General features: G+C 64.9%; 50 protein-coding genes (2 of these 50 cut by a window edge). 29 read left to right on the forward strand and 21 right to left on the reverse strand.

What is annotated here, in order from left to right:
* Positions 1–17, reverse strand: the 5' portion of a protein-coding gene (locus GTP41_RS19435) for a zinc-dependent alcohol dehydrogenase family protein (protein WP_229502972.1). 931 nt of this gene lie to the left of the window's left edge; only the first 17 of its 948 coding nucleotides appear in the window; the start codon lies at positions 15–17; its stop codon lies beyond the left edge, outside the window.
* A 104-nt stretch (positions 18–121) separates the two neighbouring features.
* Between GTP41_RS19435 and GTP41_RS19440 the strand changes: the two genes are divergently transcribed.
* Positions 122–1,006 (forward strand): LysR family transcriptional regulator, encoded by an 885-nt coding sequence (locus tag GTP41_RS19440; RefSeq protein WP_161027233.1) that lies wholly within the window; start codon positions 122–124, stop codon positions 1,004–1,006.
* Here GTP41_RS19440 and GTP41_RS19445 read toward each other — a convergent pair.
* On the reverse strand, positions 1,003–2,004 hold the full coding sequence (locus GTP41_RS19445; protein WP_161027234.1) for an aldo/keto reductase: 1,002 nt from the start codon (positions 2,002–2,004) through the stop codon (positions 1,003–1,005). The genes GTP41_RS19440 and GTP41_RS19445 overlap by 4 nt on opposite strands.
* A 101-nt stretch (positions 2,005–2,105) precedes the next feature.
* On the opposite strand from GTP41_RS19445, the gene GTP41_RS19450 reads away from it, so the two are divergent.
* The 3 genes from GTP41_RS19450 to GTP41_RS19460 all read left to right on the forward strand — a co-directional run bounded on the left by GTP41_RS19450 (position 2,106) and on the right by GTP41_RS19460 (position 3,841).
* Positions 2,106–2,999 carry a LysR family transcriptional regulator gene (locus tag GTP41_RS19450; protein WP_161027235.1) on the forward strand — a complete coding sequence of 298 codons (894 nt, stop codon included), beginning with the start codon at positions 2,106–2,108 and terminating at the stop codon, positions 2,997–2,999.
* A 75-nt stretch (positions 3,000–3,074) separates the two neighbouring features.
* Positions 3,075–3,446: a BPSL0067 family protein gene (locus GTP41_RS19455; RefSeq protein WP_161027236.1), complete on the forward strand. Its 372-nt coding sequence runs from the start codon at positions 3,075–3,077 to the stop codon at positions 3,444–3,446.
* On the forward strand, positions 3,443–3,841 hold the full coding sequence (locus GTP41_RS19460) for an STY0301 family protein (RefSeq protein ID WP_161027237.1): 399 nt from the start codon (positions 3,443–3,445) through the stop codon (positions 3,839–3,841). Before GTP41_RS19455 ends, GTP41_RS19460 begins: the two co-directional genes overlap by 4 nt.
* Here the strand turns inward: GTP41_RS19460 and GTP41_RS19465 are convergent.
* The 4 genes from GTP41_RS19465 to nudC form a co-directional block, all read right to left on the reverse strand.
* The gene (locus GTP41_RS19465) at positions 3,825–4,382 is read right to left on the reverse strand and encodes a GNAT family N-acetyltransferase (RefSeq protein ID WP_161027238.1); all 558 of its coding nucleotides are present in this window, start codon (positions 4,380–4,382) and stop codon (positions 3,825–3,827) included. The two genes, GTP41_RS19460 and GTP41_RS19465, sit on opposite strands and share 17 nt — an antisense overlap.
* Complete coding sequence (locus GTP41_RS19470; protein ID WP_161027239.1) at positions 4,379–5,740, reverse strand: thioredoxin family protein; 1,362 nt, start codon at positions 5,738–5,740, stop codon at positions 4,379–4,381. Before GTP41_RS19470 ends, GTP41_RS19465 begins: the two co-directional genes overlap by 4 nt.
* Before the next feature lie 3 nt (positions 5,741–5,743).
* A complete protein-coding gene (gene folE, locus GTP41_RS19475) occupies positions 5,744–6,310 on the reverse strand; it encodes a GTP cyclohydrolase I FolE (protein WP_161027240.1) in 567 nt (188 codons plus the stop codon).
* A 127-nt stretch (positions 6,311–6,437) separates the two neighbouring features.
* Positions 6,438–7,232: an NAD(+) diphosphatase gene (nudC, locus tag GTP41_RS19480; protein ID WP_161027241.1), complete on the reverse strand. Its 795-nt coding sequence runs from the start codon at positions 7,230–7,232 to the stop codon at positions 6,438–6,440.
* 193 nt (positions 7,233–7,425) lie between these two features.
* Between nudC and GTP41_RS19485 the strand changes: the two genes are divergently transcribed.
* The 17 genes from GTP41_RS19485 to GTP41_RS19565 all read left to right on the forward strand — a co-directional run bounded on the left by GTP41_RS19485 (position 7,426) and on the right by GTP41_RS19565 (position 30,664).
* Positions 7,426–14,793, forward strand: coding sequence for an SPM autocatalytic domain-containing protein (locus GTP41_RS19485; RefSeq protein WP_161027242.1), 7,368 nt, complete (start codon positions 7,426–7,428; stop codon positions 14,791–14,793).
* Between the two features lie 127 nt (positions 14,794–14,920).
* Entirely contained in the window at positions 14,921–17,440 is a 2,520-nt protein-coding gene (locus tag GTP41_RS19490) for an O-linked N-acetylglucosamine transferase, SPINDLY family protein (protein WP_161027243.1), read from the forward strand.
* Between the two features lie 5 nt (positions 17,441–17,445).
* The gene (locus tag GTP41_RS19495; protein WP_161027244.1) at positions 17,446–18,327 is read left to right on the forward strand and encodes a glycosyltransferase family 2 protein; all 882 of its coding nucleotides are present in this window, start codon (positions 17,446–17,448) and stop codon (positions 18,325–18,327) included.
* A gap of 3 nt (positions 18,328–18,330) precedes the next feature.
* Positions 18,331–18,744, forward strand: a complete 414-nt coding sequence (locus tag GTP41_RS19500; protein ID WP_161027245.1) for a sugar 3,4-ketoisomerase — start codon at positions 18,331–18,333, stop codon at positions 18,742–18,744.
* Positions 18,745–18,753: 9 nt separating this feature from the next.
* Positions 18,754–19,860, forward strand: a complete 1,107-nt coding sequence (locus GTP41_RS19505; RefSeq protein WP_161027246.1) for a DegT/DnrJ/EryC1/StrS family aminotransferase — start codon at positions 18,754–18,756, stop codon at positions 19,858–19,860.
* An 8-nt stretch (positions 19,861–19,868) separates the two neighbouring features.
* Positions 19,869–20,654: a glycosyltransferase family 2 protein gene (locus GTP41_RS19510; RefSeq protein ID WP_161027247.1), complete on the forward strand. Its 786-nt coding sequence runs from the start codon at positions 19,869–19,871 to the stop codon at positions 20,652–20,654.
* Between the two features lie 34 nt (positions 20,655–20,688).
* Entirely contained in the window at positions 20,689–21,585 is an 897-nt protein-coding gene (locus tag GTP41_RS19515) for a hypothetical protein (RefSeq protein ID WP_161027248.1), read from the forward strand.
* Positions 21,586–21,606: 21 nt separating this feature from the next.
* On the forward strand, positions 21,607–22,746 hold the full coding sequence (locus GTP41_RS19520; RefSeq protein WP_161027249.1) for a DegT/DnrJ/EryC1/StrS family aminotransferase: 1,140 nt from the start codon (positions 21,607–21,609) through the stop codon (positions 22,744–22,746).
* A 12-nt stretch (positions 22,747–22,758) separates the two neighbouring features.
* A complete protein-coding gene (locus tag GTP41_RS19525; RefSeq protein WP_161027250.1) occupies positions 22,759–23,610 on the forward strand; it encodes a hypothetical protein in 852 nt (283 codons plus the stop codon).
* Between the two features lie 4 nt (positions 23,611–23,614).
* Positions 23,615–24,694 carry a GSCFA domain-containing protein gene (locus tag GTP41_RS19530; protein WP_161027251.1) on the forward strand — a complete coding sequence of 360 codons (1,080 nt, stop codon included), beginning with the start codon at positions 23,615–23,617 and terminating at the stop codon, positions 24,692–24,694.
* Positions 24,695–24,715: 21 nt separating this feature from the next.
* Positions 24,716–25,489 carry a glucose-1-phosphate cytidylyltransferase gene (gene rfbF / locus GTP41_RS19535; protein ID WP_161027252.1) on the forward strand — a complete coding sequence of 258 codons (774 nt, stop codon included), beginning with the start codon at positions 24,716–24,718 and terminating at the stop codon, positions 25,487–25,489.
* A complete protein-coding gene (rfbG, locus tag GTP41_RS19540) occupies positions 25,486–26,577 on the forward strand; it encodes a CDP-glucose 4,6-dehydratase (RefSeq protein WP_161027253.1) in 1,092 nt (363 codons plus the stop codon). The genes rfbF and rfbG overlap by 4 nt, the downstream gene beginning before the upstream one ends.
* The gene (gene rfbH, locus GTP41_RS19545; protein WP_161027254.1) at positions 26,574–27,890 is read left to right on the forward strand and encodes a lipopolysaccharide biosynthesis protein RfbH; all 1,317 of its coding nucleotides are present in this window, start codon (positions 26,574–26,576) and stop codon (positions 27,888–27,890) included. Before rfbG ends, rfbH begins: the two co-directional genes overlap by 4 nt.
* A 6-nt stretch (positions 27,891–27,896) precedes the next feature.
* A complete protein-coding gene (locus GTP41_RS19550) occupies positions 27,897–28,433 on the forward strand; it encodes a hypothetical protein (protein WP_161027255.1) in 537 nt (178 codons plus the stop codon).
* A complete protein-coding gene (locus GTP41_RS19555) occupies positions 28,430–29,194 on the forward strand; it encodes a hypothetical protein (RefSeq protein WP_161027256.1) in 765 nt (254 codons plus the stop codon). Before GTP41_RS19550 ends, GTP41_RS19555 begins: the two co-directional genes overlap by 4 nt.
* Positions 29,195–29,204: 10 nt before the next feature.
* Positions 29,205–29,768, forward strand: a complete 564-nt coding sequence (gene rfbC / locus GTP41_RS19560) for a dTDP-4-dehydrorhamnose 3,5-epimerase (protein WP_161027257.1) — start codon at positions 29,205–29,207, stop codon at positions 29,766–29,768.
* Positions 29,765–30,664: an NAD-dependent epimerase/dehydratase family protein gene (locus GTP41_RS19565; RefSeq protein WP_161027258.1), complete on the forward strand. Its 900-nt coding sequence runs from the start codon at positions 29,765–29,767 to the stop codon at positions 30,662–30,664. Before rfbC ends, GTP41_RS19565 begins: the two co-directional genes overlap by 4 nt.
* Before the next feature lie 9 nt (positions 30,665–30,673).
* Here GTP41_RS19565 and GTP41_RS19570 read toward each other — a convergent pair whose 3' ends face one another.
* The 6 genes from GTP41_RS19570 to GTP41_RS27185 all read right to left on the reverse strand — a co-directional run bounded on the left by GTP41_RS19570 (position 30,674) and on the right by GTP41_RS27185 (position 43,093).
* A complete protein-coding gene (locus tag GTP41_RS19570; protein ID WP_161027259.1) occupies positions 30,674–31,765 on the reverse strand; it encodes an SGNH/GDSL hydrolase family protein in 1,092 nt (363 codons plus the stop codon).
* A gap of 2 nt (positions 31,766–31,767) precedes the next feature.
* Positions 31,768–33,075: a methyltransferase domain-containing protein gene (locus tag GTP41_RS19575; RefSeq protein ID WP_161027260.1), complete on the reverse strand. Its 1,308-nt coding sequence runs from the start codon at positions 33,073–33,075 to the stop codon at positions 31,768–31,770.
* A gap of 6 nt (positions 33,076–33,081) precedes the next feature.
* Positions 33,082–34,434, reverse strand: coding sequence for an HlyD family type I secretion periplasmic adaptor subunit (locus GTP41_RS19580; protein WP_161027261.1), 1,353 nt, complete (start codon positions 34,432–34,434; stop codon positions 33,082–33,084).
* A complete protein-coding gene (locus tag GTP41_RS19585; RefSeq protein WP_161027262.1) occupies positions 34,407–36,554 on the reverse strand; it encodes a peptidase domain-containing ABC transporter in 2,148 nt (715 codons plus the stop codon). Before GTP41_RS19585 ends, GTP41_RS19580 begins: the two co-directional genes overlap by 28 nt.
* Before the next feature lie 163 nt (positions 36,555–36,717).
* Positions 36,718–42,216 (reverse strand): beta strand repeat-containing protein, encoded by a 5,499-nt coding sequence (locus GTP41_RS19590; protein WP_161027263.1) that lies wholly within the window; start codon positions 42,214–42,216, stop codon positions 36,718–36,720.
* A 535-nt stretch (positions 42,217–42,751) separates the two neighbouring features.
* Positions 42,752–43,093, reverse strand: a complete 342-nt coding sequence (locus GTP41_RS27185; RefSeq protein WP_202419808.1) for a hypothetical protein — start codon at positions 43,091–43,093, stop codon at positions 42,752–42,754.
* A 43-nt stretch (positions 43,094–43,136) separates the two neighbouring features.
* On the opposite strand from GTP41_RS27185, the gene GTP41_RS19600 reads away from it, so the two are divergent.
* The gene (locus GTP41_RS19600; protein WP_202419809.1) at positions 43,137–43,715 is read left to right on the forward strand and encodes an O-methyltransferase; all 579 of its coding nucleotides are present in this window, start codon (positions 43,137–43,139) and stop codon (positions 43,713–43,715) included.
* 221 nt (positions 43,716–43,936) lie between these two features.
* On the opposite strand, the gene ssb is transcribed toward GTP41_RS19600, so the two are convergent.
* Positions 43,937–44,443: a single-stranded DNA-binding protein gene (ssb, locus tag GTP41_RS19605; protein WP_161027266.1), complete on the reverse strand. Its 507-nt coding sequence runs from the start codon at positions 44,441–44,443 to the stop codon at positions 43,937–43,939.
* A 221-nt stretch (positions 44,444–44,664) separates the two neighbouring features.
* On the opposite strand from ssb, the gene uvrA reads away from it, so the two are divergent.
* The 5 genes from uvrA (at position 44,665) to GTP41_RS19630 (ending at position 50,534) form a co-directional block, all read left to right on the forward strand.
* Positions 44,665–47,517 carry an excinuclease ABC subunit UvrA gene (gene uvrA / locus GTP41_RS19610; protein ID WP_161027267.1) on the forward strand — a complete coding sequence of 951 codons (2,853 nt, stop codon included), beginning with the start codon at positions 44,665–44,667 and terminating at the stop codon, positions 47,515–47,517.
* 84 nt (positions 47,518–47,601) lie between these two features.
* On the forward strand, positions 47,602–47,889 hold the full coding sequence (locus GTP41_RS19615) for an acyl carrier protein (protein WP_161027268.1): 288 nt from the start codon (positions 47,602–47,604) through the stop codon (positions 47,887–47,889).
* Entirely contained in the window at positions 47,886–48,563 is a 678-nt protein-coding gene (locus GTP41_RS19620; RefSeq protein WP_161027269.1) for an SDR family oxidoreductase, read from the forward strand. Before GTP41_RS19615 ends, GTP41_RS19620 begins: the two co-directional genes overlap by 4 nt.
* Positions 48,560–49,858: a class I adenylate-forming enzyme family protein gene (locus GTP41_RS19625; protein ID WP_202419810.1), complete on the forward strand. Its 1,299-nt coding sequence runs from the start codon at positions 48,560–48,562 to the stop codon at positions 49,856–49,858. Before GTP41_RS19620 ends, GTP41_RS19625 begins: the two co-directional genes overlap by 4 nt.
* A gap of 1 nt (position 49,859) precedes the next feature.
* Positions 49,860–50,534, forward strand: coding sequence for a hypothetical protein (locus tag GTP41_RS19630; RefSeq protein ID WP_161027270.1), 675 nt, complete (start codon positions 49,860–49,862; stop codon positions 50,532–50,534).
* Here the strand turns inward: GTP41_RS19630 and GTP41_RS19635 are convergent.
* The 5 genes from GTP41_RS19635 to GTP41_RS19655 all read right to left on the reverse strand — a co-directional run bounded on the left by GTP41_RS19635 (position 50,531) and on the right by GTP41_RS19655 (position 53,943).
* On the reverse strand, positions 50,531–51,136 hold the full coding sequence (locus GTP41_RS19635) for a 2-hydroxychromene-2-carboxylate isomerase (protein ID WP_161027271.1): 606 nt from the start codon (positions 51,134–51,136) through the stop codon (positions 50,531–50,533). The two genes, GTP41_RS19630 and GTP41_RS19635, sit on opposite strands and share 4 nt — an antisense overlap.
* A gap of 201 nt (positions 51,137–51,337) precedes the next feature.
* The gene (locus tag GTP41_RS19640; protein ID WP_161027272.1) at positions 51,338–51,955 is read right to left on the reverse strand and encodes a TetR/AcrR family transcriptional regulator; all 618 of its coding nucleotides are present in this window, start codon (positions 51,953–51,955) and stop codon (positions 51,338–51,340) included.
* Between the two features lie 40 nt (positions 51,956–51,995).
* A complete protein-coding gene (locus tag GTP41_RS19645) occupies positions 51,996–52,484 on the reverse strand; it encodes a GNAT family N-acetyltransferase (protein ID WP_161027273.1) in 489 nt (162 codons plus the stop codon).
* A gap of 20 nt (positions 52,485–52,504) precedes the next feature.
* Entirely contained in the window at positions 52,505–52,951 is a 447-nt protein-coding gene (locus tag GTP41_RS19650) for a GNAT family N-acetyltransferase (protein WP_161027274.1), read from the reverse strand.
* A 269-nt stretch (positions 52,952–53,220) separates the two neighbouring features.
* Positions 53,221–53,943, reverse strand: a complete 723-nt coding sequence (locus GTP41_RS19655; protein ID WP_161027275.1) for a hypothetical protein — start codon at positions 53,941–53,943, stop codon at positions 53,221–53,223.
* Between the two features lie 119 nt (positions 53,944–54,062).
* On the opposite strand from GTP41_RS19655, the gene GTP41_RS19660 reads away from it, so the two are divergent.
* Complete coding sequence (locus GTP41_RS19660; RefSeq protein ID WP_161027276.1) at positions 54,063–54,788, forward strand: DUF6624 domain-containing protein; 726 nt, start codon at positions 54,063–54,065, stop codon at positions 54,786–54,788.
* 3 nt (positions 54,789–54,791) lie between these two features.
* Here the strand turns inward: GTP41_RS19660 and GTP41_RS27190 are convergent, their stop codons facing one another.
* Both GTP41_RS27190 and GTP41_RS19665 read right to left on the reverse strand, forming a co-directional pair.
* Entirely contained in the window at positions 54,792–54,935 is a 144-nt protein-coding gene (locus GTP41_RS27190; RefSeq protein ID WP_202419811.1) for a hypothetical protein, read from the reverse strand.
* Positions 54,936–54,938: 3 nt separating this feature from the next.
* On the reverse strand, positions 54,939–56,147 hold the full coding sequence (locus tag GTP41_RS19665) for an RtcB family protein (protein WP_161027277.1): 1,209 nt from the start codon (positions 56,145–56,147) through the stop codon (positions 54,939–54,941).
* A gap of 356 nt (positions 56,148–56,503) precedes the next feature.
* Here GTP41_RS19665 and GTP41_RS19670 point away from each other — a divergent pair, with 356 nt between their 5' ends.
* Positions 56,504–57,223, forward strand: a complete 720-nt coding sequence (locus tag GTP41_RS19670) for a PEP-CTERM sorting domain-containing protein (protein WP_161027278.1) — start codon at positions 56,504–56,506, stop codon at positions 57,221–57,223.
* 58 nt (positions 57,224–57,281) lie between these two features.
* Here the strand turns inward: GTP41_RS19670 and GTP41_RS19675 are convergent, their stop codons facing one another.
* Positions 57,282–57,396: the 3' end of a phosphoenolpyruvate carboxykinase (GTP) gene (locus GTP41_RS19675; RefSeq protein ID WP_161027279.1), read on the reverse strand. It continues 1,748 nt past the right edge of the window; 115 of the gene's 1,863 nt are visible here — the last part of the coding sequence; its start codon lies off the right edge, out of view — the gene reads right to left on this strand; the stop codon is at positions 57,282–57,284.

Below are 57,396 nucleotides of genomic sequence, written 5' to 3' on the forward strand. Positions count from 1 at the left end.
AGGATCATGGCTTTCATGGTAACTCCCGTCTGTTGGATAGTTGCCAGTGTAGGCGCGGCCACCGCGCGGATAAACGGGGCCGGCATGCAAACAGAATCCCGGAATTGTGGATAATGGCCCCATGGATAAACTGGATGCCTTGCGCGTGTTCTGCGCCGTCGTGGAGTGCGGCGGCTTTTCGCGCGCTGCGGAAAAGCTGGGACTGTCCACATCCTCCGTCACCGCCCAGGTCAGCGCGCTGGAAACCCATTTCCACGTCAAGCTGCTGAACCGCACCACGCGCAGCATGTCGCTGACCGGCGAGGGCCGCGAATGCTACGAGCAGGCGCAGCGCATGCTCGCCCAGATGGAGGAGCTGGAAGCCAGCCTGCAAGGCGCGGCGCAACAGCCGCGCGGCGTGCTGCGCGTGAACATGCCCGGCCTGGTGTCGCGCCTGTATGTGGCGCCGGCGCTGCCGCGCTTCCTGGCGCAGCACCCCGGCATCACGCTGCAGGCCAGCGCCAGCGACCGTATGCTGGATATGGTGGAGGAGGGGTACGACGTGCTGCTGCGCCTGGGCGACGTCGGCGATGCGCGCCTGGTTGCGCGGCCCTTGCTGCCCACCAGTTATATCTGCTGCGCGGCGCCGGCCTTCATCGAGCGCCACGGTGTGCCCGCCACCCCGCAGGAGCTGGCCTCCTTCGACTGCCTGCACTTCATCTTGCCGCGCGCGCGCCGCCTGCGCGAATGGCAGTTCGCCGGCGGGCTTGCCTTCACGCCGCCGGCGCGCGCCTCGTTCGACCACGTCGATTCCCTGCTCGAAGCCTGCAAAGCCGGCGCGGGCATCGGGCAGTTCCTGTCACTATCCGTGCAGGCGGAGCTGCGCAGCGGAGCGCTGCTGCCGCTGCTTGCCGCGCACCAGGCGCCAGGGCCGACGCTGACCGCCCTGTACCAGCAGCGGCAGCAGCGGGCTGCCAAGGTGCAGGCGTTTCTCGACTTACTGGCCGAGCTGTTCGGCCGGCCTTAGGCAGGCTGCTCGCTATCCAGGTGCGTCAGCTGGTAGTCGTTGTAGCGGCCACCGGCTGCGGCGCCATGCGGCGCGATCAGCTCCAGCGCGGCCAGGTCGGCTTGCAGCAGCATCGCCTCCTGTGCGCCCAATGCCTCCTGCAAGCGCTGGCGGGTGCGGGCGCCGACCAGCGGCACGATGTCCGTGCCCTGCGCCATCACCCAGGCAATCGCCAGTTGCGCCATGCTGATGCCCTTGGCGCGCGCCACCTCGCGCATGCGTTCCACCAGGGCCAGGTTGTGCGTCAGGTTCTCGCCCTGGAAGCGCGGCGAATTCTGGCCACGGAAGTCCTGCTCCCCGGCGCGCTGTGCGCTCCAGTGCCCGCTGATCAGGCCGCGCGACAGCACGCCATAGGCCGTGATCCCCACGCCCAGCTCGCGCGCCGCCTGCAGCAAGCCGCCCTCGATGCCGCGCGAGATCATGGAGTACTCGATCTGCACGTCCGCGATCGGATGCACGGCATGCGCCCGGCGCAGGGTCTCGGCATTCACCTCGGACAGGCCGATATGCCGCACATGGCCCTGGCGCACCAGCTGCGCGATGGCGCCCACGGTATCCTCGATCGGGGTCGCCGGGTCCACCCGCGACGGGCGGTAGATATCGATATAGTCCGTGCCCAGGCGGCGCAGCGAATAGGCCGCGAAGTTGGCCACCGACTGCGGCCGCGCGTCGTAACCGATAAAGCCGCCGTCCGGATCGCGCACGGCGCCGAACTTCACGCTCAGCTGCACCTGGTCGCGCGGCACGCTGCGCAGGGCCTCGCCCAGCAGCATTTCATTGTGGCCCATGCCGTAGAAATCGCCGGTGTCGAGCAGGGTGATGCCGGCGTCCAGCGCGGCGGCGATGGTGGCCAGGCTTTCGGCGCGGTCGGCCGGGCCATACAGGTCGGACATGCCCATCAGGCCCAGGCCAAGCTGGGAGGTGTGCGGGCCGGTGCTGCCAAGTTTGCGGTGTTCCATTTGATGACTCCTATCAGGGTTTCGACAGGAACCATTGTGCTATTATCGATTCACGCAATAAATGCACAATTTACTACATCTTTATTCGAATAATTATAACAATGGACCAGCTCAAATCCATGCAGGTCTTCCTGGCGGTGGCCGACAGCAAGAGCTTCACCCAGGCCGCCGAACAGCTCGACCTGCCGCGCGCCACAGTCACCAACGCCGTGCAAGCCATCGAACAGCGGCTCGGCGTGCGCCTGCTCCAGCGCACCACGCGCAAGGTCAGCCTGACGGTGGAAGGCCAGTTGTACCTTGACCGCTGCCGCGCCCTGCTGAACGACCTGGAAGACGTCAACGCCCTCTTCCTCGCCAGCGGCCGCAAACCGTCCGGCACCATCCGCGTCGACCTGCCGGAGCGCATTGCGCGCCTGAGCGTCATCCCCGCCCTGCCCGGTTTCTTCGAACGCTACCCCGAGATCAACGTGCGCGTCGGCGCCAACGACCGCATGGCCGACCTGGTGGGCGAAGGCATCGACTGCGCCGTGCGCGCCGGCGTGCTGCGCGACTCCACCCTGATCGCGCGCCCGCTGGGCGCGATGGAGCAGGTCAACGTCGCCTCGCCCGCCTACCTGGCGGCGCACGGCACGCCGCAATCGCTGGACGACTTGCGCCAGCACTGGGCGGTCCACTACTTCTCCAGCCAGACCGGGCGCGATTTGCCGTGGGAGTATGTGGTGGATGGCGAAGTGCGCACCTTGCCGATGCGCAGCCGCCTGTCGGTGGGAAGTTCGGAAGCCTATCTTGGCGCCTGCCTGGCCGGCATCGGCCTGGCGCAAATCCCGCGCCCCGGCATCGAGCCGCTGCTGGCGACGGGCGATCTGGTGGAAGTGCTGCCGCAATGGCGCCCGGCGCCGCTGCCGGTCTCCATCATCTACTCGCACAACCGCCACCTGTCGCCACGCGTGCGCGTGTTCGTGGACTGGCTGGCGGAGATCCTGAAACTCAGTTGACTTGATCCGCCGCAAACTGTGCACCCCACGGCTCGACTACCCTGAACTTCCCTATTCCTGATTCGGGAGGTCATCATGTCGTACCGCTACTCGGAAGCCGCAAAGCTGGCAGGTGAGAAATGGGTGGGGCCTCATGAATGCGTCGCATTGGTTCAGTATTATGCAAAAGCGCCAACTACCTTGCATTGGAAGGAAGGCACAAGAGTTCGTGGCGAAAACAGCTTGGCTGCAGGAACCGCAATCGCTACTTTTGCAAAAGGTAAGTACGGCAATCGCCAAACAGGTAATCATGCAGCGCTGTACCTTTCCCAGGATAACAATGGAATATGGGTAATCGAGCAGTATCGACACATCAAAGACGGACTGATAGCGAAACGTTATATCCCATTTCGCGACGGGGCTGGGGGCGCATCCAATGACGGCGATGCATACTCGGTGATCGAATGAATGCCTTGATATTGATTGCAGCCGGCCTGGCGGATGGCGCGGGCGGCGTCGTAAGCTGCCCGCCACTGGTCGAAATCGAGCAAAAAGTCGCCACAGTCGAGGGCTGGACCGCACACGACTCGCAAGCGCCGCATAAATTCTACTTCGCGCAGTTCAGCGACGGTCCACCGTCCCAGCAGGCGATCTTGTTATATGACAGAAAGCTGCGCTCGGGCAAACATAAGGTGCTGCGCTATCAGTTCGCTGCCTCGCAGGAGCCGTGGCTGGTCTGTTCTTATACAGGAACGAATGCGATATTAGCGCGCAAGTTGGCGCCGGGCACGCGCGCATGCAACGTCACGCTGGACCATGCGCGCAATTTCGAGACCGTGAAGAGAATCAGTTGCGAGGAATGACTTCGATGCCCGGCAGCTGCTTGCTGTACTTTTCCAGCGCCGCGTTGATGGCATCGAACGAGATGGTGTAGAGGTAATCGAGCTCGGTCTCGCCCGAGCGCACGGCGCCGAAGCGTTCGTGGAACTGCCACACGGACTCGTTGCCCTTGCGGACGTCGAAGTGGCATTGGGTGAAGCCGAGCGTCAGCGCAAAGCGGTACACCATCAGCGCCGACTCGTAGGCGAAGCCGCTGGGGCGGCCTTCGCGCAAAATCCACGACCCCCAGCAGAACGAATCGCCCTGCTGGTCGTACAGCCTGACGGTGCCGTAGCGCTCGCCGTCCTTGTCCTCGATGATGAAGTAGACCTGGCTATTGTCGCCGGCATACTTGGCCAGCCAGGCCTTCTGCGCCGCCACGTCGTTGGCGGTGGCGGACAAAAAGCGGCCCTTCACCGGGTCGGTGCGCAGGCCGAGGATGAATTCCGCATCGTCCACCGCCGCATCGCGCAGCACCACGGTCTTGCCGATGACCCTGGCTGGTTTGACAAAGCTGGCGCTCATAGCTTCTCCCTCAGGGTTGCCGCCAGCGGCAGGCCCTGCGGCAGCTTGGCCAGCAGCTTTTGCGCTTGCGACAGGTTGCGTTGCTCGAATGCGTCCGGCGCGGCGGCGAAGTCCTGCGCCAGGCCGGCAGCGGCAGCCTCGATGCGCGCTGCATCAGCCGGCGTGGTGTCCACCAGCGCCAGCAGGTAGGTCGCGCCCCACTGGATGCGGGTGGCCGGGCCAACGGCGGCGCGCCAGGCCTGCTCATACCAGTTCAGCATACCCGGTAAATCGCCGCGCCGCTTGGCCGAGGACGCAAGGCTCAACATGAAGTAGTAGGGCGCGTGCGAAGCGGCCAGCGCAGCCTGCAGCAGCGCTTCCGCTTCGGCCGGCAGGCCGGCGTCGTTCAGCGCGCTCACCGCGGTATTCACCAGGGTGTGGCGGCCATACGGGTCGTCCACCAGCGCCAGCGCCTGCTCGGTGCGCGTGCGCAACAGTTGCGGCAGGCTGGCATCGGCATGGCCCAGGCGCAGCATGCGCACTTGCAGGCGCACGGCAGTCAGGCGATCCGGCGCAGACAGCCACATGTCTTCCGCCCACACATGCGCGGCCTTGGCCATGGCGGCCGCCAGTTCGGCATGGCGTGCCGGCGCGGCGCGCACCAGTTGGTGGCCGCTATTGCCGAAGATGTCCATATTGGCGCGCGCCACGCGCGCATCGGCCAGTACGGCCAGCAGGAATTCCGGCGCGCTGGCGTCGGCCACGCGGCCGGCCTGCGCCAGCAACGCCTGCAGGCGCAGGCGCGTCGCCGCATCCTGCACCTGGCGCGCGGCGGCTGGCGCCTCGCCCGCCACGGCAGCGCCGGCCAGCTGCGCCAGGGTGGCCAGGGTCACGCCCAGGTCGCGCCCTTGCAGCAGCACGCCTTCGTCGGTGTCCCAGGAATAGTTCGCGAGCAGCGTCCATTCGGATGGCGCCAGCGTGCGCGTGCCGTCCAGCGCGGCGGCCATCGATTCGCCCGCCGAGTTGCCGGCGAAGCGCGCCGCCATCAGGGCTTCGCCAAACAGTTCGCCATCGAGCTCGCACGGCAGGCGCGTGATTTCGCTGCCGTCCGGGCGGTACATCACCATGCTCGGATAGCTGCGCAGCTTCAGGCGCGCCGCCAGGGCTTGCGCGTTCGGGCTGTCGCCATCGAGCTGGATCGCCACCATGCTTTGCAGTTTGGCGGGGAATTCTTCACGGCCGAAAATCTCGTACTTGACCCGGTTGCAGGGCGGGCACCACAGCGCGCCCCAATACAGGAACAGCGGACGGCCAGCCGCGCGCGCCGCCGCCAGGGCGGCATCAAAGCCGCCGTCGAACCACTCGATCGCGTCGGCCATGTGTTACGACTCGCGTGCCAGTGCCAGGAATTCGGTGCGCATGGCCAGGTTAGGCTGCAGCTCGCCCAGCATGGCGGAGGTCACCGTCTCTTCGCCGGCGGTGCGGATGCCGCGCGACTCCATGCACAGGTGGCGGCACTTGACCACCACGCCCACCGCCTTCGGCTCCAGCACGGTCATCAGCGCTTCGGCGATTTGCATGGTCATGCGCTCCTGCACCTGCAGGCGCTTGGAGAACACGTCCACCAGGCGGGTCAGCTTGGACAGGCCGACGATCTTGCCGTTCGGGACGTAGCCCACGGTGGCCTTGCCGAAGAACGGCGCCAGGTGGTGCTCGCAATGGCTGTAGACCGGGATGTTCTTCACGACGATCAGCTCGTTGTACTGCTCGGCGCCGTCCTCGAACGCCTTCAGCACTTCGGCCGGGTCCTGGCCGTAGCCGGACACCCAGTGCTTCCACGCCTTGTGCACGCGGTGCGGGGTTTCGACCAGGCCCGGACGGTCCGGGTCCTCGCCCAGGTGCTCCAGCAGGCGGCGCCAGTCGGCTTCGGTGAATACTTCTTTCGTCATGATGTCAGGACCGTGAAAAGTTGAAACTAATCCACAAGTATACAGCGAAAAAAAATTCGGGGTCAGGTCTGACAATCGGACATTTTTCTCCGAAAAATGTCCGATTGTCAGACCTGACCCCGAATCTTCACGGCCGGTTGACGGCCAGCAGCTCGCTGGCGATGGACACCGTATGCGACAGGGTCGGCCACTCGTCGCCGGGGCCGAACCAGCGCGCTTCGCTGATCTCGTTGGGGTCGGTGACGATCTCGCCGTCCAGGTATTCGGCGGTGTAGGCGATCATCAGCGAATGCGGGAAGGGCCAGGACTGGCTGCCGAAGTACTGCAACTTATGCACGCGCAGGCCCACTTCCTCGAATACTTCCCGGTGCACCGCCTCTTCGATCGATTCGCCCGCCTCCAGGAAGCCGGCCAGCGCGGTAAAGCGCTTGTAGGGGGAATTGGCGTGGCAGGCCAGCAGGCGCTGCTCGCCTTTCTTGATCAGCACCATCATGGCCGGCGAAATGCGCGGGTAGGCCAGGTGGCCGCAGGCGCCGCAGCGCATGGCGCGTTCACCCTCGGCGCGCGCCATCGGCCCGGCGCAGGCGCCGCAGAAGCGGTGGGTGCGCGCCCATTCGGCGATCTGGAACGCGCGCCCGGCAATACCGAGGAAATCGTCGCCGACTGCGCCAAACAGGCCGCGCAGGCCGACAAAGGCGTGGCCGGCCGGCGCCTGCTCCTCGTCGGTCCAGGCCACTTCGCAATGGCGGCCCTGCCATTCACCGACCGGGTGCAGCCGGGCCGTATCGACCTGCAGGCCTTCCGGCAAAGTCAAGTTGCCTTCGCGCAACAGGAGCCGGTCGCGGTGGAATAAGAAGGTCAGGCGCGCGCCATTTTCTGGCGCCCTCAACAATGGCACGAATGAGGCGGGAGTTTGCAACATGGTCAGCGGCTATTAAACAGTTAAAAATCTGATATTACCTTGATTCCAAGATTACTTATTGCTGAGTCGCTTTTTAAATCTAAGTCATTGTTTTAATGGCTAGATTTACGCGGTATTTACCCACTTTTTCTGCAAATCAACACTTTCTCCATTAATATAGAGTGTCGAGTGGAGCCCTTTTTATACTGACATCATGAGCCTGATCATATCCTCCCTGAACTCCGACCAAGTCGCGTCGATCACCACCAGCCAGATGGCGGCGCTGACCACCGCGGAGCTCGCGTCGATCACGACGAGTCAGTTCCTCGTGCTGAACAGTACCCAGCTGGGCGCCCTCAGTGCCTTCCAGGTCAAATACCTGCCCACGGTCGATATCGCCGTGATGACCAGCAAGCAGCTGCCGGCCTTCAATACCCACCAGCTGCAGGCTTTGACCACGGCCCAGGTACGCGCCTTGAGCACCGATTCCATCGTGGCCCTGAGCACCAAACAGGCCGCCGCCCTGACCTCGAGCCAGGTCGGCGTGCTGAGCGAGGCGCAGTTCGATGCCATGGAGTCGGAGGACTTCGCGGTGCTGAACAGCAGCGCCATCAATATGCTGTCCACCACCCAGGTCACCAAGCTGGTGACCGACCAGATCGCACAACTGACCACGGCCCAGGTGGCCGCGCTCAGCACCCGCACCCTGCGCGCCCTGAGCAGCGACCAGATCGGCGCCTTCGGCACGCACCAGATCGCCGCCCTGAAAACGCAGCAGCTGATCGGCTTTGACAGCGCCCAGATCGGTGCGCTCAGCACTAAACAGGTGGTGGCCCTGACCACCGCCCAGGTCAGCAGCCTGGGCACCCAGCATGTGGCCGGCCTTGACGGCACCCAGCTGGCGGCCATGCAGACCGCCGACCTGGTGACCTTGCGCAGCCAGCACCTGGCCGTGCTGGCCGGCGAAGGGCTGGACCTGCTCACCACCGACCAGTTCGCCGCCCTGACCACGCTGCAGATTGCCAGCCTGTCCTCGACCCAGTTCGCGGCACTGGACAGCGACCACATTGTTGCCCTCAGCACCCTGCAAGTGGGCGCCCTCAACACGCGCCAGGTGGCCGGCATGGGCACCGACCAGCTTGCAGCCATGCAGACGGCCGATATCGCCGCGCTCAAGACGCAGCACCTGAATGTGCTGAGCAGCGCGCAGATCCAGGCCCTAAGCACGCAGCAAATCCTGGCCCTGACCTCGATCCAGGCGGGCGGCCTCGGCACGCGCCAGCTGGACGCCATGAGCTCCGAGCAGATGGCCGCCCTGGTCAGCCGCAACCTGAATGTCCTGAAAACCAGCCAGGTGGCGGCACTCACCAGCGACCAGCTGGCGGCGCTCACCACCGCCCAGTTCGCCACCCTGAGCACGGCCCAGATCCAGGCCCTCAGCACCGCCCAAATGAGCTGGCTCGGCACCGACAAGATCGCTGCCCTGAGCACCCTGCAAGCGTCGGTGCTGCGCAGCCATCAACTGGCCGCGCTCGACAACAATCAGGTCGCCGCGCTGGAAACGGCCGACCTGGCGCGCCTAGCCACGCACGCCCTGCCCAGCCTGGCCACCGATACCTTTAGCAGCCTGAGCAGCGACCAGGTCAAAGCCCTGAGCACGGCCCAGGTCTCGACCCTGGCCACCCAACAGCTGAATGCCTTCAACAGCGACCAGTTCGACGCGCTGAACACCAGCCAGCTGCAGGCGCTGGGCACGCGCCACCTGGCCGCGCTCTCGACCGACCTGCTGAACGCGCTGACCGCGTCCGACTTTGCCGCCCTGCGCAGCAACCAGGTGTCGGCCCTGCGTACCAACCAGATCGTCGCGCTGGAGACCGGCTTGATCGCCGCCCTCACCACGGCCCAGGCGCAAGGCTTGACCACCCTGCAACTGAGCGTGATCAGCACCGAACAGCTGTCCGCCTTCAGCACCGCCACCTTTGCCGCGCTGAAGAGCCACCAGGTGGCCGCGCTTGGCACCAGCGCCGTGCTGGCCCTGGATACCGAGCAGATCGCCAGCATGAGCACCTTGCAGATCGCCCAGCTCTCCACCGTGCAGCTGACCGCGCTCAAGACCGAACAGATCGCCGCTTTCACCACGGCCCAGGCCGCCGCCATGACGACGGCGCAAATGGTGTCGCTGAAAACCGACCAGTTGCTGGCCCTCGGCACGCGCGATTTCGCCGCCCTGCGCAGCAACCAGGTCAACGCCCTCAGCTCGCAGCAAGTGCGCGCCCTGAGCGACGCCCAGCTGGTGGCGCTGACCACCGCGCAGGCCGCCAACCTGGGCACGCGCCAGCTGCAAGCCCTGAGCACCGACCAGTTGCTGGCCCTGGAAACAGCCGACCTGGCGGTGCTGCGCGCGCCGCAAATGGCCGCCCTCAGCAGCAACCAGCTGCGCGCCTTGGGCAGCCAGCAATTGCAGGCCCTGGGCAGCCACCAGGTGGCCGGCCTGACCACCGGCCAGCTCGATACCCTGACCTCCAGCCAGTTCGCGGTCCTCAGCGGCTTGCAGTTGAGCGGCCTCAGCAGCGCGCAACTGAACAGCCTGGACACCAGCCAGATCTCGTCCATCAGCAGCAGCGCGATTGGCGCGCTCAAGCAGAGCCAGGTGGCCGCCATCGGCACCACCCTGTTCGCCGCCCTCACCAGCGACCAGATCGCCGCCCTGAGCACGACCCAAGTCTTTGCCCTGGGCAGCCGCCAGTTGATGGCGCTCGACAGCACCCAGCTGCGCGCCCTGTCCACGCAGGACGTGGCCGTACTGCGCCAGGTGCAGGTGGCGGGCCTGGGCTCCGACCAGTTCAGCCAGCTCACCACGGCCCAAGTGCAAGCCCTGAATGCCGGCCTGCTGTCCGCCCTGAACAGCAACCAGGTGGCCGGCCTCGGCACCGACCAGGTGGTGGCGCTGCAAACCCAGCAGGCTGCGGCCCTGAATGCGGCGCAATTGCTGGCCTTCAGCACCGCCCAGCTGGACGCCATGGAACTGGCCGACTTCGCCGCCCTGAAAGCGGCGGCCATTGGCGGCCTGTCCACCGCCCAGGTGGCCTCGCTCGACAGCGCCCACCTGGCCGCCCTCACCACGGCCCAGGTCGGCCTGATCACCGGCGGCCAACTGGGCGCGCTGTCCACCACCCAGGTGCAGGCGCTGGAAAATGAAGACCTGGCCGCGCTGCGCACCAGCCAGTTGTGGGGCTTCCGCACGGAACAACTGGCCGCCCTCACCATCGCCCAGCTGCAAGGCTTGCCGGGCACCTGGATCGCGGCCCTGAGCAGCGCCCAGATCGGCGGCCTGACCACCACCCAGGTGGCGTCGCTGACCACGGCGCAAGCCGTCAGCCTGACCGCCGTCCAGCTGGCCGGCATGAGCAGCGACCAGTTCCAGGCCCTGAGCGCCGACGCCATCGCGGCCCTGCGCAATACCCAGCTGACCGGTCTCAGCACGGCCGTCATCGCCACCTGGACCACCAGCCAGATCGCGGCCCTGACCACGCTGCAGATGCAAAGCCTGACCGCGACCCAATTCAACGCCTTCAGCTCCGACCAGCTGCTGGCCCTGGAAACCCAGGACCTGGCCGCCCTGCGCACCAGCCAGTTCGCCGCCCTGGCCACCGAGCAGGTGCAGCGCCTGGGCGACTGGCAGGTGCAGGCCCTGACCAGCGGCCAGCTGCGTTCGCTGACCAGCCGCCAGGTGCAGGCCCTGTCCACCTACCAGGTGATGGCCCTGACCAGCAGCCAGGTCGGCAGCCTGGGCACGGCCCAGGTGCGCGCCCTGACCAGCGACCAGATCGCCGTCATCGAGCTGGAAGACGTGGTGGCCCTGACCAGCACCCAGCTCAATACCCTGAGCACCGCCCAGTTGGCCGCCCTGAACCAGGCGCAACTGGCCGAACTGGGCACCGCCCAGACCAGCAGCCTCAGCACGGCCCTGTTGTCGGCCCTCAGCACCGACCAGCTGTCGGCCTTCACCACCGACCAGGTGGCGACCCTGGGGACCGGCCAGGTGGCCTCGCTCACGTCGGCCCAGGCCGCTGCGCTCAGCCTGGACCAGTTCGCCCAGCTCTCGAGCGCCCAGGTGCAAGCCCTGTCCACCGCCGTGGTGGCGGCCCTGACCATCGAGCAGATGGCCGCGCTCAGCACGCGCCAGGCCAGCGGCTTCTCGACCGCCCAGGTGCAGGCGCTGACCAGCGCCCAGTTGCAAACCCTGAACACCGCCGTGGTGGCGGCGCTGAATTCGGCCAGCCTGGCCGCCCTCAGCACCGACCAGATCAACTACCTGGGCACCGACCAGTTCATGGCGCTCACCACCCAGCAAACCTCGGCCCTGTCCACCAGCCAGGTGGCGGCGCTCTCGACCGACCAGCTCACCTTGCTGAGCACGGCGCAGGTGGCAAGCCTCGGCACCTCCCAGTTGGGCGTGCTCGGCACCAACCAGTTGCTCGCCTTCGGCACCGACCAGGTGGCGGCGCTCAAGACCAACCAGCTGAACAGCCTGCACAGCGACCAGCTGGGCAGCCTGTCCAGCGACCAGATCGTGGCCCTCAGCACGCGCCAGGTGGCCGCCTTCGGCACCGCCCAGGCCGCAGCACTGGGCAGCGACCAGTTGAACGCGATGGAAACGGTGGACTTTGCCGCCCTCGGCACGGCCCAGGTGCGCGCCCTGGCCACCGACACCATGGCCCACCTTGCCACCGACCAATTGCAAGCCATGGCCACGCGCCAGCTGGCCGCCCTCAGCACCGACCAGGTCGGCGCGCTGGGCAGCAACCAGGTCGCAGCCTTGACCACCAGCCAGGTGCAAGGCCTGGCCACCGTGCAACTGGGCGCCTTCAACAGCGACCAGTTGGCGGCCCTGGCCTCGGACCAGGTGGCCGCCCTGAAGACCCACCAGCTCAACAGCCTCGGTTCCGACCAGCTCGGCACCCTCGGCAGCGACCAGCTGGTGGCCCTGACCACGCAGCAGGCAGCGGCCCTCGGCAGCAACCAGCTGCTGGCCCTGTCCAGCGACCAGCTGAATGCGCTGGAAACGGTAGACCTGGCCGCCATCGCCACCGCGCCCTTGAGCGCCCTGGCCACCGACACCCTGGCCGGCCTGTCCACCAGCCAGGTGGCGGCGCTGGCCACGCGCCAGGTAGCGGCCCTGACCACCGACCAGGTGGCGGCGCTGGGCAGCGATCAGCTCAACAACCTGTCGTCCAGTGGCATCGCCGCCCTGACCACGCGCCAGGTGGCGCTCGGCCTGACCACGGCGCAACTGGTGGCGCTGACCACCGGCCAGGTTTCCCTGCTGGCCAGCCGCCAGCTGGGCGCGCTCAGCTATGACCAGCTGGGCAGCCTTGATACCGACCAGTTCGCCGCCCTGTCGACCGCCGCCCTGCAAGGCTTGCGTGGCGACCAGGTGGCCGGCGGCCTGAGCACTGCACAAATCGTGGCCCTGACCACCGACCAGGCGGCCGCCCTCACCACGGCCCAGGTGGCGGCCCTGCTCGACGCCCAAGCCCTGGCGCTGGAAACGGCCGACCTGGCCGTGCTGGCCACACGCACCCTGGCGGCGCTCGGCACCAGCCAACTGGCAGCCCTCAGCACCAGCCAGTTCAGCTCGCTCTCCACCAGCCAGCTGGCTGGTCTTGCCGTGGGCCAGGCGGGCGCCATCACCAGCGCCCAGCTGCATGCCCTGTCGAGCGACCAGCTGAATGCCTTCGGCAGCCTGCAGGTGGCGGCGCTGAGCCTGACGGCGCTCGATGCGCTCACCACCGACCAGGTCAGCCGCCTCGGCACCGCCCAGCTGGCGGCCCTGACCGCGGCGCAGGTGGTCTCGCTCAGCACCGACCAGCTGCGCGCGCTCGACGCGGCGCAAATGGGCGGCCTGGGCAGCGTGCAAATCAGCGCCCTCAGCGCCGACCAGATGTTCGCCCTCAGCACCCTGCAACTGTCGGGCCTGAGCGCGAGCCAGATCGGCTACTTCACCAATACCCAGCTGCCGCTGCTGACCAATGCCCAGGTGCAGTCGCTCAGCACCGACCAGGTGGCGGGCATCAAGCTGTCGCAGATCACCGCCCTCACCGGCGACCAGGTCAGCGTGCTCAGCACCGACCAGGTGCAGGCGCTGACCACCAGCCAGATCCAGACCATGACTGCCAGCCAGGTCGCCATGTTCAGCGTGGCCAGCGTGGGCGCGCTGGAAACCGAGCAGATGCAGGCGCTCAAGAACACCCAGCTGGCGGCGCTCGACATCGACCAGGTCGGCGCCTTGGCCACCAGCCAGCTGGTGGTGCTGGGCACCAGCCAGATCGGCGCCTTCACCGCCACGCAGATGAGCTACTTCAGCAATACCCAACTGGCCGGCTTCAGCACGACCCAGGTGGCGGCGCTCAAGAACAGCCAGCTGCTGGCCCTGACGGGCGCCCAGCTGCAAGCGTTCGACGCGGCCCAGGTGCAAGCCCTGACCACGGCCCAGCTGGCGATCCTGACCACGACCCAGATTGCCGCCCTGACCACGACCCAGTTCGCGGCCCTGAGCGGCAGCCAGGTGGCTTCGCTCAGCACGGCGCAGATTGCGGCCCTGACCACGGCCCAGGTGGCGGCGCTGACCACGGCGCAGGCGGCCGCCCTCACCACCGCCGAGATCGGCGCCCTGACCACGGCCCATGCCCAGGTCCTGACCACGGAGGCGCTGGCCGCCTTCAGCATCACCCAGGTGGGCGGCTTCACCGATGCCCAGGTGGCGGTGATGACGGTGACCCAGACCATGGCCTTCGTCATCGGTTCCTCGCGCTACGCCACGCCGCTGGTGCTGGACCTGGATGGCGACGGCATTGAAACCCTGGCCATGGCCGATGGGGTGCGCTTCGATATCCGCGCCAGCGGGCAGCAGGTGCGCACCGGCTGGGTCGGCAAGGACGATGGCCTGCTGGCACTCGACCGCAACCGCAATGGCCGCATCGACGATGGCAGCGAGCTGTTCGGCGAAGCCAGCCAGTTGGCCGACGGCAGCCGCGCCCGCGACGGTTACGCCGCCCTGGCCGCGCTGGACGGCAACCAGGATGGCCGCATCGACCAGCAGGATGCCGCCTACGGCGACCTGCGCGTGTGGGTCGACCGCAATAGCGATGGCCAGAGCGATGCCTCCGAATTGCTCGGCCTGCAGGACTTGCATATCGCATCCATCTCGACCCGCTCGCAACTGGGCAGCGGCTGGCAAAACGGCAACGTGGTCGGCCTGCAATCGGGCTATACCCGCACCGACGGCAGCCAGGGCACCACGGCCGACGTCTGGTTCGCCACCGAAGCGAGCGGCATGAGCCGCGCCGTCAGCGCCCTGACCCATGCGCTGAATGGCTTCGAGGCTGCGGCGCCGCAAGCGCCGAACGCCCTGCCGGCCATGCCGGGCAACGCCACCAGCCCGATCGCCAACGCCGCCGGCGCCATGGCCGATGCGATGGCGCGCTTCTCGGCGCAAGGCAGCGCCGGCCTGGCCGGCAGCGAGCTGCGTCCGGTGCAGCAGCGCAAGGCGGAGGAGCTGCTGCTGGCGGCGCCGCGCTAAGCGGCGCTTCATAGGGAGGAATGTTGCGCGGAGGCTAAAAAACACCGCCGCGGCGACGGGCAACAGGGTATGATTGTGCCCTGCGGCCCGCCGCGCCGCGGCGCCGATTTGACCAGAAAGACAAGGAATGACCGCACCCGCTTCCGCCGCTCCGTTGACCAACCTGTCGCAACTGAAGGCGCTGGCCGCCCGGGGCCAGTTGCAAGTGCCCGAACTCTTTAACGCCACGGCCGAACTGGCCGCACGCGGCCAGGTGCCGCAAGCCGTTGCGCTCTACCGCAGCTGGCTCGACAACACGCAATCGCCGGTGGCGTACGCGGTCTGCTTCAACCTGGCCGTGATGCTGTCCGACAGCGGCGATACCGCCGGCGCCGAACAGCTGTACCGCCGCGCCATCGCCCTCAACAAATTCTTCGTCGAAGCGCGCCTGAACCTGGGCACCTTGCAGGAACGCCTGGGCAAGCCCGACGCCGCCCTGCAAATCTGGCAGGAAATCCTCGACACAGTGCCCAACATCGTCGAGCAGCGCGCCCTGCACCTGCAAACGCTGAACAACCTGGGCCGCCTGCTGGAAATCCAGAAACGCCTGCCGGAAGCGGAAGCCATGCTGACGCAGAGCCTGCGCCTCGACCCCAAGCAGCGCAACGTCATCACGCACTGGATCCACCTGCGCCAGAAGCTGTGCGAATGGCCGGTCTACAACAGCGAACTGATCGGCATCCCGCAGGAAGACCTGCTGGACGGCACCTCGGCCCTGGCCATGCTCGGCTCTTCGCCCGAACCGGCGCAGCAACTGGCCGCCGCGCGCCGCTTCATCGAAGAAAAAGTCGCCACCAATGTGACGCCGCTCGGCACCGAGGCGGGCTACGCCCACCGCCGCATGCGCATCGGCTACCTGTCCTCCGATTTCTGCTCGCACGCGGTGTCGATCCTGACCGCCGAGCTGTACGAGCTGCACGACCGCTCGCGCGTCGAGGTGTATGCCTTCTCCTGGAGCCGCGAAGACCATTCGCCGCTGCGCGCGCGCGTGGTCAGCGCCATGGACCACTACATCCGCATCGATGGCATGAGCGACCTGCAGGCGGCGCAGTGCATCCGCGATAACGAGATCGACATCCTGGTCGACCTGCACGGCCTGACCCTGGGCGCGCGCGCCGGCATCCTGTGCTACCGCCCGGCGCCGGTGCAACTGACCTGGCTCGGCTTCCCCGGTTCCACCGCGATCCCGGGCGTCGATTACGTGCTGGCCGACCGCTTCCTGATCCCGCCCGAGCTGGAACCGTACTTCACGGAAAAACCGCTGCACATGCCGAACACCTTCCAGATCAACGACCGCCAGCGCGCGATCGGCCCGCGCCCGACGCGCGCCGACTGCAACCTGGCGGACGACACGATGGTGTTCTGCTCCTTCAACAACAACTACAAGTTCACGCCCGACGTCTTCGGCGCCTGGATGGAAATCCTGAAGCAGGTGCCGGACAGCGTGCTGTGGCTGGTGTCCGACGCCGAAACCACGCGCGAGAACCTGGTGCGCGAGGCGGAAGCGCGCGGCGTGCCCGGCACCCGCCTGGTGTTCGCCGGCCGCGTGCCGCCGGCGCAGTACCTGGCGCGCTACCAGGTGGCCGACTTGTTCCTCGACACCGCGCCGTTCAACGCCGGCACCACCGCCAGCGACGCGCTGTGGGCCGGCCTGCCGGTGCTGACCTGCGCCGGCAAGACCTTCAGCTCGCGCATGGCCGGCAGCCTGCTGCACGCCATGGACCTGCCGGAACTGGTCACCCACACGCTGGACGACTATATCGCCACCGCCGTGGCCCTGGCCAAGGACCGCCCGCGCCTGGCCGCCCTGCGCCAGCGCCTGGTGGACGGGCGCGACCAGTCGGCCCTGTTCGACACGCCGCGCTTCGTGCGCGACTTTGAAGATTTGCTGGAAACCGTCTGGGTGCGCGCGCCGGGCGAACCGACCGACGTGCCGCTGGAGCAGGCCGGCAAGCCCGGTGTGCCCGACCCGGGCGAGCTGGCGATGCAACCGAGCGTGCTGCTGCGCATGCTGCGTCCCGGCCTGCACAGCGTGGCCGAAGTCGGTCCCGGCACGCTGGCGCAGGCGGTGCGCCACGCCCGCCCCGGCGTGCGCTACACCGCCATCGCCGCCCAGCACGATCCGGAAGGCTGGGCCAGCGCCGTGGTGGCCAGCGAACTGGAACAGCTGACGCCGGGCGACTGGCAAAACCTGGCCGCCAACCAGGCCTGGATCTTCCCGGAAACCCTGGAACGCCTGCGCGACCCGGCCGCCGTGCTGCGCCGCATCCGCGCCCTGTCCAGCGGCCAGGTGGAAGTGCTGGCCTGCGTCACCAACGCCCAGCACTGGATGCTGCAGGCGGCCCTGGCCGGCGGCAGCCTGCGCGCAACCGAAGGCGGCGTGCCCGGCCCGCAGCCGATGCACTGGCTGACCCGCAGCGCGCTGCAGGAAATGTTTGCCGCCTGCGGCTTCGTGGTGGCGGAAATGGTAACGGTCAACATGCCGCCGCCGCCGCTCGCCACCGCCGCCGCGCTGCGCGCCATGGCCGTCGCGGCCGGTGCCGACCCGCAGCAGGCCGAAGCGGACGCCATTCCTTACCAATACATCATTCGCGCCGTCGCGGCCTGAACAGCATGAGCCTGCCTAAAGTCAGCATCGTCCTCCCCACCTACAAGGCCGAGCATTTCGAGCAATGCCTGCGCTCCGCGATCGGCCAGACGTACCCGAACACCGAGATCCTGGTCAGCGACAATTGCCCGACCGACGCCATCGAGAAGATCTGCGCCCGCTTCAACGGCGTGATCTACCAGCGCAACAGCGTGATCCGCGAAGCCAATGTGCTGTCCTCGATCTACTCCGGCAAGGGCACGTACATCAAGCCGCTGTTCGACGACGATATCCTGCACCCGTTCTGTATCGAGCGCATGGTGGCGTCGATGCAGGGCAACGACCAGATCCAGCTGGCCTTCTCGGCTTCGCAGGTGATCGATGCCGACAATATGCGCAAGGAAACGCGCCGCCCCTACCAGGTGACCGGCACCATCAGCGGGCGCGACCTGCACCGCACCTGCGTGCTGGGCATGCAGAACCTGGTGGGCGAGTTCTCCACCATCATGTTCCGCCGCGACAAACTGTGGGAAATCGGCTGGCACGACCTGTTCAAGGTTGGCCGCCACGACTGCACCTACGGCCTGGCCGACCTGGCCGCCTACCTCAACCTGACGGCGGGCGACGGCATTGCCTGCTACCTGGACGAAGAGCTCAGCTACTTCCGCCAGGACCAGCGCCTGCAGTCGAATTCGAACTACTATGCCAACCCGAATTTCGGCTATTGCTTCTCCGACTATATCGACTTGCTGCCGGCCAGCTATGAGCAGGGCGTGATCAGCCTGGAGGAATTGCTGGCCATGCGCGGCAAGGTAGACGATGCGCATATCCGCCTGGGCGGCATCTTCCCGCAGGTTGTGCAATCCTATGCCCGTTTCCAGGACTACCTGGCCCACTTGAAAGGATGAGCCATGCTGGACGATTGCCGGCTGATTGAACTGCCGCGCCATAACGACCCGCGCGGCAACCTGTCCGTGATCGAATCGGGGCGCCATATCCCGTTCGAAATCCAGCGCGTGTACTACCTGTACGATGTGCCGGGCGGTTCTTCGCGCGCCGGCCACGGCCACCGCGAGCTGCAGCAGTTCATTGTCGCCATGTCGGGCAGCTTCGATGTCATCGTGGACGACGGCCATGGCCGCAAGAAAATTTCGCTGAACCGTTCCTATTACGGCCTCTACATCCCGAAACTGATGTGGCGCGAAGTGGAAAACTTCTCGTCCGGCGCAGTGTGCATGGTGCTGGCCTCGACCATGTACGACCCGGACGACTATTTCCACGATTACGACGAATTCAAGGCCCAGGTGGCCCGCCCCCATCCATAAAGAGCAACCATGACCGTCCCCTTCCTCGACCTCAAAGCCATCAACCTCAGCCAGGGCGCCGAACTGGAAGCCGCCTTCCAGCGCGTGCTGAACTCGGGCTGGTACATCCTGGGCCAGGAAGTGGCGAATTTCGAACAGCGCTTCGCCGCCTACTGCGGCGCGGCGCAGGGCATCGGCGTGGCCAACGGCCTGGACGCCATCATGCTGGTGCTGAAAGCCAGCGGCATCGGCCCGGGCGACGAGGTCATCGTGCCGTCCAACACCTTTATCGCCACCTGGCTGGCGGTGTCGCAATGCGGCGCCACCCCGGTGCCGGTGGAGCCGGTGGAAGCGACCTACAACCTGGACCCGGCGCGCGTGGCCGCCGCCATCACGCCGCGCACCAAGGCCATCGTGCCGGTGCACCTGTACGGCCAGCCGGCCGACATGGACCCGCTGCTGGCCCTGGCCGAACAGCATGGCCTGCTGGTGCTGGAAGACGCGGCGCAGGCGCACGGCGCCCGCTACCGCGGCCGCCGCACCGGTTCCCTGGGCCAGGCCGCCGCCTTCTCCTTCTACCCGGGCAAGAACCTGGGCGCGCTGGGCGACGCCGGCGGCATCACCACCAGCGATGCCGCGCTGGCCGAACGCATCCGCACCTACCGCAACTACGGTTCGCAGCAGAAGTACCACAACCTGGTGCAGGGCTTTAACTCGCGCCTGGATGAAATGCAGGCCGCCTTCCTCAACGTCAAGCTGGAGGCGCTGGACGCCGGCAACGCGCAGCGCCGCGCCATTGCCGCGCGCTATACCGAATTGCTGGCCGGCAGCGGCCTGCTGCTGCCGCACGTGCCCGACTGGGCCGAGCCGGTGTGGCACCTGTACGTGGTACGCCACCCGCAGCGCGACGCCCTGGCCGCCAAGCTGGCCGAGCAGGGCATCGGCACCATCGTGCACTATCCGATCGCGCCGCATATGCAGCAAGCGTATGCCGCGCTGGGCTTCCAGGAAGGCGACTTCCCGATTGCCGAAGCGATCCACCGTGAAGTGCTGAGCCTGCCGATCGGCCCGCATATGACCCTGGCGCAAGCCGACCAAGTGGCGGCCGCCGTGCGCGCCGCCCTGGCCGCGCTGTAAGGAAAACCATGTTCAATATCATCATCCCGACCCACAACCGCCCGGCCCTGCTGGCGCGCACGCTGCAATCGCTGGCGACCCAGACCTGGCAGGACTTCCACGTCATCATCGTCGACGACGTCGCCCCTAGCGCGCCGCCGCTGGAAGCGCTGGCCGCGCTGCAGGGCCGCTACACCTATGTCACGCGCAGCAGCAAGCCGGGCCCGGCGGAAAGCCGCAACGCCGGCCTGGCCCTGGCCGACCAGCCCTGGCTGATGTTCCTGGATGATGACGACACCATGGAGCCGGGCCACCTGGCAGCCTTGGCGGCGCGCGTGCAGGCGGCGCCGGCCGAGATCCTGTTCCACGACTTCAAGGTACAGAACGAAGACCGCACCGTGATGCCGCCGCGCCTGCTGGAAGCGGCCACCCCGCTGTCGATCGACGGCGTGTCCGCGCTTGACACCTGGGTCTTGAACCGCATCCCGAACAGCTGCCTGCTGTACCGGCGCGACCTGATCGCCGATATCCGCTACGACGCTTCGCTCATCATTTACGAAGACTGGGACTATCTGCTGGCCTGCCTGCAGCGCGGCCAACTGAGCTATGTGCCGGGCATTAACAGCGTGGTGATCCACAAGAGCGCGGCCGGCGCCAGCGAGAATATGCGCCGCGGCAATTCGCGCGACGACCTGATCCTGCCGACCATGTTGCATTTGTATAAAAAATTCCCGTGCCCGACGCATGAAGCGCGCCTGGCACGCCAGGCCCTGCTGGCGCGGGCCGGCGTCAACTTGCCTCTAGAGCATTTCTAAGGCTGGCGATACAATCACAGCCACAGAGGGGAAAATGAAAACAATAAACCTGGTGATGATCAACAAGTACCACGGCTTGTCGATCTGGACCTTTGAAGACACCATGCTGGCCTTGCAGCAGCTGCTGCGCGCGGCCGGCTACGATTGCCAGATCACCGCCAACTTCGTCGATCCCAACCCCAATACGGTCAACGTCCTGTTCGGCGTCGGCTCGCATTTCTCGCACCCCTTCGCCGAAGTGGCTGCCGTGGCGCAGCCGCACAACACCATCATCTTCAACGGCGAGCAGCTGGGCAGCAGCTCCGACCTGATCACCCGCGAATACCTGGAATTCCTGTCGCGCTACGTCACCTTCGACTGGTCGGAATCGAATATCGATGATATCCGCCACCGCGTGCCGCAACTGCGCGCGCTGGAAGTGCCGCTGCTGCCGACGCCCGGCCTGTGCCAGTCCAACGGCGCCCAGTGGGAGCTCAAATACGACCTGGCCTTCTACGGCGCCTACAACGAGCGCCGCAAGAAGCTGGTGGCCGAGCTGGAGCGGGAAGGCGTCAGCATCAAGCATATTTCCGGCTTCTATGGTGCGGCGCTGTGCAACCAGCTGCTGGAATGCCGCTATGTGCTGAACATGCACGCCTACGAGACCGACCACCTGGAAGTGAACCGCTGCCTGCGGCCGCTGGCCATGGGCATTCCCATCATTTCCGAAAGCAGCACCCTGCCCACGCTGGGCGACTGGCAGGACAGCGGCATCATTTACGTGCCGACCGAAGGCTTCGGCCAAGGCGTGCGGCGCGTGCTCGACACGCCGGACCAGCACGTGGCCGCCGCGCGCAAAGCCATCTTGTTCACCCACCGTTCCGCCAATGCCGACTATATCCGCAAGGCGATGGACGGGGCGATCGCCGAGCTGGCATCGCTGAACGCATAAATCAACCCTGGAGCTCCCACAATGGCCATCAACCTGTTCATCCCCAATTTCCGCATCGACGAGTGCATGGACGCGATCCGCGAATGCCTGGAGAAAGGCTGGACCGGCCTCGGTTTCAAGACCCTGGAAATCGAGAAGGCCTGGAGCGACTACAGCGGCCTGCCGCACTCGCACTTCCTGAACTCGAACACCTCGGGCCTGCACCTGGCCCTGCACATGTTCAAGACGGAAAAAGGCTGGGCCGACGGCGACGAGGTGATCTCCACCCCGCTCACCTTCGTCTCCACCAACCACACCATCCTGCAATCGGGCCTGACCCCGGTCTTTGCCGACGTTGACGATTCCCTGTGCATCGACCCGGACGACCTGCTGTCCAAGATCACCCCGCGCACGCGCGCCGTGGTGTACGTCGGCCTGGGCGGGAATAGCGGCCGCTACCAGGAAGTGCTGCGCATCTGCCGCGAACGCGGCATGGTGCTGGTACTGGATGCGGCCCACATGGCCGGCACCCGCGTCAACGGCCGCCATGTCGGCTGGGATGCCGACTGCACCGTGTTCAGCTTCCAGGCGGTGAAGAACCTGCCGACCGCCGATTCCGGCATGATCTGCTTCCCGGACGCCGGGCGCGATGAGCGCGCGCGCAAGCTGACCTGGCTCGGCATCAACAAGGACACCTACAGCCGCAGCATGAACCAGGGCGCCTACAAGTGGATGTACGAGGTGGAGGAGCTGGGCTTCAAATACCACGGCAATTCGATCATGGCCGCGCTGGCCCTGGTGTCGCTCAAGTACCTGGACCGCGACAACGCCTATCGCCGCCAGCTGGCGACCTGGTATGAGCTGCACCTGAAAGGCGACCCGGCCATTGGCCTGATCCCGATGGCGCCCGGCTGCGAATCGTCGCGCCACCTGTTCCAGGTGCGCGTGGCCCAGCGCGACCAGGTGCTGATGGCGCTCAACGAGTTCGAGATCTTCCCCGGCGTGCACTACCGCGACAACACCGCCTACCGCGTTTACCGCCATGCGGCCGGCCAGTGCCCGAACGCCGAACGCGCCAGCGACGAAGTGCTGTCGCTGCCGATGCATATGGGCGTGACCGAGCAGGATGTGCGCTTCATCGCCGAGAAACTGAAAGAAATCGTGCACCGCAGCCGCGGCTAAGCCAACCCGCCCATGACCAACGCCTTTTCCCTGCTTTGCACCAGCCACGGCATCGCCCTGCTGGACGCGGTGACCGACTGGCGCAGCCTGTGGCAGTCGCCTTCGGTCGACCTGCCGGAGCATGGCGCCAACGCGCAAGGCTGGTTCAACGGCGCCATGCCGAACGATTTCACGGCCGGCGTGACCCTGGCCGGCACCGGTTTTGAACGCTGCGACACCTGGCTGGCGCCGGGCCATGTGCAGGTGCAGCTGGGCGCCCCGCTGGCCGAAATCGAACACGGCGCGCCCGGCGGCCCGGTGCTGCGCATGCACCCGGTGCTGATCGCCAAGCTGCAGCAATGGCACGACAATGAACTGATCATCTCCGGCATGGGCGGCAACGAGTATCTGACCCACCTGTTCCGCACCGCGCCCGACTACGACCTGGTGCTGGACGGCTTCCCGGTCACGCCGGGCGTGCCGATCCTGCCGCTGGAAGTGGCGCACGGCATGATGGAACGCTGGGTGGCGCCGCTGGTCACCACCCTGACCGCGCTGCGCGTCATGAGCACCAGGCGCGTGGTGCATATGCTGCCGCCGCCGCCGCTGGAGGACATTGCCAGCATGCCGTACACCGAAGGCTTTGGCGCCGCCATCCAGAAGTACGGCTTTGTCGCCGACAGCCTGCGCCTGAAGTGGTACCGCCTGTACTGCGACATGATCATTGCGCGCACCCGCGCCATGAACATCGACGTCATCACGCCGCCGCGCGGCGCCATGACGGCGGAGGGCTTCCTGCGCAAGGATCATGCGGAAGGGCTCACGCATGGCAACAAGGCGTACGGCGTCCTGCTGGCCCGGAAAATCTTCCAGAACGAGGAGTAAGGCCATGTCCGGCGTCCCCTACCAAACCTTCCCGCCAGCGCAATTCTGGAAAAACGCCGCCAGCGCCAGCGAACTGGCCCTGGTCGACTTCGACTTCGGCAAGAAGTTCAGCTTCAAGGCCAGCGACGGCTTCGGCACCGCCGGCTCCTGCTTCGCCCAGCACTTTGGCCGCAAGCTGATCGAGCGCGGCGGCCGCGTGCTGTTTGCCGAAACGCGCCACCCGCTGCTGCCGGAAACCTATGGCCATGGCTATGAAGTGTTTTCTGCGCGCTACGGCAATATCTACACCACGCGCCAGCTGCTGGAATTGCTGCAGCAGGCGGCCGGCCTGCGCGCGCCGATTTTCGAGTTCGGCAAGCGCCACGACGGCCGCATCCTCGACATGCTGCGCCCGCGCGCCGTGCCGGCCGGGTTTGCCAACGTGGCCGAAGCCGAAGCCGACCGCCGCTACCACCTGCTGGCGGTACAGCACCTGCTGCGCTCACTCGACGTCTTCGTGTTCACCCTGGGCCTGACCGAAAGCTGGGAAAACTCAGCCTACGGCTATTGCTACCCGATCGTGCCGGGCGCCGAAGCGGGCGAGTTTGACGGCAACCGCCATAAATTCGTGAACTACAGCGTGGCCCAGGTCACGGCCGACCTGGACGCCATTTGCGGCATCGTGCGCGCGCTCAACCCGCACGCCAAGGTCATGTTCACGGTGTCGCCGGTCAGCCTGGTCGCAACGGCTGAGCCGCGCAGCGTTGTGGTATCGACCGTCGCCTCCAAGAGCATTTTGCGCGCCGCAGTTGACGAAGTCGTGAGGAGGTTCGATTATGTCGATTACTTCCCTTCCTACGAAATCATCACCAGCCCGCTCACGCGCGGCCGCTTCTGGGAACGCAACGGCCGCGATGTCACGGCGGAAGGCGTGCAGACGGTGATGCAGGTATTTTTCCGTTCGCGCTTCGAGCAGGGCGGCGTGGCGGAACCAGTGGCGGCAGCGGAAGTGAAGGCGCAGGATGCCGAAAATGAAATCCTGGCGCTGCTGGAAGCGGACTGCGACGAAGTGATTCTTGACAGGTTTAACGCCAACCGCAGCTAAATTTTTGCAAAGGTCAGACAATTGAAAGCTGTGATTCTAGCCGGCGGCCTGGGTACCCGGCTCAGTGAGGAAACCTCGGTCAAGCCGAAACCGATGGTGGAGATCGGCGGCAAGCCGATCCTGTGGCACATCATGAAGTCCTACTCCACGCACGGCATCAACGAATTCGTGATCTGCTGCGGCTACAAGGGCTACATCATCAAGGAATTCTTCGCCAACTACTTCCTGCACACCTCGGACGTCACCTTCGACATGCAGTACAACACCATGCAGGTGCACGAGCGCCATGCCGAACCCTGGAAGGTGACCCTGGTCGATACCGGCGACGCCACCATGACCGGCGGCCGCCTGAAGCGCGTGCGCAAGTATGTCGACGGCGATGAGGCGTTCTGCTTCACCTACGGCGACGGCGTGGCCGACATCGACATCGCCGCCACCGTGCAATTCCACCGCCAGCACGGCCTGCTGGGCACCATGACCGCCGTGCAGCCGCCGGGCCGCTTCGGCGCGGTGGACCTGGATGGCGACCGCATCACCGCCTTCCGCGAAAAGCCGGTCGGCGACGGCAGCTGGATCAATGGCGGCTACTTCGTGCTGTCGCCCAAAGTGATCGACCATATCAAGGACGACGCCACCATCTGGGAACGCGAGCCGATGGAAACCCTGGCGCGTGACGGCCAGTTCGCGGCCTACCGCCACGGCGGCTTCTGGCAGCCGATGGACACCCTGCGCGACCGGCAGCACCTGGAAGAGCTGTGGCAAGGCGGCCAGGCGCCGTGGAAAAAATGGCCATGAGCGAGGCAGCCAACCCGGCGTTCTGGCATGGCAAGCGCGTCTTCCTCACCGGCCACACCGGCTTCAAAGGCAGTTGGCTCAGCCTGTGGCTGCAAAGCATGGGCGCCCGGGTCAGCGGCTTCGCCCTGGCCCCGTCCAGCGCGCCCAGCCTGTTCGAGGCGGCGCGCGTGGCGGACGGCATGCACTCCACCATCGGCGACATCCGCGACGCGCAGGCGCTGCGCGCTGCGCTGCAGGCGGCGCAGCCGGAGATCGTGATCCATATGGCGGCCCAGGCCCTGGTGCGCTACTCCTACGAGCATCCGGTGGAAACCTATTCCACCAACGTCATGGGCCTGGTCAACCTGTTCGAGGCGGTGCGCGCCACGCCCGGCATCAAGGCCGTGCTGAATGTCACCAGCGACAAATGCTACGACAACAAGGAATGGCCCTGGGGCTACCGCGAGAACGAAGCGCTGGGCGGCTATGACCCGTACAGCAACAGCAAGGCCTGCGCCGAACTGGTGACCAGCGCCTACCGCAATTCCTTCTTCAATCCGGCACAGTATGCGGTGCATGGCGTGGCGCTCGGCTCCGGCCGCGCCGGCAATGTGATCGGCGGCGGCGACTGGGCCGGCGACCGCCTGGTGCCGGACATGGTGCGCGCCATCGCCGCCGGCCAGCCGGTGCGTATCCGCAGCCCGCATGCGATCCGCCCCTGGCAGCACGTGCTGGAACCGCTGTCGGGCTACCTGGCCCTGGCCGAGCGGCTCTACACCGACGGCGCGGCCTGCGCCGAAGGCTTCAACTTCGGCCCGCACGACAGCGACGCGCGCCCGGTGCAATGGATCATCGAACGCCTGTGCCGCCAATGGGGCGACGGCGCCGCCTGGGAGCTGGATGGCGCACCGCAGCCGCACGAAGCGACTTACCTGAAACTGGACTGCTCCAAGGCGCGCGCGCGCCTGGACTGGCAGCCGCGCTGGCAACTGCAGCGCACCCTGGACGAAATCGTCGCATGGCATAAGGCCCATGCGCGCGGCGACGATATGCGCGGCGTCACGCTGGCACAAATCGCCTCTTACCAACATACCGAGATTGCACCATGAAGACACAAGAACAATTGCGCGAAGAGATCATCCAGCTGGTGGCCGAATACGCCGCCGCCGCGCAGCCACCGGCGTTCCAGCCAGGCAGCACCGTGATCCCGCCGGCCGGCAAGGTGGTCGGCGCGCCGGAGATGCAATTGATGGTGCACGCCTCGCTCGACGCCTGGCTGACCACCGGCCGCTTCAACGACCAGTTCGAGCAGAAGCTGGCCAAGTTCATCGGCGTCAAGCACCTGATCACCGTCAACTCCGGCTCCTCCGCCAACCTGGTCGCCTTCAACACCCTGACCTCGCCCAAGCTGGGCGAGCGCGCCATCCAGCCGGGCGATGAAGTGATCGGCGTGGCGGCCGGCTTCCCGACCACCGTCAACCCGATCCTGCAATTCGGCGCGGTGCCGGTGTTCGTCGACGTCGAACTGGGCACCTACAATATCGACGTGACCAAGCTGGAAGCGGCGATCGGCCCGAAAACCAAGGCCATCATGCTGGCCCACACCCTGGGCAACCCGTTCAACCTGGAAGTGATCACCGCCCTGTGCAAGAAGTACAAGCTGTGGCTGGTGGAAGACTGCTGCGACGCGCTGGGCTCCACCTACAAGGGCCAGATGGTCGGCACCTTCGGCGACATCGGCACCATGTCCTTCTACCCGGCGCACCATATCACCATGGGCGAAGGCGGCGCGGTGTTCACCAACAACTACGAGCTGAAGATGATCGCCGAGTCCTTCCGCGACTGGGGCCGCGACTGCTACTGCGCGCCGGGCAAGGACAATACCTGCGGCAAGCGCTTCTGCCAGAAGCTGGGCACCCTGCCGGAAGGCTATGACCACAAGTACACCTACAGCCACCTGGGCTACAACCTGAAGATCACCGATATGCAGGCGGCCTGCGGCCTGGCCCAGATCGACCGCGCGCCGGGCTTCATCCAGGCGCGCAAGGACAACTTCGCCTACCTGACCGAGCGCCTGCAATCCTGCGCCGAATTCCTGATCCTGCCGCAGGCGACGGAAAGCTCCGACCCGTCCTGGTTCGGCTTCCCGGTCACCCTGAAGCCGGAAGCCAACGCCAGCCGCGTCGACCTGCTGACCTACCTGGACCAGCACAAGATCGGCACCCGCCTGCTGTTCGCCGGCAACCTGACGCGCCAGCCGTATATGATCGACCGCACCTACCGCGTTTCGGGCGAGCTGACCAACACCGACCGTGTCATGAACGACACCTTCTGGATCGGCGTCTACCCCGGCCTGTCGCGCGAAATGCTGGACTTCGCCGCCACCAAGCTGGAACAATTCTTCGGCGTCAGCTTCGACTAAAGCCGTATGCAGCAAGCCCATCCATTCGCCGCGGCCCGCACGGCAGCAATCTCCAACACGCTGCCGCCCAATGCGCGCCTGCTGGTGCAAGTGGGCGCCGGCGACGGCGCCCTGGCGCGCCATTACCACCGCAGCTATCCGACCACCTCGCTGGTGGTGGTGGAAGCCGACGCGGCGGCCGCCCAGCGCGCCACCAGCTTCGCCGAGCGTGTGGTGCAGGTGCAGCTGGAAAGCGCCGGCAGCGCCTTTTACCGCCACCTGCAATGGGCCGACGCCTGGCTGTTCGACGGCACGCTGGAACGCCTGGCCGAACCGGCCAGGGTGCTGGCCGGCATCCGCACGGTGCTGAACTACGATGCCTGCGTGCTGGCCTGCGTCAGCAATCCGGCAGCGGCCGAGGCAGAAGCGCCCCACCCGCTGGACCTGGCGGCGCTGCAAAACCTGTTTACCGAAGCGGGCTTCCGCCTGCCCTCCACCATCGCCATCAGCCCTGGCGGCACGGACACGCCTTCCCACTTCCTGATCAAGGCCATGCCGGCATGACGAAACCGCTTTACTACTGCATCGCCCACGCGCCGTTCGACTGGCAGATGCCCGACTTCATCACCATGCTGGGCTCGGGCGACTACGTGCCGGAAACGGGCCTGGCCATGAGCAAGCTGCTGTCGCCGGAAGACGCGCTGCGCAACCGCTACCTGGGCGAATACCTGGCGCTGTTCCAGCTCCGCCGCATGCTGTTGGAAAGCAAGGCGGAAGGCTTTGTCGGCGTCTGCCACTACCGCCGCTTCGCCCTGACCCACCCGATCGGCCACCGCCGCCAGTTCAACCACTGGGCCCACCCAAGCGACTTCGCGCGCGTCAAGCCCGAGCACTTCCTGGGCGACGGCAAGACCCCGATCGTGCCGATCGCCACCGCCTTCGCCGGCAGCGTGCTGCAGCAGTACAACGCGGTGGCCGTGACGCGCGACATCCTGCTGTTCTTCGGCGACGCCATCGACTGCGGCGTGATCACCGACCAGGAGGCGGCCGATTTCCTGAGCGGCAATGTGTTCATCCCCTGCCCGACCGTGGCCTATATGCCGGTCGAATGGTTCGTCGGCATCACGCACGACCTGGAACTGGTGATGTCGCGCCACTACCGCCACCACTACATCGACCGCGAAGGCTACCTGTCGCGCAGCATGGCCTTTAGCTGCGAGCGCCTGCAGGCGCTGCTGCTGGCCAAGCGCATTGCGGCCTGGGGCCAGGACAAAGTGATCTCCACCGCCACCGTGGTGCTGGACCCTCGCTATCCCCCCACCTGAAAGAGCGTCCATGCGCATCGAACCGACCGCTATTCCCGGCTGCTTCCAACTGGTGCCGGATATCCGCGCCGACGAGCGGGGCAGCTTCGTCAAGACCTTCCGCGAAGACCTGTTCCGCGAACACGGCATGGCGACCACCTTTGCCGAGGAATACTATTCACTCTCCAGACGCAATGTGGTGCGCGGCCTGCACTTCCAGCTGCCGCCGCACGAACACGCCAAGTTGGTGTATTGCGTGCAGGGCGCCGTGCTGGATGCGGCGCTCGACCTGCGCCGTGGCTCGCCGACCTACGGCCAGCACCTGACCTTCGAGCTGAGCGCCGAGAACGGCCATATGCTCTACCTGCCGGCCGGCCTGGCGCACGGCTTTTGCACCCTGGGCGAGCAGGCGCTGATGATGTACAAGGTGACCAGCGCCTACGCGCCGCAGCATGACAGCGGCGTGCGCTGGGATTCGGCCGGCATCGCCTGGCCGGACGAGGTACGGCGCGCACCGCTGCTGTCGGCGCGCGACCAGGGCTTCGCCACCTTGGCGGAATTCGATTCGCCCTTCGCCTACGAGGCCGGCGCATGAGCGCGCGGCGCGCCCTGCTGACCGGCGCCAGCGGCTTTATCGGTTCGCGCCTGGCGCAGCGCCTGCTGGACGACGGCTGGGAAGTGCACCTGGTGCTGCGTCCCGATTCCGCCGGCGACGCCCTGCCCGCAGCGGGCCCACGCTTGCACCTGCACCGCCACGACGGCAGCACCACCCAGCTGGTGGAAATCATGCGCGCGGCGGCGCCGCAGGCGGTGTTCCACCTCGCCTCGCTGTTCCTGGCGCAGCACCAGGTGACGGACGTGGAGCGCCTGGTGCAGGCCAACCTGCTCTTCGGCACCCAGCTGGCGGAAGCCATGGCCCAATGCGGCGTGCGCCTGCTGGTGAACACCAGCACCGCCTGGGAGCACTACGAGGACGGCGACTACAACCCGGTCTGCCTGTACGCCGCCACCAAACACGCTTTCAGCGCCCTGCTGCGCTACTACGTGGAATGCCACGGCCTGCGGGTGGCCACGCTCAAGCTGTTCGACACCTACGGCCCGGGCGACACCCGCCCCAAAGCACTCAACCTGTTGAAGCGCATCGCCAACGAAGGCAGCAGCCTGGCCATGTCGCCCGGTGAGCAGCTGATCGACCTGGTCTACATCGACGATGTGCTGGACGCCTTCCTGCAGGCGTGGCAGTTGCTGGCGAACGGCGGCCAGGCGGCGGCGATGGCCGAATACGGCGTCTCCAGCGGGGCGCCGCTCGCGCTGCGCGCGCTGGCCGAGCTATACAGCCAGGCCAGCGGAAAACCGCTCAATATCGAATGGGGCGGACGCCCTTATCGCCCGCGCGAAGTGATGGTGCCGTGGACGCGCTACCAGACCGTGCCGGGCTGGCAGCCGAAAGTCACGCTGGCCGAGGGCCTGGCGCGCTTCCACCACGGTTAAACGGCACCCTTACGGCTGCACCAGCATCAGCAAGCCGACCAGGTCCAGGTGGTTGGCGGCGCCCGCCTGCCCCGGCAGGTAGCAATCGAAGCCGGCCAGCGGGCCGGTCTGCTGCGCCGGCACCGACAGGGTGAGCTGGCTGGCGCCGTAATGCATCAACAGGCTATTCCCCCACAACAGCGGCAGCGGGATATTGGAGTAGATGAAAGGCAGGGTTTCCGTGTCGGCATGGCGGGTCGCCACGCAGGCATTGAACTGCATGCCTTCCGGCGTGCTCAGTTCCAGCTGCAGGCATTGGTGGCCGCGATCGGACTTGAGGAAGAGCGCCAGCGGAAAGGCCGCCGAGTTAAGCTGCAGGCGGCTGCCCGGCAGCATGCGCAGGCAATCGAGCTGCATCAGGCGGTTGCCGCTCTGGATACGCTGCACCGGTCCGCTGCAGAATTGCTGCAGGTTGGGCGCGCGCACATACATGGCTTCCAGCGTGGCATATGGCGAATGCGCCAGCAGGCGCTCCAGCGCCGCCGACAAGGGCGGCACCGGCTGCTGGCGCAGTTTCAGCAAGTGGCGCGCCACCAGGGCGCCGATGATGGAGGTGGCGTGCGGCGCGGCGTAGTGCGCCGGGTCCATATATATCCAGTCCGGGGCCCGGCCCAGGAACAAGGCAGACAGCCAGGCGCGCACGTCGATCACATCGAGCCCCAGCTCGCGGTAGGCAGCCAGTTGCGCATCATAGAACGGCAGCGGCACGGTGGCCGGGAAATGCGCCTGCTGCGCCAGCAGCAGCGGCACGAACATGGCCGCCGGGTACAACTGGGCCGCCGTTTTCAGCAGCAGGTGGAAGCACATCAGCCACGATTCGGCGCCGCCGGGGCGCGGCGCGAAGTGGCCGGCGTCGTTGATGCCGTATTCGTAGAGGATGACGTCGACCGGCGCGCCGGTGAAGGTCTCGTGCAGGCGGCCGATGGCCGCCAGCGAGGTGGTGGCGCCAACCGAGACCTGGATGATCTCGGCCTCGGCATGCCCCTGCAGGGCCTGCGCCAGGCCGTGCACATACCCGCCCTTGAGCAGGGAATTGGAACCGCCAATGACGAGGATGCGCATGCTTACGCCGGCGTGGCGAGCAGGATAAAGCGTTGCGGCTGGGCGTCCTGCAGCACCAGTTCCGGATCGCGCCCCACCAGCTGCGCCAGCTGGCGCAGGATGGGCAGCACGCCTTCATTGATGGCGTCGCCGCCCTGCACGGCGTAACCGCCGGTCAGGCGGAAGCCCGCTTGGCCCAGCAGTTCCAGCAGCGAGCCACGCGTGTACTGGCGCAGCTCGTCGCGCCGCAGCACGCCGTCCTCAGCGTAGCGGTAATCGCCCACGGCCAGGCGCAGCAGGTTGCTCCAGTTCTGGAAATTGCGCACCGAGACCACCAGCGTGCCTTGCGGCGCCATGCTGGCGCGCACCATGGCCAGCAGGGTCCACGGGTCGCGCGCGCGTTCCAGCGCGCCGTCCAGCAGCCAGCAGTCGGCCTGCGCCATCTGCCGGTCGCGCGACTCGTCGGGCGTTTCGATATCCTGCTGGTAGACGAAATCGCAGTGCGCGCGCGCCTGCTCGGCGGCGATCAGGTCGCCCTCGATGCCGAAGTAGTTGCATACCGGGTGGCGCTGCTTGTAGGCCTTGGCGAAGGCGCCGTCGCCCGCCCCCACATGCACCAGCTTGACCGCTTTCGGCACGATGGCCAGCAGTTCCTGGTCCACCGTGGCGGTGCTCGGCTTGTCGTAGTGGTAGCCGCCGGTGCGGCGCACCGTGCCCTGCCAGTCGTGGCGCAGGAAAATGCGCTGCGCCGGGGTGGGCGCGAAATCGTTGTGCAGCCATTCGACATTGCGCAGCAAGTCGCTCTGGCCGGCCTTGGCCAGCGCCATCATCGGCGGCAGCATCGGCGCGCCGTGTTTGACCGGCAGCGGCCACTGGCGCACCACTTCGATATTGGTCAGCATGCAGGCCGGATGCAGGTAAGGCATCGGATTCGGGCCGTTGGTGAAGCCGTTCTCGTCCACCGGCGCCACGCTGCCCACACCGTACAGGTGCGGCTCCAGGTGCTCGGCCAGCGATTCCAGGAAGCCGCGCTTGAGCACTTCCACGTCGGAGTCGAGGAACAGCACCGGGCCGCTCAGGCCCAGGTTCTCGATGGCCCAGGCCATGCCGGGGCCGTGGTGGATGTTGTAGCCGAAGGGGATGAAGCGCACCTGCTCGAACTGCGCCGCGATGGGCGCGATCTGCTCGGCGATTTCCGGCGCCGAACCGTCGATGATGAACACCGGGTTGGACGGGTAGAACTTGCGCAGCGTGCCGAGCAGGGAGGCGATCAGGTCGGGCGAGTTGTAGGACACCGCGACGATGGGAATCTGGTCAATATTTAGCATCATGATGGGTCACGGTTCACGGATCGATTCATCCAGGGCCTTGGTCAGCGGCCACAGCAGGTAGGAAATGACGGAGCGCTTGCCCACCACCACTTCCGCCTGCACCGTCATGCCGGGCAGCAGGCGCGATTCCGGCTTCAGGTTGCGTAACTTCGGCTCGGCGCTGAGGGTCGCGCGCGCCACATAGTAGGAACTGCTGCGGCCGCCATCCGACTGCTCGCGCTTGAAGGCATCCTGGCTCACGGTGCGCAACTTGCCTTCCAGCATGCCGTGCATCTGGAAGGGGAAGGCGTCCAGCTTCAGGTGCACATTGTCGCCGGTCTTGATGGCGCCGACGTCCGCCGCCTCGATGGTGATCTCCGCTTCCATCTGGGCGCTCAGCGGCACCAGCACGAACATTTGCTCGGCCTCGCGCACGATGGTGCCGGGCGACAGCTTGCCCACTTCCAGCACGATGCCGTCGGCCGGGGCCGTGACCTGCACCATCTGGTGCCGCTTGTCGGCCTTGGCCAGCTGTTCCTTGATACTGTCGCGTTCACGGGTCGCGCTCAGCAGCTCTTCCATCGACTTCTGGCGCCAGCCCTTGTTGAAGGCGGAGCGCTCGGCTTCCGCGGCGGCCAGCTCGCGCGCCTGCTCGATGTCGCGGTTGCGCGCATTGACCAGGGTGCGTTCGACTTCCAGGCGGCGGTCGCGCGCCTCCAGCAGGTGCATCTTGGCGCCAAAGTTCTCGGCCAGCAGTTTTTCCTGCATGGACTCGATTTCGCTCAGCGATTTCAGACGCTGCAGCAGCACCACCTGGTCGCGGCGGTTGGTTTCGATGCTGGCCTTCAGGCGCTCGACATTCTGGTCCAGGCGCGCTTTCTGCGCCTCGAAGTTGGCCTGGCGCTCGCCCGACAGCTGGGCTTGCAGCACATCGTCAGGCGTATCGAATTTGCCGCTTGTCAGACTCTTGCCGGTCAACTCGGCGCGCAGGCCCTTCTCCTGGTTTTCCAGGCTGGCCAGGCGCGAACGCAGCTGGGCCTCGTCGGCCTGGGTGAAGGTCGGGTCGAGCGTGGCCAGCAGCTGGCCCTTCTTGACCAGCTGGCCGGCGCGCACTTCGATGGTTTGCACGATCGACGTTTCCAGCGGCTGCACCACGATGTTCGGCAGCGGATTGACCAGGCGGCCCGGGGCCGTGACGATCTTTTCCACTTTCGAGACGCTGGCCCAGACCAGGAACACCAGCAGCAGCCCGGCCAGCAGGTGCACCGTGATGCGCAGGTAGGACGGCAGCGGCGAACGCTCGATGGCGTCGGCGTCGGGCAGGTAGTCGAGCCGGGTTTCGTCGCCGCGCTTCACAGGTGGCTTGTTTGCTGGTTCCATAAATGCTGGTAAGTATCGCTACGGGTGAGCAGTTCTTCGTGGCGGCCCATATCGACCAGGCGGCCGCGCTGCATGACCATGATGGCATCGGCGTTGACCAGGGTCGACAGGCGGTGGGAAATCATTACCACGGTGCGGCCGACGGCAATGCGCGACAGGTTGCGGATGAAAATGGCTTCGCTTTCCGGATCCAGCGCGGAAGCGGCCTCGTCCAACACCAGGATGCGCGGCTTGGCCAGCAGCGAGCGGGCAATCGACAGGCGCTGCTTCTGGCCGCCGGACAGGTTGGAGGCGTTTTCCTCGAGCAGGGTGTCGTAGCCGTGCGGCAGGCGCTCGATGAACTCGTCGGCGCCGGCGGCGGCCGCCGCCTCGGCGATTTCCTCGAAGGTGGCGTCGGGCTTGGTGACCAGCAGGTTGTCGCGCACGGTGCCGCGGAACAGGAAGTTCTCCTGCAGCACGACGCCGATCTGGCGCCGCAGGTGCGACAGCTCGATCTCGCGCGAGTCGATGCCGTCAAAGCGCACGATGCCCTCCTGCACGCTGTAGAGCGACTGGATGACCTTGGTCAAGGTGGTCTTGCCCGAGCCGCTGCGGCCGACGATGCCGACCACCGTGCCGGGCTGGATGGTGAAGGCGGTGCGGTCCAGCGCATTGTTCTGCGAGCCCGGGTAGCGGAAGGTCACGTCCTCGAACTTGATCTCGCCCCTCAGCACCGGGCGCAGGCCGCCTGCGCCGGCGCGGCCCTCCGGCGCGCGGTTCATCACCTCGCCCAGCATCTTCACCGAGAGCGCGGTTTCCTGGTATTCGTTGACCAGGCCGGCCAGCGCGATCAGCGGGCCGGTGACGCGCTGCGACAGCATCTGGAAGGCGATCAGGGCGCCCACCGACAGGGTCTGGTCGAACACTTGCTGGGCGCCGATGATGATCAGCATGACCGGCATCAGCTTGCCCAGGAAGTCGGTGGCGGCGTTGCCGGTGATCGAAATCTGGCCGACGCGGAAGTGCATATTGATCGACTCGGCCGAGCGCTGGTCCCACTGGCGGCGCTGCGCCGGCTCCAGCGCCAGCGCCTTGACGGTGCGCATGCCGTGGATGGTTTCCACCAGCATGCCCTGGCGCGCACCCTCCGCCGCGTACAGCGCGTTCAGGCGGCGCTGGAAGGTCGGCACCATGGCCAGCACGATGCCGCCGATCAGCAGCGCAAACACCAGCACCACCAGCGTCAGCTGGAAGGAATAGGAGAACAGGATCGGCAGGAAGACCACCAGGGTGATCAGGTCGAGGCCGGTGAAGAACAGGCGCCCGGTGAGGAAGGAACGGATGCGCTCCAGCTGCTGCATGTGGCGCGTGATGACACCGGCGGTGGTGGTCTCGAAGTAATCGATCGGCAGCGACAGCAGGTGGCCGAAAGTGCGCCGCGTCAGGCGCATATCGATCTTGTTGGAGGCCGCCAGGATCAGCATCTGGCGCAGGAAGCCGAACGCCGCGTCGAACACCAGCGCAATGATGATGCCGACCGACAGCACCCACAGCGTGGTCACGCTCTGGTGATTCAGCACCTTGTCGATCACCAGCTGGAAGAAGATGGGCGACGCCAGCGCCAGCATCTGCATGGCGATGGCGGCGATGAAGATGTCGCGGAAGGCGGCCTTCTGGCGCAGGATTTCCGGGATGAACCAGCGCAGGCCGAACGGCTGGTTGGGGTCGGTCAGCTTGTGCTGGCGTTTGGCGAACACCACGTCGCCGCTCCAGCGCGCCGTGAACGCGGCGCGGTCCAGCATTTCCACCTGGGCGTTGCCGGCGAGCGGATCGAGAATGGCCACCTGGCCCTCGCCTTCGCCCTTGCGGGCGCCGATCACGATCACCATATTGCCGTTGTTCAAACGGGCCAGCAGCGGGAACACGCCATCCTGGTTCTGCAAACCTTCCCACGTCAAGGTGCCGGCCGTGGCCTTCAGGCCGATGTCGTTTGCCATCCGCAACAGCAATCCGTTGCCTGGCTCCTCCGCTCCCAGCGCATAGTCGTCAATCAATCGTTCGGGATTGATTTGCAGGCCGTGGTGCTGGGCGACGGCGGTCAGGCATTGCACCGCGGTGTGGGGAAATTTTGATTGCGTCATGGAGCTGTGGCTTGCACCTTTTCCAGAAGAGTGTTCAGCGATTTTACCGCAGGCGCCGTAGGGCCAGCGCAGTTTTTAAAGCCGAAAAAAAGCGGCAAGTCCATGGGAGCTTGCCGCTTTCGCTGCGCGGCCGGGATTTGCACCCGGCCCGCTACGCTGTCGCTTACTTCGGCGCGGCCAGGAAGCCGGTGCCGGTGCTGTTCGACTGCAGGGCCTTCAGGCGACGGTTGTCGTCGTCGGTGTTGGCCAGCTGCTGAGCTGGGTTCAGCTTGCTCGCATCGAACTGGGCGATCGCGGCCGCCATCAGGGCGCTGGTGCTAGCCACATTCAGGCTGTCTTGCGCTGCTGCCACGTCCAGCTTGGTGCTGCCGGCGGCCGGTGCTGCCGCGCTGTCGAAGCCGGACATCGCTTGCACCAGGCTGCTGACCGAGCTGCGCAGGTCGGCTTCGCCCGCCAGGAACCAGACGTCGGCGGCACCGTGCGACTTGCCATCGGCGGTCTCGTAGGTCGATTGCAGACCGTTGATGTTGCCGTTGCTGCCGCCGTTACCGCGGGTCACATCCAGGTTCAGCTGGGTGATGTTGAGGTCGCCCAGCGACTTCAGTTCACCGGCTTGCGTGATGCCGTCGCCGTTGTCGACCCACACTTGCAGCTTGCCGAAGTTCGCGTCGCCAGCGTTGATCACGCCGTCGCCGTTGCTGTCGAGCTCAGCCAGGGCCTGGTAGCCGGTGGTGGCTTTCTGGCCGTTCGCCAGGGTGGTGCCGGAGCCGAACAGTTCCGCGCCGTCGTTGATGCTGCCGTCGCCGTTGCGGTCCAGGACCAGCAGGCCGTCGCCGCCGCCCACCCAACCGGTGTTCAGCTTGCTGCCGTTGGCCTTCAGGTCGAACTGCACGCCAGCCGAGATATCCAGGGTCTCGATGCCGTTGTCGTCCAGGTCCAGGACCACTGGGGTCAGGCTCGACAGGGCGCGGATCTGGTCGGTCGTCATCGCGTTCTGCTGATCGGTGGTCAGGGCATGGATCTGCAGCGTGGTCAGTGCATGCACCTGGTCGGTGGTCAGCGCACGGACGCTGTCGGTGGTCAGGCCCTTGATCGCGGCAGTCTTGATCGCTGCGATGTCGGCGGCGTCGATTGCCTTGGCCTGGTCGGTCGACAGTGCACCGAACTGGTCGCTGGTCAGCACGCCCACTTGCTGGCTGGTCAGGGCCTTCAGGTGGTCGGTGGTCAGCGCTTTCACCTGGTCGGTGGTGATGCCGGCGATGGCGCCGGTACGCAGCGCTGCCAGGTCGGCATTGTCCATCGCGGCAATCGCGTCGGTCGAGATCACGGCCACTTGGCTGCCTTTCAGGGCGGCCGCGTCAGCGGTGTCCAGCGCCTTGATCTGGTCGCTGTTCAGCACGGCGACCTGGTCGGTGCTCAGCACGCCGACGTGGGCCGAGGACAGGGCGCCGAACTGGTCGGACGACAGCGCCTTCAGCTGGTCGGTGGTGATGCCGGCGATCGCGTTGGTACGCAGGGCGGCCACATCCTGGCTGTCCATCGCGTTGATCGCGTCGGTGGACAGGACGGCGATCTGCGAGGACTTCAGCGACGCTGCGTCGGCAGTATCGAGTGCCTTGACCTGGTCGCTGCTCAACACGGCTACCTGGTCGGTGCTCAGGATGGCTACCTGGGCCGAGGTCAGGGCGCCGAACTGGTCGGACGACAGGGCCTTGATCTGGTCGGTGGTGATACCGGAGATCGCGGAGGTCTTCAGTGCGGCGATGTCAGCGTTGTCCAGGGCCTTGATGGCATCGGTCGTGATCACCGCCACTTGCGACGCTTTCAGGGCGCCGGCATCGGCCGTATCCAGTGCCTTGACCTGGTCGCTGCTCAGCACGGACACCTGGTCGGTGCTCAGGGCGGCGATGTGGCCGGAGTTCAGGGCGGCGAACTGGTCGGACGAGATCGCCTTGATCTGGTCGGTGCTCAGGCCGCTGATGGCAGCGGTCTTCAGTGCGGCCAGGTCCTGGCTGTCCATCGCCTTGATGGCGTCGGTCGAGATCACGGCCAGCTGCGATGCTTTCAGGGAAGCGGCATCGGCGGTATCCAGTGCTTTCACCTGGTCGCTGCTCAAGACAGCCACCTGGTCGGTGCTCAGCACGCCGACTTGCGACGAGTTCAGGGCACCGAACTGGTCGGACGACAGGGCCTTGATCTGGTCGGTGGTCAGGCCGGAGATCGCATTGGTCTTCAGGGCGGCCAGGTCGGCGTTGTCCATCGCCTTGATGGCGTCGGTCGAGATCACCGCCAGTTGCGCGGCCTTCAGGGCGCCGGCGTCGGAGGTGTCCAGGGCCTTGACCTGGTCGCTGTTCAGCACAGCTACCTGGTCGGAGCTCAGGGCCGAGATGTGGCCGGAGTTCAGGGCGCCGAACTGGTCGGACGACAGGGCCTTGATCTGGTCGGTGGTCAGGCCGCTGATGGCAGCGGTCTTCAGCGCGGTCATGTCGGCGTTGTCCATCGCGGCGATGGCGTCGGTCGAGATCACGGCGATCTGCGAGGCTTTCAGGGACGCCGCGTCAGCGGTGCTCAGGGCTTTCACCTGGTCGCTGTTCAGCACGGACACCTGGTCGGTGCTCAGTACGGCAACGTGGGCCGAGGTCAGGGCGCCGAACTGGTCGGACGACAGGGCCTTGATCTGGTCGGTGGTGAAGCCGGCGATGGCGCTGGTCTTCAGTGCCGCCACATCCTGGCTGTCCATGGCGTTGATGGCGTCGGTGGACAGGACAGCGATCTGCGACGATTTCAGGGCAGCGGCATCAGAGGTGCTCAGGGCTTTGACCTGGTCACTGTTCAGCACGGACACCTGGTCGGTGCTCAGTACGCTGATGTGGGCCGAGTTCAGGGCGCCGAACTGGTCGGAGCTCAGGGCCTTGATGTGGTCGGTGCTCAGGCCAGCGATGGCGCCGGTCTTCAATGCAGCCACGTCCTGGCTGTCCATGGCAGCGACGGCGTCGGTCGACAGCACAGCGATTTGCGACGATTTCAGGGCGCCGGCATCGGCAGTGTCCAGGGCCTTGACCTGGTCGCTGTTCAGCACGGCTACCTGGTCGGTGCTCAGGGCGCTGATGTGGCCGGAGTTCAGGGCGCCGAACTGGTCGGACGACAGGGCTTTGATCTGGTCGGTGGTCAGGCCGGTGATCGTCGCGGTCTTCAGTGCGGCGATATCGGCGTTGTCCATGGCCTTGATCGCGTCGGTCGAGATCACAGCCAGTTGCGATGCCTTCAGGGCGCCGGCGTCGGAGGTGTCCAGGGCCTTGACCTGGTCGCTGTTCAGCACAGCTACCTGGTCGGAGCTCAGGGCCGAGATGTGGCCGGAGTTCAGGGCGCCGAACTGGTCGGACGACAGGGCCTTGATCTGGTCGGTGGTCAGGCCGCTGATGGCAGCGGTCTTCAGCGCGGCTACGTCGGCGTTGTCCATCGCGGCGATGGCGTCGGTCGAGATCACGGCCACTTGCGATGCCTTCAGGGCGGCCGCGTCGGAGGTGCTCAGGGCTTTCACCTGGTCGCTGTTCAGCACGGACACCTGGTCGGTGCTGAGCACGCCGATGTGGGCCGAGTTCAGGGCGCCGAACTGGTCGGAGCTCAGGGCCTTGATGTGGTCGGTGCTCAGGCCAGCGATGGCGCCGGTCTTCAGTGCAGCCACGTCCTGGCTGTCCATGGCGGCGACGGCGTCGGTCGACAGCACAGCGATCTGCGACGATTTCAGGGCGCCGGCATCGGCGGTATCCAGAGCTTTGACCTGATCGCTGTTCAGCACGGATACCTGGTCGGTGCTCAGGGCGCCGATGTGGGCCGAGTTCAGGGCGCCGAACTGGTCGGACGACAGGGCTTTGATCTGGTCGGTGGTCAGGCCGGAGAGCGCAGCGGTCTTCAGTGCGGCGATATCAGCGTTGTCCATCGCCTTGATGGCGTCGGTCGAGATCACAGCCAGTTGCGCGGCCTTCAGGGCGCCGGCGTCGGAAGTGTCCAGGGCCTTGACCTGGTCGCTGTTCAGCACGGCGAAGTGGTCGGAGCTCAGGGCCGAGATGTGGCCGGAGTTCAGGGCGCCGAACTGGTCGGACGACAGGGCCTTCAGTTGATCGGTGGTCAGGCCGGTGATCGTCGCGGTCTTCAGTGCGGCGATATCAACATTGTCCATCGCGGCGATGGCGTCGGTCGAGATCACGGCCAGTTGCGAGGCTTTCAGGGCGCCAGCGTCGGAGGAGCTCAGGGCTTTCACCTGGTCGCTGTTCAGCACGGCTACCTGGTCGGTGCTCAGCACGCCAACGTGGGCCGAGGTCAGGGCGCCGAACTGGTCGGACGACAGGGCTTTGATCTGGTCGGTGGTGAAGCCAGCGATGGCGCCGGTCTTCAGTGCGGCCACGTCCTGGCTGTCCATGGCGTTGATGGCGTCGGTCGACAGCACAGCGATCTGCTGGCTCTTCAGTGCGCCGGCGTCGGAGGTGTCCAGGGCTTTGACCTGGTCGCTGTTCAGCACGGCAACCTGGTCGGTGCTCAGGGCGCTGATGTGGCCGGAGTTCAGGGCGCCGAACTGGTCGGACGACAGGGCTTTGATCTGGTCGGTGGTCAGGCCGGACAGTGCAGCGGTCTTCAGTGCGGCGATGTCAGCGTTGTCCATCGCCTTGATGGCGTCGGTCGAGATCACGGCCAGTTGCGAGGCCTTCAGGGCGCCGGCGTCGGAAGTGTCCAGGGCCTTGACTTGGTCGCTGTTCAGCACGGCTACCTGGTCGGAGCTCAGGGCGCTGATGTGGCCGGAGTTCAGGGCGCCGAACTGGTCGGACGACAGGGCGTTGATCTGGTCGGTGGTCAGGCCGGAAATGGCGGCGGTCTTCAGCGCGGCAACGTCGGCGTTGTCCAGGGCCTTGATGGCGTCGGTCGAGATCACGGCGATCTGCGACGCTTTCAGGGAAGCAGCATCAGAGGTGCTCAGGGCTTTGACCTGGTCGCTGTTCAGTACGGACACCTGGTCGGTGCTCAGCGCGCCAACGTGGGCCGAATTCAGGGCGCCGAACTGGTCGGACGACAGGGCTTTGATCTGGTCGGTGGTCAGGCCGGAAATGGCAGCGGTCTTCAGGGCGGCAACGTCCTGGCTGTCCATGGCGTTGATCGCGTCGGTCGACAGCGCGCCCAGTTGGCCAGCTTTCAGGGAAGCGGCATCGGCAGTGTCCATGGCCTTGACCTGGTCGCTGCTCAGCACGGACACCAGGTCGGTGCTCAGGGCGCCAACGTGGGCCGAGTTCAGGGCGCCGAACTGGTCGGACGACATGGCTTTCACCTGGTCGGTGTTGAGGCCGTTGATCGCGGCGGTCTTCAGCGCGGCAATATCAACATTGTCCAGGGCCTTGATGCTGTCGGTGGCCAGTACGCCGACTTGGGCGCTGTTCAGGGCAGCGGTGTGTTTGGTGGTCAGGGCGGCTACCTGGGTCGAGCGGATGGCGCCCAACTGGTCGGTAGTCATGACGGAAGCATGAGCGGAAGTGAAAGCGCCAACCTGGTCGGTCGTGAAGGCACGGAACTGGTCGGTGTTCAGACCGGCAAGATCGGCAGTCGCCAAGGTTGCGATCTGCTGCGTGGTAATCGCAGCAATTTGGTCCGTTGTCATGTTGGTGACGAAGCTCATTTCCGTTCTCCTGTAGGCACTACTAAATTCCTGGACAAGAATGGGAGCCAGCCTTTTGGGGGGCTCCCATCCAGATAATCTTGCAAAACTACTAAATTTGTGGCTAACTTGCCAATTACTTATCTATTGCAGCTCAACTGTTCCCTGCGGGAACCGCGCTTTTCATTCTTAACGTCAACAAAACGGTTAACTTTAGAGAGGCAAGGTGCGCTACCGCACAGACAGATGCGCCTTCCAGCGTCATAAAGCGACCTAATTCGTCATTCCATTAAGCATTTTTTTCGTTTTCTTTCGGAAACTATGCTTAATTTTTAGAAATCGCTTCTTCGTCCGGCACAGGCTCGATTTTACCCCAGTCTGTTTCCGCATGGCATCTTCCAGTTAAACAATTTCGGCCTATTTCAGCGTTTCCACAACCTGATTTTTGGGAAACATTTCGTTAACATCATAGAAATATTCATAAGCTTGTTTACCACGCTAGCCATGCCGGAAACATTACCGGCCAAATTTGACCGGGTGATGAAAAAACGGTCAGTCAGCGCGTCAGATTGGCGCGCAGCATATCCGCCAAGGCGTCGGCATCGCAGGTGATTTCCTGCTCGGTGCGCGGCGTCTCGGAAAACTCCCGCCCGACCTCGGTGAGGGTGGCCATGACCAGGTCGCCAGCCAGGGTACGGGCCGCTAGCGGGGCGTTTGGTAGCACTTCGTCAATAAAATCCCTGAACATTTGCGTCCCGGCAGCCCTGGCCTCGATGGCTTCCGGCGCATCGCGGTAGATCGGCGCCGCATCCGCCAGTGCCATGCGCACCGGCGCCTCCTCGCATTTCGCGCGCACCAGCGGCGGCACCGCCTTGTCCTGCAGGATGGTTTCCAGCATGGCCGAGGTCTGCAGCCACTCTTCGCTCTGCAGGCTGAACAGGATGGCCGCCTTGTTGCTGGAACGCCTGTTTGCCGACGCCGACAGCGCCCCATCTCCGGCCCTGGCCGCCTTCGCCGGCCTGTCGCAACAGGAACGCGAGCGCCTGATGCGCAGCAAGGAGGCATACCGCGAGCTGTACGCCCAGTTGAAAGATGTTGCGATTCCCGTCTCACCCGAAACCGGCGCCCATTTATATATGCTGGCGCGCGGCACCCGGGCCAAGCTCATCGTCGAATTCGGCACCTCCTTCGGCCTGTCGACCCTGCACCTCGCCTCCGCCCTGCGCGACAACCTGGCCGCCGGCGGCCTGCTTGACCTGGTCGAATTCCGGGAGGGCGATGCGTTGCAGACGCTGCGCGGCGATATTCCCGGACCAATCGACCTATTGCTGCTGGACGGCGCCAAAGCGCTGTACACCGACATCCTGCAGCTGCTGGAACCGCACTTGCGCCCGGGCGCCCTGATCCTCGCCGACAACGCCGACTACTGCCCCGACGACCTGGCCCTGGTGCGCGCACCGGGCAGCGGCTACCTGTCCCTGCCATTCGGCGCCGATGTGGAGCTCGCCATGAAATGCTGACAAAAGTGAAAGCCATGTCACACCCGCCCCGGAGCGACGGCGTGCTGTTGATGCCTGAAAACCCGATCAAAGTATCGATTTTGCGAAAATCGATAGTAAAGTAACTGATTCCCTTTTTAGCACCGCCTTGCTCAGATGCAGTGCGGCTATGGCAGGAAAAGTAAAAAGCCCCGTAACTTCAACAAGTTACGGGGCTGTTATTGAATCAATTTCGAGGCTGATCAGAACGGGATGTCGTCATCCATATCGGAGAAATTCGGTGCCGGACGTGGGGCCGGGCGCGGTGCCGGGGCCGGTGCGGCCTGTGGGCGCGGGGCTGGACGTGCCGGAGGCGCGTCGTAACCCATGTCGTCGCCGCCGCCCATGCCACCACCCATGCCGCCGCCGGAATCACCACGGCCGCCCAGCATCTGCATGTTTTCAGCGATGATGTCGGTAGCGTATTTCTCGATGCCGTCTTTGTCGGTGTACTTACGGGTTTGCAGGCGGCCTTCCACGTAAACAGAGGAACCCTTTTTCAGGTACTGGCCCACGATTTCAGCCAGGCGGCCGAAGAAGGAGATACGGTGCCACTCGGTCAGCTCTTTCTGCTCGCCGGTGTTGCGGTCTTTCGAACGGTACGAGGTCGCGACGGCGATGTTGGCAATCGCGTCACCGCTAGGCATGTAGCGGATTTCCGGATCGCGACCCAGATTGCCGACGATGATCACTTTGTTGACTGATGCCATTTATGAAACTCCTGAAGGAATGGGGGCCGGTTCGGCCAGCCCCAAAACCACGGAGTTTACCCTAAATTAATAGTCGATCAAATATCGCCCGGCCTGACGCAGCGCAAATTGTTGTCGCGCGCCGATGCAAAGCGGAAATCGTCGCATGACGCAGCAAGCGCGGCCGATCACTGGTATTATGTACAGTATTTGACGCCAGCTTCCCGAAAGGCACACACGCAATGGAAGAAATCCGCATCCGCGGTGCACGCACGCACAACCTGAAAAACATCAACCTCGACCTGCCGCGCAACAAGCTGATCGTGATTACCGGCTTGTCCGGCTCCGGCAAGTCGTCGCTGGCGTTCGACACCCTGTATGCGGAAGGCCAGCGCCGTTATGTGGAATCGCTGTCGGCTTATGCGCGCCAGTTCCTGCAGCTGATGGAGAAGCCTGACGTCGACATGATCGAGGGCTTGTCGCCCGCCATCTCGATCGAGCAGAAGGCCACCTCGCACAACCCGCGTTCCACCGTGGGCACCGTGACCGAGATCCACGACTACCTGCGCCTGCTGTACGCGCGCGTCGGCACGCCTTACTGCATCAACCACCCGGACCACGCGCTGGCCGCGCAATCCGTGTCGCAGATGGTGGACGCCGTGCTGGCCATGCCCGAGGGCACCAAGCTGATGATCATGGCGCCGGTGGTGGCCAACCGCAAAGGCGAACACGTCGACCTGTTCGAGGCCATGCAGGCGCAGGGCTTTGTGCGCTTTCGCGTGCAGAGCGGCACGCACGAGGCCAAGATCTATGAAGTGGACGACCTGCCGAAGCTGAAGAAAACCGAAAAGCACACCATCGACGTGGTGATCGACCGCGTGAAAGTAAACGCGGAGATCAAGCAGCGCTTGGCCGAATCGTTCGAGACCGCGCTGCGCCTGGCCGACGGCCGCGCCATCGCTTATGAAATGGACACCGGCGCCGAGCATGTCTATTCCAACAAGTTCGCCTGCACCACCTGCGGCTACTCGCTGCAGGAGCTGGAGCCGCGCCTGTTCTCCTTCAATAATCCGATGGGCGCCTGCCCCGAGTGCGATGGCCTGGGCCATATCGAATTCTTCGACCCGCGCCGCATCGTCGCCTTCCCCAACCTGTCGCTGGCGTCCGGCGCGGTAAAGGGTTGGGACCGCCGCAACCAGTTCTACTACACGATGCTGGCCGCGCTGGGCGCCTACTACGACTTCGACCTGGACACGCCGTTCGAGCAGCTGCCGGCCAAGGCGCAGGAAGTGGTGCTGCATGGCTCGGGCAAGACCGCTATCCCGTTCACTTATATGAATGAGCGCGGCAAGGCCGTGGTCAAGGAACATACCTTCGAAGGCATCGTCAACAACCTGCAGCGCCGCTACCGCGAAACCGATTCGATGGCGGTCAAGGAAGAACTGGCGAAGTTCATCAACGAGAAGAAGTGCCCGAGCTGCGAAGGCGCGCGCCTGCGCGTGGAAGCGCGCCATGTGAAGATCGGCACCGGCAAGCAGGAACGCGCGATCTACCAGATCGCCGACAAGCCGCTGCGCGAGACCCTGTCCTACTTCGAGCAGCTGAAGCTGAAAGGCGCGAAAAAGGACATCGCCGACCGCGTGATCAAAGAGATCGTTTCGCGCCTGACCTTCCTGAACAATGTGGGCCTGGACTACCTGTCGCTGGAGCGCAGCGCCGATACCCTGTCCGGCGGCGAAGCGCAGCGCATCCGCCTGGCGTCGCAGATCGGTTCCGGCCTGACCGGCGTGATGTACGTGCTGGACGAGCCGTCCATCGGCCTGCACCAGCGCGACAACGACCGCCTGATCGACACCTTGAAGCACCTGCGCGATATCGGCAATTCGGTGCTGGTGGTGGAGCACGATGAAGACGCGATCCGCACCGCCGACTACATCGTCGACATGGGCAAGGGCGCCGGCGTGCATGGCGGCGACGTGATCGCCTCCGGCTCGCTGAAGGAGATCATGAAGTCGAAGGAATCGCTGACCGCGCAGTACCTGAGCGGCAAGCTGGGCATCGCCGTGCCGAAGAAGCGCCATGTGTCCGATCCGCAGCGCCAGCTGACCATTACCGGCGCCACCGGCAACAACCTGAAAAAAGTCTCGCTCAACCTGCCGGTCGGCCTGATGACGTGCGTGACCGGCGTTTCCGGCTCGGGCAAATCGACCCTGGTCAACGACACCCTGTACCCGGCCCTGTCGCGCCACCTGTTCGGTTCCCAGACCGAGCCGGCGCCGCACGAATCGATCAGCGGCCTGGAACACTTCGACAAGGTGATCTCGGTCGACCAGGCGCCGATCGGCCGCACGCCGCGTTCCAACCCGGCCACCTACACCGGCCTGTTCACGCCGATCCGCGACCTGTTCGCCACCGTGCCGGTGGCCAAGGAACGCGGCTACTCGGCCGGCCGCTTCTCCTTCAACGTCAAGGGCGGCCGCTGCGAAGCCTGCCAGGGCGACGGCGTGATCAAGGTGGAAATGCACTTCCTGCCGGACGTGTACGTGCCGTGCGACGTTTGCCACGGCAAGCGCTACAACCGCGAAACGCTGGAAGTCCACTACAAAGGCAAGAGCATCACCGAAGTGCTGGACATGACGGTGGAAGATGCGCACGAGTTCTTCAAGGCGGTGCCGGTCATTGCGCGCAAGCTGCAAACCCTGCTCGATGTGGGCCTGGGCTATATCAAGCTGGGGCAGAGCGCCACCACCCTGTCCGGCGGCGAGGCGCAGCGCGTCAAGCTGTCGCTGGAACTGTCCAAGCGCGACACCGGCCGCACCCTGTACATCCTGGACGAGCCAACCACCGGCCTGCACTTCCACGATATCGACCTGCTGCTGAAAGTGATCCACCGCCTGCGCGACCACGGCAACACCCTGGTCATCATCGAGCACAACCTCGATGTGATTAAAACGGCCGACTGGATCGTCGACCTGGGTCCGGAAGGCGGTGCCGGCGGCGGCCAGATCATCGCCAGCGGCACGCCGGAGGAAGTGGCAGCCAACCCGGCCAGCGTCACCGGCAAGTACCTCGGCCCATTGCTGAAGAAGAAATAAGGGGCCCGGCGGGGGGCCGCGTTGTACAAAAGCGCGGCCCACAAGTAGAATTCAAAGCGAATTCTCCCCATTAAGGAACCCCATATGTCGTCCACTGACCAGATCAAAGCGGCAGTCTTTGCCCAAATCTCCCAACTGCTCGAAGACAAGAGCATCGTGATTACGGACGACATGGCGCTTATCGGCGGCGAGAGCGTGCTCGATTCCATGAAACTGGTGGAACTTTGCCTGGCGCTGGAAGACAAGGCCGGTGACCTCGGCTTTGAGTTTGACTGGACGTCCGAGGCGGCCATGTCGCGCTCGCGCAGCATGTTCCGCACCGCCGGTTCGCTGGCGGCGGAATTCCTGAGCCAGATGGAAGCCCAGAAATGATCGTCGTCACTGGCGCTAGCAAAGGACTAGGCAGGGCTATCTGTGACCGCCTGGTTGCCAGCAATGTGCCAGTGTTTGGCCTGGCACGCAATGTCGACGGCCTGCCCTTCGATGCCATGGCCTGTGATGTCTCGTCCTACGACGACGTCAAAGCCGTGACCCAGCACCTGAAGAAAGACGGGCGCATCGTCACCGGCCTGGTGAACGCCGCCGGCATCGCCTCCATGAACCTGGCCGTGACCACCCCACCCAGCACCGCGCAAAAGATCATCAACACCAACCTGCTGGGCACCATCTACTGCTGCCAGCTGGTCGCGCCGCTGATGCTGCGCCATAAGCAGGGCTCCATCATTAATTTCTCGACCATCGCCGTGGCCCTGGGCCTGAAGGGCGAGTCGATCTACGCCGCCTCGAAAGCCGGCGTGGAGGGTTTTACCCGCGCCTTCGCGCGCGAGATGGCTGATTTCAACGTCAAGGTGAACTGCATCGCGCCGGGCCCGATCGACACCAGCCTGCTCAAGGGCATCACCAGCAAGCAGATCGAGAACATCGTTGCGCAGCAAATCATTCCCAAGCAATTTACCAAAGAGGCGGTGGCGGATCTGGTGGAGATATTGCTGGACCCGCGCAGCCATTCGATTTCTGGCCAGGTGTTACACGTCGGAGGAGCATGATGAAGCTCTTGGAAAAGCTGTCGGCTATCTGGAGTGGCGTTGATTATCCCTTCCTGGTCCATGCCGGACAGGAGCTGTATTTCTCGGACGTGACTGCGCAGGCGCCGGTCGACCTGTCGGCCATCAAACAGGGCGATGTGGTCGCCATCATTGGCGACTTCAATCCCGCCGCCATCCTCACTTTGCTGCAGCTGATCGACCTAGGTGTGATCGTGGTGCCGCTGACGGTGGAAACGACGCACGAGCACGAGTACTTCTTTGAATCGGCCCATGTGGACGTGGTGGTGAACGGCAGCCAGGTCACGCGCCGCAGCCACGCCGGCCAGCACGAGCTGATCGACAGCCTGCGCCGACTGGGCCATGCCGGTTTGGTCCTGTTCTCGACCGGCACCACCGGCCGGCCCAAAGCCATCCTGCACGACCTGACCCTGTTCCTGAAGCGCTTTGAAACGCCGCGCCCGACCCTGCGCACCATTAACTTCCTGCTGTTCGACCATATCGGCGGCATCAACACCCTGCTGCACACGCTGTTCAACAAGGGCGTGGTGATCGCGCCTGAGTCGCGCACCGTGGAATCGATCCTCGCCACCTGCGCCAAGTACGATGTGGAAGTGCTGCCGACCACGCCGACCTTCCTGCGCATGATGCTGATGAGCGGCGCGGTGCCGGACAAGGTGCCGGCCTGCCTGCAAGTGGTCACCTACGGCACCGAACGCATGGACCAGCCGACCCTGGACGAGTTGTGCCGCCTGCTGCCGAACGTCGATTTCCGCCAGACTTTCGGCATGTCGGAGCTGGGCATCGTGCGCGTCAAGTCCGAAGCGCGCGACAGCCTATACATGAAAGTCGGCGGCGAGGGCGTGGAGACCAAGGTGGTGGACAATGTCCTGAAAATCCGCTCGTCCTCGCGCATGCTGGGCTACCTGAACGCGCCCTCCCCCTTCGATGAGGAAGGCTGGTATGACACCAAGGACGTGGTGGACGTGAAGGATGGCTACTATAAGGTCACCGGCCGCGTCAGCGATGTGATCAATGTGGGTGGCCTGAAATTCATGGCCTCCGAAGTGGAGCGCGTGGCGCTGACCTTCCCCCATGTGTCGCTGGTCAAGGCGACCGCCCGTCCAAACCCGATTACCGGGCAGCACGTGGAACTGATGGTACAGCCCACCACGGAAGGCGCGGTTGACAAAGACGCCCTGATGGCATTCCTGAAGGAGCGCCTGCAGCCGCATATGGTGCCGAAACGGATCCGCGTTGAGAACGTGGCCGTCGGCCACCGCTTCAAGAAAGCCTGAGATGACATACCAAGCCCTGATCCGCCAGATGAAGGCGGCCACCTTTGCCGAAGCCGAGGCGCTGGCAATCCCCGTCGCCAACGCGCAGGGCGAAGCCGTCGGCAAGCTGGTGCCCGTCGGCGAGTGGCTGCTCGGCGACCGCGAGAAGATCGAATTGATCAGCGGCTGGCGCAAGCGCGCCATGCGCATGTTCCTGACCCAGTTCGAATCGAGCTATGAGAAAGCGCACGGCTACCTGAAGAACCTGTCGGTCGCGCAAGAGAACCGCCTGCTGTTCCTGATGTACGACGATACCGGGCGTTTTGTCGGCCATTTGGGCCTGGCCGACGTGAACGGCGTCAGCGGCGAACTGGATAACTTCATGCGCGGCGTGGACGGCGGCAACCCGAACCTGGTGTTCCTGGCCGAACTGGCCCTGCTGCATTGGGCCTTCAGCCATTTGGGCCTGCGGCAAAGCGTGGTCAGTGTGCTGTCCTATAACTGGCTGACCGTGCAGCTGCACGAGGAAGTCGGCTTCACCGTGACAGAGAACCTGCCGCTCAAGAAGAACGAAGCCGACGGCGTGGTGACCCATGCCGCCTGCAGCGCGGAAGAAGCCAACGTCAAATACGCGTACACCAAGCTGGCTTTGCAGAAGGCAGCCTTCTACGCCAAGTTCGCCTGGCTGCAGCCTTAAGCGGCGCGGCGGGCGGCCGCCAGCCAGCGCTCCAGTTGCGGGAAGCGGTCGTAGCCCCAGAACGGCTCGCCGTCCGCCAGCACGAAAGGCACGCCGAACACGCCTTGCGCCAGCGCCTCCTCATTGCCCTGCTTGAACTGCGCCTTGATCGACGGGTCCTCCAGTCCTGCCAGGAAGGCTGCGCCATCGATGCCCTGCGCTTCCGCAATCCCCAGCAACACCGCCTTGTCGGCAATGTCCACGCCGTCCGCGTAATAGGCCTGGAAGCAGGTGCGCGCAAACGACACTGCCGCCTGCTCGCCGTGCGCGGCGCGTATCCACAGCATGGCGCGGCCGGGCGCCACCAGCATTTGCGGGAAAGCGCTGGATGGATTGAAGGGAATGGCTTCCTCCTGCGCGGTGCGCGCCGTGTCGCGCGACACGTAGCGCCACTTGGACGGCACCAGCGGCGACGGCAGCACCTTGGTGACCTCCGTCAGGGCCGGCAGCAGCACCGGGTGCCAGCGCACGGTGGCGCCGTTGGCCGCCGCCAGCCATTCAATGCGGCGCGCTGCGAAATAGGAATAGCCCGAGGCAAAGTCGAAGTAGAAATCGAGAACCATGGCCGCTCCTTAATAGTGTTCGCCAAAATCGCTGTTGTTCTTCGGCAGCCCGCGCAGGATGCCCCACAGGCTGCTATGGCTCATGAAGTAAATCCCCACCGGCAGCAATAAAAGTAAGTAGCGCATTTTCCACTCCATTTCGCACACCCGTGCGAATTAACAACAAAAAAAGGCCGCAGGCAGACCTGCGGCAACCCAAAGTCACAAGTCGTTAAAACTCTTGTACGTTGAAATCAGGCGGTTGAAGGCGCGCCGCGCATGGCGCGGCGACTGCACGTCATGCAGGAAGCGCGCGTCGTGCAGCAGGCCCACCACCATGCTGTTAATCTCGAACACCAGCTGCTCGGGATCGGTGTCGGGCCGCAGCTGGCCCGCCTCCATTGCCTGCAGCACCGTTTTGCGCAGCGAAGCGCGCCAGGCCAGCACGCCCTGCACCAGGCGGTCGCGCACCACGCTGCCGTCGAAATCATCGAACTCGAAAGCACCCGCCGTGTACAGGCAGGAGGTGCGCAAGCCCTCGTCGGCGGCGCGCTCGAACCAGGACGACACCTGCGCAATCAGGCGCGGCAGGCCGCGCGGCAGCGCCAGCGACGGCATGAAGACTTCGGCCGCGAAGCGGCGGTCGTATTCGTCCAGTACCGCGCATTGCAGCTGCTCCAGCGAGCCGACGCGCGAAAACACCCCGCTCTTGCTGATGCCGGTGCGCTTGGCGATCTCGCCCAGCGACAGTTTGCCGATACCTTCCGCCGCCGCCATTTCCAGGGCGGCGTCGAGAATGGTGGCGAAAGTCGCTTCGCTCTTGGCGGTTGGGGTATCCATGGGCCTCACTTTAGCACACCTGTGCGAAATAGCAAGCGGTTCAATACGGGTCCGGCGTCCAGACGGCGTACAGCTCGCCGTCCTCCTCCGTCCCGGCCTCGGTAAAGCCGCAGGCGGCGTACAGCTCGCGCGCCACGGCATTGTCCGGCTGGTAGCTGGTCCAGATGCGCTGCACGTCGCCGTGCTTGCCGATCTCCGCCAGCGCCAGCTCCACTGCGCGGCGGCCGTGGCCGCGGCCCTGGTGGCGCCGGTCCACCATCAGGTGGTAGATGGTGTAGTCGCCCGCCTCATCCTCCGCCCCGGGCGCGGCGTACATCAGGAAGCCGACCACGCCATCCTTATCGGCAATGGCGCGGCAGTGGTAGTTCGGGTGGAAGCTCGCCTGCGCGATGGCGTACAGGGTGTTGGCCGCGTGATCCTGCTGGTGCGCATGCAGTTCCAGTTCGGCGATATTGGCGAAATTTTCTTTGTTGACCACGTGCAGGTTGGTCGTGATCCACTTCTTCAGGAAGCGTTGGTATGGTCTCATTGTGGACTCCTTCTTCTTTATCATAGCTCCAGGATGGCGTTCATCTCGCCGTCCTCGTCGATTTCCGTTTCGACGAAACCGATGCTGGCGTACAGCTCGCGCGCCAGGGCGTTATCCGGCAAGTAGCTGATCCAGATCTTGCGCACGCCGCCGCGCGCGCGGATTTCCGCCAGCGCCAGCAGCAGCGCCGCGCGGCCATAGCCCTGGCCCTGGCGGCGGCTGTCGATCATCAGGCGCCAGACGCCGAACTCATTCAGGTGGCCTTCCAGCTCCAGGTCGACATACATCAGGAAGCCGACCAGTTCTTCGCCGGCATAGATGGCGCGCGTCTGCATCTGCGGGTAGAAGCTGGCTTGCGCGATCGAATACGAATTGCTGGCGATGTATGAGCGCTGGTGGTCCAGCAGCTGCAAGTCGGTGATGGCGTCGAAGTTTTGCCGCGTGACGGCTCTCAGTTGAATCTCCATGATTCTCCTCCTCATTGCGCCGGGACCAAAAAACAAAAACCCCGGCAAGTTTCCTTACCGGGGTCTCGTCGTGGGACGTCCGGCTCGGGGGGTGGCAGTTCGCCAGCAGCCCCGAGCGCACGCGCACAGGGCTATCTGGTATTAATAAACTTGATAGCCGTACGTGGCATGGTCGTCCTTTCTTAATCTGGTGAATGAAAAACTGATGAGCGCTGATTCTGCGCTCTTCAGGAATGTAGTGTCAAGAAAAACTTTGTATAAAAATCTACTCAGCTTGGCTTGTACAGGACATCAATGCGCTGGATGATCTTCTCGCTCAGTTTGGCAGTCGCGGCATAGCGCTCGTACACCTGCTTATAGGTGGCCGCGTTGCGCAACAGCCGCTTGCCGTTCACGGTGTTCAGCGCGCGGTAGCGCTGCTCGATGCTGTCGCCCGACTCCAGCGCCACGTCCAGGTAGTTGCGCAGCTTGTCGTGGTTGTTGCTCCAGCCCCGCTCGGAATACGCGATCGCGCGGTGGTTCTCCTGGTACAGCGTCATGATGTCGTTCAGCAGTTCCTGGTCCTCAATGTTGATCAGCTTGCCGCTCGACTTGAAACCCTCGAAGCGGCTGGTGACCGGGCCGAAGAAACGATTCGAGAAAGTCATCTCATACGCGCGTTCGAATTTTTCCGCATCAGGTGAGCCCTTCGGATCGAGTGCGGCCAGGTAGCGGAAGCCGTCGTCGGACGCGCGGTACGCCTCATCCAGCCATGCCAGTTGCTTGATATCGCGCGACAGGTCCGCTTTCAAGCCCAGCAGGAATACCTGCACCTGCTTCTGTTCATGGCGGTGCTCGCTCATGCTATGGAACCAGATACTGATGCTAACCGCAAAGACGATGATCGCGATTTCCAGCGCGATTTCCTTCAGCTTATGCGCCAGGCCGTGCTCCTTGCTGGCGGCCATAGTGACGACGTTCTTGCCATGCTTGGCTACTTCGAGTTCTGCCATTACTCATCCTTGGTTTGAAGAGACGGCATGATAGCGCCCGCACCCGGCGGGAAAAGTCACGCATTCTCACAGCGTCCATCCGTGCTCCGCCCGCACCCGGCCTTTGCTACTGTTTGTTTATGTTAAGCATCTACAAAATTGCGCCAGTGATGCTGGCGGTGGCCTGCCAGCTAGCCCTCGCTGCCGAGCCCAGCCGGATCAGTGTGCATACGCTGGCGGCCGGCAAGGAAGTCGCGCGCATCCAGCTGCCGGTCGGCCCGCCGCACAGCCTGCAGGTCGAGGCCAATCAGGTCGAGCATGAGAAAGGCGGCGTCACCCGTGCCCGCGGCAATGTGCGCGTGACCATCCGCAACGGCAGCAGCAGTAGCGGCAGCACCACCATCACCGGCGAGGAAATCATCGTGCGGCGCAAGGTGCTTGACGCGCGCGAACTGGCCGCCATCCGCGCGCTGGAAAGCATGGGCGCGCCCGGCAAGCGCGACGCCGCGCGCGACCGCAAGGAGCTGGCACGGCTGAAAACCATCATCACCTCGCACGGCTGGCCCGGCGCGCGCTTCGCCGGCCCCGAGCTGGCGGCCAACGCCTTCACCGTGCTGATGCGCACGCCGCCGAAAGAGATGGAAGCCCTGCTGCCCGCCCTGCGCGAAGCCCAGGCCCAGAACGATGTGCCGGGCGCCCAGCTGGCACAGGCCGAAGACCGGCTGCTGGTGGCGAAAGGCCAGCCGCAGCGTTACGGCACCCAGCTCGCCAGCGGCAAACCCGTCATCATTGAAGACGAGAGCGCGCTCGACATCCGGCGCAAGATGCTGGGGTTGCCGCCCATGCCGACCACTTCCGGCCAGTAGCGGCTAGTCATCCCAGCGTTGCCGCGCCAGTTGCTGCTTCTGCACCTGGCGCGAAGGTTCGCTGCGTTTATGGCTGCCCGCCTTGCGCTGGCGCGCGCGCACGGCCAGCGGGTTGCGCGGCTTGGGGAGTTTGATCGTCACCTTCATTATTTATCCTTTCACGCACACGACTTGCTTCAGCGTGTGCACGATTTCCACCAGGTCTGACTGGTGCGCCATGACCTGGTCGATGTCCTTGTAAGCGGCGGGGATTTCATCCACCACGCCGCCGTCCTTGCGGCATTCGATGCCTTGCGTCTGCTCGGCCAGGTCGAAGCGGTTGAATTTGCGCTTCGCCTCGCTGCGGCTCATGCGGCGGCCGGCGCCGTGCGAGCAGGAGCAGAACGCTTGCTCGTTGCCCTTGCCGCGTACGATGTAGCTGCGCGCGCCCATGCTGCCGGGGATGATGCCCAGCTCGCCCGCGCGCGCCGAGATCGCCCCTTTGCGCGTGACATACAGCTTGTGGCCGAAGTGCGCCTCCTGCGCCACGTAGTTGTGGTGGCAGTTGATCGCCTCGCCGTCCAGCTTGAAGGGCGGCACGTGCGGCTCCAATGCCGCCACCACCCGCCGCATCATTTCGCGCCGGTTCAGCATGGCGTAGTCCTGCGCCCAGTCGACCGCTTCCAGGTAGTCGTCGAACAGCGCCGAACCCTCGCTGAAGTAGGACAGGTCGCGGTCCGGCAGGTTCACCTTGTGCCGCATCATCTCCTTGCGCGCGGCGGAAATGAAATAGCGCCCGATCACGTTGCCGATGCCACGCGAGCCGGAGTGCAGCATGATCCAGACGCGCTGCTCCTCATCGATACACAGTTCGATGAAGTGGTTGCCGCCGCCCAGCGTGCCGAGCTGGCAGATCCAGGTTTGCGCGAACTTGTGCTGCATCTTCATGATGCCCTTGTGGCGCGCCACGATGCGGTCGAGGCGGTCGTTCAGCGGGCGGCCGACGCGTGCATGGGCCGAGCCGCGTACCTTGTCGAAGGCATGCTGCGCGAAGCCGACCGGCACCATGGCTTCGATCGCGCTGCGCACGCGCGCCAGGTTGTCCGGCAGCTGGCTGGCGCTCAGCGTGGTGCGCACCGCGTTCATGCCGCAGCCGATGTCGACCCCGACGGCGGCCGGGATGATGGCGCCGCGCGTCGGGATCACGCTGCCCACGGTGGCGCCGATGCCGGAATGCACATCCGGCATGGCCGCCACGTGCGGATGCACGATCGGCAGGTTGGAAATATTCAGCAGTTGCTGGATAGCCGAATGATCGATGTCATCCGTATAGATGTGCACAGGCACCAGGCCTTTGTGCAGGCTTTGCTTGATTGGCATAACGTCTTTCGTTATGCCGGGGCGTAAAAACAAAAACCCCGGCGAGTTTCCTGGCCGGGGTTCGTGTTGGAAGAACGACCGGCTCGGGTGGCATAAGTGCCGGCCCCGAGCGCGTACGCTGGGGGCTATCGATGTTGCTGCGATGTGATAGCCGTACGTGGCATGGTCGTCCTTTCGTTAATTCTGGTTAATAAAAACTACTGAGCGCGATTCTGCGCTTACTGGGCAGCCGGTGTCAAGACCAGGCTGTCACATGCGCCTTCGCTGCGCGTTGATCAACACATCGAGTTGATAATTAAGTAACATAATATTACATTTGTGCTATTGTTATACTCTTTTGACAACACTTCTCTATAATGAATCGCGTCTTCAAAATCATTTGCACCGCAGCACTGGCGGTAGCTGCCAACACCTCCAACGCAGCAACGATCTCTATTACTGGCACTGTAGAACTTTCGCCTCTCTACTACAATAACCTCATATCGATCAGCGGCCGCCTGAATTTAGCAGAGCAACCGATTTTCGCATCGGGCGATGACGTGCATTTAAAGATCAATTTTTCGGATGGAAAAGCCATTCGCATGGGGGATGTGCCTAGCCCATACCCAGGTTGGGATATACGTCACTTCGGCGCTGCGATCAAGAAAGCCGACGGCATGCCTCTAGGGGGGTGGGGCGCACCGGACACCAAGACGTCCCGCGTTCAAGCCCACTTCACCGGCTGGCGCTCGCTGAAACAACTCGCTAGCAAACCAGTATCTATGCCGATTCCAGGCCTTTTCCCTGACGACACAGGCCTGGGCGTCAGCGTGGGTTCTTGGGCTATTAATTTCGGCGAACCTTTCGAGTTCACTGGCATTGAGGCGTCTTTCCACATAGAAGATCTTGGCGTTGCACCGGATTTTGCCGAAATGGTCTTCGTCGGCGCATTTGGCTTCGCCTCAGAGGTGTTTCTGGTGGATGCGACCGACGGGGGAAACCCTGCACAAGTGCCTGAGCCAAGTAGCGCGATGCTGGCAGGTGTGGGGCTGATGGGCTTAGCCACAGTCCTGCGTCGTCGTCGGAAGCAACGGTAAAAAAATGTCCACTTCGGTTCCTGGCCCCGAAGTGGACATTTCATTTAAGCAATGGGGCTTAGCCGTTCAGGCGTTGCTCCAGCTTGGCCATATTGTCCTTCAGCTCTTGCGGCAGGTGGTAAGCCAGCTTGTCGAACAGTTCTGCGTGCAGCTTCAGTTCGGCGCGCCAGGCG

This window comes from Pseudoduganella guangdongensis, from assembly GCF_009857475.1.
In the GTDB taxonomy this organism is placed as follows: domain Bacteria; phylum Pseudomonadota; class Gammaproteobacteria; order Burkholderiales; family Burkholderiaceae_D; genus Rugamonas; species Rugamonas guangdongensis.

Coding starts and splice junctions, on each gene's coding strand:
- GTP41_RS19575 (WP_161027260.1), bottom strand. CDS start 33,075: ATGATGCTAAATATTGACCAGATTCCCATCGTCGCGGTGTCCTACAAC.
- GTP41_RS27185 (WP_202419808.1), bottom strand. CDS start 43,093: ATGCTGGAAACCATCCTGCAGGACAAGGCGGTGCCGCCGCTGGTGCGC.
- GTP41_RS19465 (WP_161027238.1), bottom strand. CDS start 4,382: ATGAGCGCCAGCTTTGTCAAACCAGCCAGGGTCATCGGCAAGACCGTG.
- GTP41_RS19550 (WP_161027255.1), top strand. CDS start 27,897: ATGCAGCAAGCCCATCCATTCGCCGCGGCCCGCACGGCAGCAATCTCC.
- GTP41_RS19640 (WP_161027272.1), bottom strand. CDS start 51,955: ATGGATACCCCAACCGCCAAGAGCGAAGCGACTTTCGCCACCATTCTC.
- GTP41_RS19530 (WP_161027251.1), top strand. CDS start 23,615: ATGTCCGGCGTCCCCTACCAAACCTTCCCGCCAGCGCAATTCTGGAAA.
- GTP41_RS19450 (WP_161027235.1), top strand. CDS start 2,106: ATGGACCAGCTCAAATCCATGCAGGTCTTCCTGGCGGTGGCCGACAGC.
- GTP41_RS19500 (WP_161027245.1), top strand. CDS start 18,331: ATGCTGGACGATTGCCGGCTGATTGAACTGCCGCGCCATAACGACCCG.
- GTP41_RS19615 (WP_161027268.1), top strand. CDS start 47,602: ATGTCGTCCACTGACCAGATCAAAGCGGCAGTCTTTGCCCAAATCTCC.
- nudC (WP_161027241.1), bottom strand. CDS start 7,232: ATGTTGCAAACTCCCGCCTCATTCGTGCCATTGTTGAGGGCGCCAGAA.
- GTP41_RS19555 (WP_161027256.1), top strand. CDS start 28,430: ATGACGAAACCGCTTTACTACTGCATCGCCCACGCGCCGTTCGACTGG.
- GTP41_RS19495 (WP_161027244.1), top strand. CDS start 17,446: ATGAGCCTGCCTAAAGTCAGCATCGTCCTCCCCACCTACAAGGCCGAG.
- uvrA (WP_161027267.1), top strand. CDS start 44,665: ATGGAAGAAATCCGCATCCGCGGTGCACGCACGCACAACCTGAAAAAC.
- GTP41_RS19620 (WP_161027269.1), top strand. CDS start 47,886: ATGATCGTCGTCACTGGCGCTAGCAAAGGACTAGGCAGGGCTATCTGT.
- GTP41_RS19665 (WP_161027277.1), bottom strand. CDS start 56,147: ATGCCAATCAAGCAAAGCCTGCACAAAGGCCTGGTGCCTGTGCACATC.
- GTP41_RS19445 (WP_161027234.1), bottom strand. CDS start 2,004: ATGGAACACCGCAAACTTGGCAGCACCGGCCCGCACACCTCCCAGCTT.
- GTP41_RS19505 (WP_161027246.1), top strand. CDS start 18,754: ATGACCGTCCCCTTCCTCGACCTCAAAGCCATCAACCTCAGCCAGGGC.
- GTP41_RS19670 (WP_161027278.1), top strand. CDS start 56,504: ATGAATCGCGTCTTCAAAATCATTTGCACCGCAGCACTGGCGGTAGCT.
- GTP41_RS19440 (WP_161027233.1), top strand. CDS start 122: ATGGATAAACTGGATGCCTTGCGCGTGTTCTGCGCCGTCGTGGAGTGC.
- GTP41_RS19635 (WP_161027271.1), bottom strand. CDS start 51,136: ATGGTTCTCGATTTCTACTTCGACTTTGCCTCGGGCTATTCCTATTTC.
- GTP41_RS19655 (WP_161027275.1), bottom strand. CDS start 53,943: ATGGCAGAACTCGAAGTAGCCAAGCATGGCAAGAACGTCGTCACTATG.
- GTP41_RS19525 (WP_161027250.1), top strand. CDS start 22,759: ATGACCAACGCCTTTTCCCTGCTTTGCACCAGCCACGGCATCGCCCTG.
- GTP41_RS19570 (WP_161027259.1), bottom strand. CDS start 31,765: ATGCGCATCCTCGTCATTGGCGGTTCCAATTCCCTGCTCAAGGGCGGG.
- rfbG (WP_161027253.1), top strand. CDS start 25,486: ATGAGCGAGGCAGCCAACCCGGCGTTCTGGCATGGCAAGCGCGTCTTC.
- GTP41_RS19580 (WP_161027261.1), bottom strand. CDS start 34,434: ATGGAACCAGCAAACAAGCCACCTGTGAAGCGCGGCGACGAAACCCGG.
- GTP41_RS19490 (WP_161027243.1), top strand. CDS start 14,921: ATGACCGCACCCGCTTCCGCCGCTCCGTTGACCAACCTGTCGCAACTG.
- GTP41_RS19650 (WP_161027274.1), bottom strand. CDS start 52,951: ATGGAGATTCAACTGAGAGCCGTCACGCGGCAAAACTTCGACGCCATC.
- GTP41_RS19625 (WP_202419810.1), top strand. CDS start 48,560: ATGATGAAGCTCTTGGAAAAGCTGTCGGCTATCTGGAGTGGCGTTGAT.
- GTP41_RS19470 (WP_161027239.1), bottom strand. CDS start 5,740: ATGGCCGACGCGATCGAGTGGTTCGACGGCGGCTTTGATGCCGCCCTG.
- GTP41_RS19455 (WP_161027236.1), top strand. CDS start 3,075: ATGTCGTACCGCTACTCGGAAGCCGCAAAGCTGGCAGGTGAGAAATGG.
- GTP41_RS19510 (WP_161027247.1), top strand. CDS start 19,869: ATGTTCAATATCATCATCCCGACCCACAACCGCCCGGCCCTGCTGGCG.
- GTP41_RS19600 (WP_202419809.1), top strand. CDS start 43,137: ATGGCCGCCTTGTTGCTGGAACGCCTGTTTGCCGACGCCGACAGCGCC.
- rfbC (WP_161027257.1), top strand. CDS start 29,205: ATGCGCATCGAACCGACCGCTATTCCCGGCTGCTTCCAACTGGTGCCG.
- GTP41_RS19515 (WP_161027248.1), top strand. CDS start 20,689: ATGAAAACAATAAACCTGGTGATGATCAACAAGTACCACGGCTTGTCG.
- GTP41_RS19585 (WP_161027262.1), bottom strand. CDS start 36,554: ATGACGCAATCAAAATTTCCCCACACCGCGGTGCAATGCCTGACCGCC.
- rfbH (WP_161027254.1), top strand. CDS start 26,574: ATGAAGACACAAGAACAATTGCGCGAAGAGATCATCCAGCTGGTGGCC.
- GTP41_RS19630 (WP_161027270.1), top strand. CDS start 49,860: ATGACATACCAAGCCCTGATCCGCCAGATGAAGGCGGCCACCTTTGCC.
- ssb (WP_161027266.1), bottom strand. CDS start 44,443: ATGGCATCAGTCAACAAAGTGATCATCGTCGGCAATCTGGGTCGCGAT.
- GTP41_RS19645 (WP_161027273.1), bottom strand. CDS start 52,484: ATGAGACCATACCAACGCTTCCTGAAGAAGTGGATCACGACCAACCTG.
- folE (WP_161027240.1), bottom strand. CDS start 6,310: ATGACGAAAGAAGTATTCACCGAAGCCGACTGGCGCCGCCTGCTGGAG.
- GTP41_RS19520 (WP_161027249.1), top strand. CDS start 21,607: ATGGCCATCAACCTGTTCATCCCCAATTTCCGCATCGACGAGTGCATG.
- GTP41_RS27190 (WP_202419811.1), bottom strand. CDS start 54,935: ATGAAGGTGACGATCAAACTCCCCAAGCCGCGCAACCCGCTGGCCGTG.
- GTP41_RS19565 (WP_161027258.1), top strand. CDS start 29,765: ATGAGCGCGCGGCGCGCCCTGCTGACCGGCGCCAGCGGCTTTATCGGT.
- GTP41_RS19485 (WP_161027242.1), top strand. CDS start 7,426: ATGAGCCTGATCATATCCTCCCTGAACTCCGACCAAGTCGCGTCGATC.
- GTP41_RS19460 (WP_161027237.1), top strand. CDS start 3,443: ATGAATGCCTTGATATTGATTGCAGCCGGCCTGGCGGATGGCGCGGGC.
- GTP41_RS19660 (WP_161027276.1), top strand. CDS start 54,063: ATGTTAAGCATCTACAAAATTGCGCCAGTGATGCTGGCGGTGGCCTGC.
- GTP41_RS19590 (WP_161027263.1), bottom strand. CDS start 42,216: ATGAGCTTCGTCACCAACATGACAACGGACCAAATTGCTGCGATTACC.